43 protein-coding genes and 3 pseudogenes are annotated in these 49,262 nt (G+C 58.1%); 18 read left to right on the plus strand and 28 right to left on the minus strand.

The genetic code is table 11. The features are described 5' to 3' along the window. Positions 1–965, plus strand: a 965-nt coding sequence (locus AGR2A_RS24745; RefSeq protein ID WP_167378247.1) for a reverse transcriptase family protein, incomplete at its 5' end; no start/stop codon positions are given. Between the two features lie 100 nt (positions 966–1,065). Here AGR2A_RS24745 and AGR2A_RS24750 read toward each other — a convergent pair. From AGR2A_RS24750 to AGR2A_RS24800, 11 genes are all read right to left on the minus strand, one after another. Continuing rightward, a complete protein-coding gene (locus AGR2A_RS24750) occupies positions 1,066–3,546 on the minus strand; it encodes a S8 family peptidase (protein WP_072495264.1) in 2,481 nt (826 codons plus the stop codon). 3 nt (positions 3,547–3,549) lie between these two features. Then, positions 3,550–4,560 (minus strand): AAA family ATPase, encoded by a 1,011-nt coding sequence (locus AGR2A_RS24755; RefSeq protein ID WP_072495265.1) that lies wholly within the window; start codon positions 4,558–4,560, stop codon positions 3,550–3,552. Between the two features lie 341 nt (positions 4,561–4,901). Further along, a complete protein-coding gene (locus AGR2A_RS24760) occupies positions 4,902–5,285 on the minus strand; it encodes a type II toxin-antitoxin system VapC family toxin (protein ID WP_072495266.1) in 384 nt (127 codons plus the stop codon). Continuing rightward, positions 5,282–5,482: a type II toxin-antitoxin system VapB family antitoxin gene (locus AGR2A_RS24765; protein WP_037094899.1), complete on the minus strand. Its 201-nt coding sequence runs from the start codon at positions 5,480–5,482 to the stop codon at positions 5,282–5,284. Before AGR2A_RS24765 ends, AGR2A_RS24760 begins: the two co-directional genes overlap by 4 nt. A 155-nt stretch (positions 5,483–5,637) precedes the next feature. After that, positions 5,638–6,684, minus strand: coding sequence for an ABC transporter ATP-binding protein (locus tag AGR2A_RS24770; RefSeq protein WP_052114357.1), 1,047 nt, complete (start codon positions 6,682–6,684; stop codon positions 5,638–5,640). Continuing rightward, a complete protein-coding gene (locus AGR2A_RS24775; RefSeq protein WP_072495267.1) occupies positions 6,684–7,661 on the minus strand; it encodes an ABC transporter ATP-binding protein in 978 nt (325 codons plus the stop codon). Before AGR2A_RS24775 ends, AGR2A_RS24770 begins: the two co-directional genes overlap by 1 nt. After that, positions 7,658–8,572 carry an ABC transporter permease gene (locus tag AGR2A_RS24780; protein ID WP_037094887.1) on the minus strand — a complete coding sequence of 305 codons (915 nt, stop codon included), beginning with the start codon at positions 8,570–8,572 and terminating at the stop codon, positions 7,658–7,660. Before AGR2A_RS24780 ends, AGR2A_RS24775 begins: the two co-directional genes overlap by 4 nt. 3 nt (positions 8,573–8,575) lie before the next feature. After that, positions 8,576–9,550 carry an ABC transporter permease gene (locus tag AGR2A_RS24785; protein ID WP_072495268.1) on the minus strand — a complete coding sequence of 325 codons (975 nt, stop codon included), beginning with the start codon at positions 9,548–9,550 and terminating at the stop codon, positions 8,576–8,578. A gap of 11 nt (positions 9,551–9,561) precedes the next feature. Then, positions 9,562–11,172, minus strand: a complete 1,611-nt coding sequence (ggt, locus tag AGR2A_RS24790) for a gamma-glutamyltransferase (RefSeq protein ID WP_072495269.1) — start codon at positions 11,170–11,172, stop codon at positions 9,562–9,564. Then, the gene (locus tag AGR2A_RS24795; RefSeq protein ID WP_072495270.1) at positions 11,169–12,023 is read right to left on the minus strand and encodes a hydrolase; all 855 of its coding nucleotides are present in this window, start codon (positions 12,021–12,023) and stop codon (positions 11,169–11,171) included. The genes ggt and AGR2A_RS24795 overlap by 4 nt, the downstream gene beginning before the upstream one ends. 59 nt (positions 12,024–12,082) lie before the next feature. After that, entirely contained in the window at positions 12,083–13,657 is a 1,575-nt protein-coding gene (locus tag AGR2A_RS24800) for an ABC transporter substrate-binding protein (RefSeq protein ID WP_072495271.1), read from the minus strand. 195 nt (positions 13,658–13,852) lie between these two features. Between AGR2A_RS24800 and AGR2A_RS24805 the strand changes: the two genes are divergently transcribed. Both AGR2A_RS24805 and AGR2A_RS24810 read left to right on the plus strand, forming a co-directional pair. Beyond that, entirely contained in the window at positions 13,853–14,617 is a 765-nt protein-coding gene (locus tag AGR2A_RS24805) for an IclR family transcriptional regulator (protein ID WP_072495272.1), read from the plus strand. Positions 14,618–15,287: 670 nt separating this feature from the next. After that, positions 15,288–16,522: pseudogene (locus AGR2A_RS24810) on the plus strand (IS3 family transposase); the annotation flags it as partial. A gap of 55 nt (positions 16,523–16,577) precedes the next feature. Here the strand turns inward: AGR2A_RS24810 and AGR2A_RS24815 are convergent. Together AGR2A_RS24815 and traC are read right to left on the minus strand one after the other, a co-directional pair. Continuing rightward, a complete protein-coding gene (locus AGR2A_RS24815) occupies positions 16,578–17,330 on the minus strand; it encodes an IS6 family transposase (RefSeq protein ID WP_080823481.1) in 753 nt (250 codons plus the stop codon). A 128-nt stretch (positions 17,331–17,458) separates the two neighbouring features. After that, entirely contained in the window at positions 17,459–17,755 is a 297-nt protein-coding gene (gene traC, locus AGR2A_RS24820) for a conjugal transfer protein TraC (protein WP_072492725.1), read from the minus strand. Between the two features lie 255 nt (positions 17,756–18,010). Here traC and traA point away from each other — a divergent pair. The 4 genes and pseudogenes from traA to AGR2A_RS24840 all read left to right on the plus strand — a co-directional run bounded on the left by traA (position 18,011) and on the right by AGR2A_RS24840 (position 23,654). Beyond that, positions 18,011–21,318: pseudogene (gene traA, locus AGR2A_RS24825) on the plus strand (Ti-type conjugative transfer relaxase TraA). A 2-nt stretch (positions 21,319–21,320) separates the two neighbouring features. Continuing rightward, complete coding sequence (gene traF, locus AGR2A_RS24830) at positions 21,321–21,881, plus strand: conjugative transfer signal peptidase TraF (protein WP_107327846.1); 561 nt, start codon at positions 21,321–21,323, stop codon at positions 21,879–21,881. Then, entirely contained in the window at positions 21,871–23,031 is a 1,161-nt protein-coding gene (locus AGR2A_RS24835) for a conjugal transfer protein TraB (protein WP_072492727.1), read from the plus strand. Before traF ends, AGR2A_RS24835 begins: the two co-directional genes overlap by 11 nt. Before the next feature lie 14 nt (positions 23,032–23,045). After that, a complete protein-coding gene (locus AGR2A_RS24840; RefSeq protein ID WP_072492728.1) occupies positions 23,046–23,654 on the plus strand; it encodes a TraH family protein in 609 nt (202 codons plus the stop codon). 42 nt (positions 23,655–23,696) lie between these two features. On the opposite strand, the gene AGR2A_RS24845 is transcribed toward AGR2A_RS24840, so the two are convergent. The 3 genes from AGR2A_RS24845 to AGR2A_RS24855 all read right to left on the minus strand — a co-directional run bounded on the left by AGR2A_RS24845 (position 23,697) and on the right by AGR2A_RS24855 (position 25,042). Next, entirely contained in the window at positions 23,697–24,074 is a 378-nt protein-coding gene (locus tag AGR2A_RS24845; RefSeq protein WP_072492729.1) for a DUF5615 family PIN-like protein, read from the minus strand. A 4-nt stretch (positions 24,075–24,078) separates the two neighbouring features. Continuing rightward, positions 24,079–24,702, minus strand: coding sequence for a DUF433 domain-containing protein (locus tag AGR2A_RS24850; RefSeq protein ID WP_072492730.1), 624 nt, complete (start codon positions 24,700–24,702; stop codon positions 24,079–24,081). A 121-nt stretch (positions 24,703–24,823) separates the two neighbouring features. Next, complete coding sequence (locus AGR2A_RS24855) at positions 24,824–25,042, minus strand: helix-turn-helix domain-containing protein (RefSeq protein WP_072492826.1); 219 nt, start codon at positions 25,040–25,042, stop codon at positions 24,824–24,826. A gap of 140 nt (positions 25,043–25,182) precedes the next feature. Between AGR2A_RS24855 and AGR2A_RS24860 the strand changes: the two genes are divergently transcribed. Next, a complete protein-coding gene (locus AGR2A_RS24860) occupies positions 25,183–25,503 on the plus strand; it encodes a transcriptional repressor TraM (RefSeq protein WP_080823492.1) in 321 nt (106 codons plus the stop codon). A gap of 1 nt (position 25,504) precedes the next feature. On the opposite strand, the gene AGR2A_RS24865 is transcribed toward AGR2A_RS24860, so the two are convergent. Then, positions 25,505–26,206, minus strand: coding sequence for an autoinducer binding domain-containing protein (locus AGR2A_RS24865; protein ID WP_234797289.1), 702 nt, complete (start codon positions 26,204–26,206; stop codon positions 25,505–25,507). A 134-nt stretch (positions 26,207–26,340) separates the two neighbouring features. On the opposite strand from AGR2A_RS24865, the gene AGR2A_RS24870 reads away from it, so the two are divergent. Next, the gene (locus AGR2A_RS24870) at positions 26,341–28,110 is read left to right on the plus strand and encodes an FAD-dependent oxidoreductase (protein WP_080823493.1); all 1,770 of its coding nucleotides are present in this window, start codon (positions 26,341–26,343) and stop codon (positions 28,108–28,110) included. 465 nt (positions 28,111–28,575) lie between these two features. Here the strand turns inward: AGR2A_RS24870 and AGR2A_RS29760 are convergent, their stop codons facing one another. Beyond that, the gene (locus AGR2A_RS29760; protein WP_167378248.1) at positions 28,576–28,713 is read right to left on the minus strand and encodes a hypothetical protein; all 138 of its coding nucleotides are present in this window, start codon (positions 28,711–28,713) and stop codon (positions 28,576–28,578) included. A gap of 54 nt (positions 28,714–28,767) precedes the next feature. Here AGR2A_RS29760 and AGR2A_RS24875 point away from each other — a divergent pair, with 54 nt between their 5' ends. After that, complete coding sequence (locus AGR2A_RS24875) at positions 28,768–29,964, plus strand: IS256 family transposase (RefSeq protein WP_080823494.1); 1,197 nt, start codon at positions 28,768–28,770, stop codon at positions 29,962–29,964. 446 nt (positions 29,965–30,410) lie between these two features. Here the strand turns inward: AGR2A_RS24875 and AGR2A_RS24880 are convergent, their stop codons facing one another. The 4 genes from AGR2A_RS24880 to AGR2A_RS24895 form a co-directional block, all read right to left on the minus strand. Further along, positions 30,411–31,250 (minus strand): sugar phosphate isomerase/epimerase family protein, encoded by an 840-nt coding sequence (locus AGR2A_RS24880; protein ID WP_072492732.1) that lies wholly within the window; start codon positions 31,248–31,250, stop codon positions 30,411–30,413. Positions 31,251–31,511: 261 nt separating this feature from the next. Beyond that, positions 31,512–32,300 carry an amino acid ABC transporter ATP-binding protein gene (locus tag AGR2A_RS24885; protein WP_052821144.1) on the minus strand — a complete coding sequence of 263 codons (789 nt, stop codon included), beginning with the start codon at positions 32,298–32,300 and terminating at the stop codon, positions 31,512–31,514. After that, positions 32,300–33,223 (minus strand): amino acid ABC transporter permease, encoded by a 924-nt coding sequence (locus AGR2A_RS24890; protein WP_072492733.1) that lies wholly within the window; start codon positions 33,221–33,223, stop codon positions 32,300–32,302. Before AGR2A_RS24890 ends, AGR2A_RS24885 begins: the two co-directional genes overlap by 1 nt. Positions 33,224–33,313: 90 nt before the next feature. Further along, positions 33,314–34,159: an ABC transporter substrate-binding protein gene (locus tag AGR2A_RS24895; protein ID WP_072492734.1), complete on the minus strand. Its 846-nt coding sequence runs from the start codon at positions 34,157–34,159 to the stop codon at positions 33,314–33,316. A 260-nt stretch (positions 34,160–34,419) separates the two neighbouring features. On the opposite strand from AGR2A_RS24895, the gene AGR2A_RS24900 reads away from it, so the two are divergent. Beyond that, on the plus strand, positions 34,420–35,508 hold the full coding sequence (locus AGR2A_RS24900; RefSeq protein WP_072492735.1) for a LacI family DNA-binding transcriptional regulator: 1,089 nt from the start codon (positions 34,420–34,422) through the stop codon (positions 35,506–35,508). A gap of 45 nt (positions 35,509–35,553) precedes the next feature. Here the strand turns inward: AGR2A_RS24900 and AGR2A_RS24905 are convergent, their stop codons facing one another. The 3 genes from AGR2A_RS24905 to AGR2A_RS24915 are packed head-to-tail and all read right to left on the minus strand — an operon-like array spanning position 35,554 to position 38,239. Next, the gene (locus tag AGR2A_RS24905; protein ID WP_052821140.1) at positions 35,554–36,504 is read right to left on the minus strand and encodes an ornithine cyclodeaminase; all 951 of its coding nucleotides are present in this window, start codon (positions 36,502–36,504) and stop codon (positions 35,554–35,556) included. A 10-nt stretch (positions 36,505–36,514) separates the two neighbouring features. Then, positions 36,515–37,225, minus strand: a complete 711-nt coding sequence (locus tag AGR2A_RS24910) for a UTRA domain-containing protein (RefSeq protein ID WP_080823495.1) — start codon at positions 37,223–37,225, stop codon at positions 36,515–36,517. Between the two features lie 12 nt (positions 37,226–37,237). After that, entirely contained in the window at positions 37,238–38,239 is a 1,002-nt protein-coding gene (locus AGR2A_RS24915) for an SIS domain-containing protein (protein ID WP_072492737.1), read from the minus strand. A 130-nt stretch (positions 38,240–38,369) separates the two neighbouring features. Between AGR2A_RS24915 and AGR2A_RS24920 the strand changes: the two genes are divergently transcribed. From AGR2A_RS24920 to AGR2A_RS24945, 6 genes are all read left to right on the plus strand, one after another. Then, positions 38,370–39,257 carry a PfkB family carbohydrate kinase gene (locus AGR2A_RS24920; RefSeq protein WP_072492828.1) on the plus strand — a complete coding sequence of 296 codons (888 nt, stop codon included), beginning with the start codon at positions 38,370–38,372 and terminating at the stop codon, positions 39,255–39,257. A 117-nt stretch (positions 39,258–39,374) separates the two neighbouring features. Next, positions 39,375–40,379, plus strand: a complete 1,005-nt coding sequence (dctP, locus tag AGR2A_RS24925) for a TRAP transporter substrate-binding protein DctP (RefSeq protein ID WP_052821137.1) — start codon at positions 39,375–39,377, stop codon at positions 40,377–40,379. A 79-nt stretch (positions 40,380–40,458) separates the two neighbouring features. Beyond that, on the plus strand, positions 40,459–40,926 hold the full coding sequence (locus tag AGR2A_RS24930; protein ID WP_072492829.1) for a TRAP transporter small permease: 468 nt from the start codon (positions 40,459–40,461) through the stop codon (positions 40,924–40,926). Continuing rightward, a complete protein-coding gene (locus AGR2A_RS24935) occupies positions 40,923–42,197 on the plus strand; it encodes a TRAP transporter large permease (RefSeq protein ID WP_072492738.1) in 1,275 nt (424 codons plus the stop codon). The genes AGR2A_RS24930 and AGR2A_RS24935 overlap by 4 nt, the downstream gene beginning before the upstream one ends. Positions 42,198–42,278: 81 nt before the next feature. Continuing rightward, positions 42,279–43,817 carry an IS3 family transposase gene (locus tag AGR2A_RS24940; protein ID WP_080823496.1) on the plus strand — a complete coding sequence of 513 codons (1,539 nt, stop codon included), beginning with the start codon at positions 42,279–42,281 and terminating at the stop codon, positions 43,815–43,817. Positions 43,818–43,982: 165 nt separating this feature from the next. Beyond that, positions 43,983–44,351 (plus strand): winged helix-turn-helix transcriptional regulator, encoded by a 369-nt coding sequence (locus tag AGR2A_RS24945; RefSeq protein WP_072492739.1) that lies wholly within the window; start codon positions 43,983–43,985, stop codon positions 44,349–44,351. A 231-nt stretch (positions 44,352–44,582) separates the two neighbouring features. Here AGR2A_RS24945 and AGR2A_RS24950 read toward each other — a convergent pair whose 3' ends face one another. After that, positions 44,583–45,833 carry an ATP-binding protein gene (locus AGR2A_RS24950; protein WP_072492740.1) on the minus strand — a complete coding sequence of 417 codons (1,251 nt, stop codon included), beginning with the start codon at positions 45,831–45,833 and terminating at the stop codon, positions 44,583–44,585. Positions 45,834–46,449: 616 nt separating this feature from the next. Here AGR2A_RS24950 and AGR2A_RS24960 point away from each other — a divergent pair. Next, positions 46,450–47,616, plus strand: coding sequence for an IS110 family transposase (locus AGR2A_RS24960; protein ID WP_072528851.1), 1,167 nt, complete (start codon positions 46,450–46,452; stop codon positions 47,614–47,616). Positions 47,617–47,748: 132 nt separating this feature from the next. Here AGR2A_RS24960 and istB read toward each other — a convergent pair. Further along, a pseudogene (gene istB, locus AGR2A_RS24965) lies at positions 47,749–48,653 on the minus strand (IS21-like element helper ATPase IstB). Next, positions 48,653–49,262 (minus strand): Mu transposase domain-containing protein (locus AGR2A_RS24970; protein ID WP_427832666.1); only part of this gene is annotated, 610 nt, incomplete at its 5' end. The pseudogene istB and the gene AGR2A_RS24970, both read right to left, overlap by 1 nt.

A 49,262-nucleotide genomic window follows, 5' to 3' on the forward strand; every position in this document is an offset into this window, starting at 1 on the left:
GGAAAAAGTATCGCGTTTTTTCTTTGAGAAAAAACGTACCGGGTCGCACTCGATATCGGTTGATTTGCGTGCCGAATGAAGAACTAAAGACCGTACAAGATTGGATTGTGAGGAATATCCTGCGCCATACGCGGTCGCATCCAGCTAGCTACGCCTACCATCCAAAGTCACGTCCGGAGTTTGCAGCGAAACCTCACTGCGGCTGTGACTATCTTTTGAAAGTTGATATTCAGGATTTTTTCAACAGAGTAACTGAGGGCAAGATTACTCGCATATTCCGTGATCTTGGCTTTTCGGACCTTGTTTCCTTCGAGTTGGCCCGCCTTACCACCGTTACAGCGCAAGGCATGGAGCTCCCGGAGGGCCTCTCTGAACGTCGATGGCCTGCCATCCCTGCTTACCAATCAAGATATGAGGGCTTTCTCCCGCAGGGAGCTCCGACAAGCCCAATGTTGTCTAATTTGGCAATGCTCGCCTTAGACGAAAAACTTCAGGAGTTGGCAAGCTCGGAAGGCACATCCTATACTCGCTATGCCGATGATCTAACGTTCTCAGCTCGAAAGCCTCATGACTTCGAATCAATAAAGCGATTTAAGCGGAAAGTCCTTACTGAACTCAATGCCGCGGGATTTCGGCCGAACCTACGGAAGACCCATATCCGTGGCCCAGGAACGCGGAGGATTGTTTTGGGAATGCTTGTGGATGGCCAAAGACCTCGTCTTACGAAGGAGTTCAAAGACGATCTGCGCCAGCACCTCCATTATCTGACTTCAGATGATCATGGCCCGGCTACCCATGCGCAAGCCAATAAGACCTCTATAGGTGGAATGTTTCATATAGTTCGTGGAAAAATTGGATGGGCTACGCGCGTAGAGCCCGAGTATGGCAGGAAATGCCTTATCCAATTTCGAACTATCAAATGGCCTCCTATTGAACGCGCCAAGTCAGGAACAATTTCGATATGATCGATGAACCATAGGTTTCACGCGATAAGATGATCAGCGCATTATTCGGACCGAACGGGCGAAGTGCTTTGCCTCATCCCAGGTGTCAATGATGCCGAAACTAGACCAGGATATCTGTTTCGGCTGCAATCGTCGTCTCAATGCGAGACTTCGCGGCGATTACGCCAGTGTAGAGGTCAATCTCGACTCCTGGAGCTTTCAAAGTCACGACCAACGAATAGCGTGTCTTACGATTGACGATATCCTTGGCGGCTCGATTGCGCCACCAACCTACAACTGGCTTCACACACAGCAGCTCACGGCTCAACAGCTCGATTGCGGGCCCTGACCAGACGTCGCAGTGCAGGGAGCCTGCCGAAATACTGCCCGGGCCAAACATCCATCTGGCGTCGTCGGCATGAATTGGTGCCCGCGCACCACCCTCGCGCTCTGCGGCATTGACCCGCTGCTTGAAGCGTTCGGCAAGCTCGCCTCGGCGCTGTAGGTCGAAGCGCAGCCCGAAGGACTGGTAGCGCTGTGGATCGACATTGGCCGAGAACCCTGGATTGGGATCCACGAAGTACGACAGCGTGACCTTGAGCTCGACTACGGCGTTCTGCAGATCCTCCAAGATCGCAGCTGGAAGCGGGAGTTGGTAATAGTGGCACTCGTTGAATTCTCGCTGACCTTTCAGACGAAACGGCTGGATAGCGGCCTGAGCGACCAGCGCCAGATGGTCCTGCGCCGAAGCCGACGCCCGGTCGAAATCAGGTACCCCATAGCCGAACCGCCTCATCAGCGGGTACCGGTCCTTCTTTCCCGCAGGACTGTTCAGCTGCTCAAGCATTGGTTCGGTCCATTCGGCGCTATGAATGACAAGCGCCCTGATGGTTTCCGGCCAATAGTTTGGGTGCTCGGCCGTGAGCTTTGCGACCATGCGCGCGGCTTGTGCGGTCGCAGCGCTAGTCGCCTGAAACGCGGTAACGGCGTTTGCGCCGGTTGTCGGCGATGTGGTTAGAAGTGATAGCGAATCTAGGCTGAGAACTTCTCGGCGGGCCGGGCTGAGTGCGCGATTACCGGCCTCCAGGACGACTTCCGGCTTAATTGGCGCGCGGGCGTGAGCCCAATTGACGCTCGTGCGGCTGTAAGGGCTGAGTTCTCCGGGGCCGGCAAGGCATGACCAATCTTCGTAGCCCACGTCGGAGATCTGATTGAGATCGGTGTATCCGCCAACGGTGATGACGTTCCAAGCCTGACTCGGATCTTCGGCCGGGTAATCGTCCTGCCGGGAAATCCGAGCGTATTCAATCTCGGCTGGGACATTGCCGGCAGAAATGACGAATAACCTCTTCGGAGCTTCGTCGTCGTCTCCATTCATCGTGCCGGCCGCGGCTTGGTCGATCGCAGCGCTCCAAGTTGATGGGCGGGCACCGGAAACATTGTCGTTAGTCACCGCCATACAGAATATTCGGCTTCTCTCGGGTGCCGCGATCTCCGCCAGCGATACCGCGGTCTGGGTGATCACGCCGTAGGAGTGCGGATCGTTCGGGTCCATATCCTGCGGCGGCAAGAGCTTCACCGATTCCAGCCGATGGTTCAGCCGTCGCTCGGACCGATCGGATAGTGCGGCCGTCAAATCCCCGTGCAGGGCCAAGCCTGCCATAGCCGTGCCGTGGCTATGATGATCATCGACGCCCCAGTCACGGTCGATTGCGTGCTGGTCGGCTGCAGCCAGGGCCGGCTCGATCAGCGAGTGGCCGCGATTGACTCCCGTATCCAAGACGCAGACGGCAGGTACCTCGTTTCCAGGCCATATGATACGTCCGGCGAGATCGTCGACCCATTCGTTTTGGCTTTCCTGGGCGTCTTCAAGGAAGAACACCGGATTGTCGCTCGCGCGTCGAAGCTCGCTGACGACCCCGGTTGCGAAGGTCATCAACTCGATCGCTGCGCGGCGCGCGAGAATGGGGATCACAACCGCCTCCGGGAAATACAGCCGGCGATCGGCGGAGGCGGCACGCAGAGAGAGCCGGCGGCAAACGTCCTCAACGGCCGCTTCATTATCGCGATGCGCCCAGATAGCCCACCACATCAGATGCTGAGGGTTGTCGGGCAGAGCACTAGGGTCGTCGGTCCAGAAGACTTCAAGGCGTGCGCGCCTGATCTCCTCGATTTTCTCTACGCGACTGGCATTCGGGGGATTTCCCTTCGGGGAGAGGGGACCTGACAGATAATCATCGAGGATCTGCTGGATGGCTTCTCGCGCATTATCCGGAACATAGAGCGCCACCGTGCGCACGTTGTCGCGGTCCTTAGTCGCCCCTGGGCGTATGCCCTGCTTCTTCCATTCTAAAACGTCGGCACTTGCGCCGGCCCGCAATTCAACTTCGATGTATCCGCCTGCGGCAGGTTCCAGTCTAGGATCTGCACCCCTGAGTTCAGTAATTGCGGCGAGCGCGACATCCAGTTCGTGGCTGAGTTTGCGTCCATGCTCCGCACGGATGCGCGGGACGCTTGAACCACCGCTTCCTGTGCCGGTATAGGGGCTTGCGGTATGGAGCGCCGAAACATCAATGTGCGGAAGCGTGAATCGGCCTGCCATCGGTCAGTGTACACGCTTCTCATCGAGGAAAGCATCGCGCATCTCCCGACGCTGGTTAAGACGTTGCACGACGTCCTCAGTTGCAATCGTCCTCCGTTCGTCAAGGATCGCGGTTTTGACTGCATCATCGGCCGCGCGGACGATTTCGGATTGGCTGAGACCGTCGGCTGCCTTGACGATTTTCGTCCAGCCGAGCCTGGCTGATGACATCGGCTTGAGGTTGTTGACGATGATTTGCTTGATCTGGTCGGCCGTCGGCGCTTCAAACTCGAGGACGAGATCGTATCGACGCAACAGCGCTCGATCGAGAAGCGAGGGGTGATTGGTCGAACAAACAATGAGGCTGTCTGTCGAATTGCCCTCTTCCATGAACTGCAGGAATGAGTTGAGGACTCGGCGCATCTCGGCGACATCGTTCGTCGACGTTCTATGCGCGCCAACCGCGTCGAATTCGTCAAAGAGGTAGACGCCGCGGCGCTTTGCGGTTTCGTCGAAAACTAGCCTGAGCTTTGCTGCGGTCTCACCCATATAGCGTGTGATAAGTCCTTCCAGCCGGATCACGTAATATGGAAGATTGAGCTCGCCGGCCAGCGCTTCAGAGGACATCGTCTTGCCCGAACCAGGCGGCCCGACGAACAAAACCCGACGATTAGGAGTGCGGCCATGTTCCCGCAGCCAGTCACGCTTCCTCTGCTGCCGGATCATATCCTCGAGACTGTCGAGCAATCCCGGCGCCAAAACCATGTCCTTTAGCTTGAAGCGCGGCTCGCGAAGCTCGAGAAGTCCTTCGAGGTCGCCTCGAGGCGCCCCGAGAGGAATGGCAACACTTGCTCCTCGGGATTTGCGGGCCCGGGCTTTGTCAACCTCGGCTCGCATTTCATCAGCCGTGGTCTTGTGTCCCTGACGAGCCTCGGATGCGGCAATCTGGAGAGCAATCGAGAAAAACAAGTCGTCGTCGCCCTCAGCGCGACTTCGCAACATGGCAAGGATTTGCTTGGCGTTCGACACGGTCATTCTCTCTTCGTTGAGCCATCCTAATACAAAACCGGGCGGCAATATAAGGCGGTGGCGGAGGTCATCCACACTGGGATCGTGCGATGAAAGCTACAATATTTCCTTACTGGGCACGGCGCGGGTTGGTGACGTCGAGCAGGTAATCTTCCATCAAAATCGAACCGTCCAACAAGGTTCCCGACGACCAGACTCAGAACATATTACGAACATTGACCATGTTGGCAAGCGAAGCTTTTTATCATTTGTAATCAAGGCCTTCATTTAGACGGATGCACGGGTCGAAGGTTCGAATCCCTTCAAGAGCATCAGCTATCAGCGCCCCAGAGCTCCTCGCCGGATGTCTAGTGAGGAATAGTCGCGGAAGGATAAAGCGCCGCGCCAACCTTCTGAGCCGCAGCCGCGAGGCGTTTATCCCTCGTCCACAAGCTTGATCGTTGATCGAGGAGGGTTGAAGTCAACAGATGGGCATCAGTATAGCCGATTCCCATGCTGAATACCGAATAGCGGTCAATGACGGTCATCACCTCTGCATGTGTCGCGACAACTGCCTCACGCTGAGCTGCAAGAAACGCTAGTACCGCATCCCGATCTCGCAGACTACCCAGAGCCAGTTCGCCGACAACGAACGGGTGGCAAAGCAACTGATCATCTCCGATGATTTTGATCAGCTCCGAGTCGCCGTGTCGAAAATGATCAATCCAGATTGAGCTATCGACAAGGATCACTTGCTCACTTCGCTCCGGCGGCGAGGCGCTACTTCGGCCTCGGGCATAGTGCCGCCAAGAGCAATGAGCCGTTTGCCGGATTCGACTCGTACCAAAGTCTCGAGTGCTTGACGCACCAGAGCCGCCGTTTCCTTTGTGCCTGTGAGGGACTTGGCACGTTCCATGAGCTTGTCGTCAAGACTGATAGTAGATCGCATAGGTAGCTCCCAAATTTTGATACGATTATAGCACCAATTGGTGCTATAATCTATGCCCACGAGCGGTCCATTGCCACCAGACCTATCGCGGATCACAGATTCGTATCTCATCAAGAGCTTCTACCACCAAGCGGTTTTCGGTTTTGCTCCCTCAGTCATTGATCGTTAAGATGGCAGGCAGCAAGGTGTCCCGGTGCGACCTGCTTCTTCACCGGTGCTTCGATGCGACAGCGATCCATCGCGAATGGGCAGCGGGGATGGAAGTGGCAGCCCTTCGGCGGGTTGAGCGGGCTTGGCAATTCGCCTTCCACAGGCTTGAAACGGCGTTTCCCCGGTTCGATGCGTGGTACTTCGGAAAGCAACGCCTGTGTGTAGGGGTGATTGGCACGCCTGAAAATTTCCTCGACCGGCGCCTCTTCTACAATCCGGCCGAGATACATGATCGCGACCCGGTCGGAGATGTGTTCGACGACGCCAAGGTCATGGCTGACAAAGAGATAGGTCAGATCCAGCTTGTCGCGCAACTCCATGAAAAGGTTGATGACCTGCGCCTGAATTGAAACGTCAAGTGCTGCAACACTTTCGTCGCAGACAAGAAACCGCGGCTGTACGGCGAGTGCCCGTGCTATGTTGACACGTTGCCGCTGTCCGCCGGAAAACTGGTGGGGATAACGTTTTTTCATTGCCGGATCGAAGCCGGCGAGTGTCAGGTACTTGTCTACGTAAGCGTTGCGTTCGGATGAAGGCGCAAGGCCATGGGCTTTTGGTGCTTCCCAGAGAAGCTCCTCGACAGTCATGCGGGGATTGAGCGCTGCCATCGGGTTTTGAAAGATCATCTGGGTTGCAAGGCCAAGGTCATGACGCTCTCCCGCGCGCATGGTGTTCCGATCAACGCCTTTCCAGAGCACCTGGCCGTCACTCGGCGGAGTGATGCCGGCAATAACTCTGCCTAACGTTGACTTGCCGCAGCCGCTCTCCCCGACAAGACCGACAACCTCGCCGTTTCGAATTGTCACGCTGACATCATCTAGAGCGTGAACGATTGGCGCAGGTTTGGCGAGCTTCAGCTTGAGCGCGATCTTCGCGGCGAGGTCTGGCTTAGGGCCGAAACGTTGCGAGACATTGCGGGCTTCGATCAGGGGAGAACTGGCCGTAGAGGCGTCGGTGGACGCGTTGATCGTGGGCGTGTTTGTTGCCGTCATCATGCAGTCGCTTTCGATACGGGATGAATACAGCGGAAGGAACGATCCTCGTCAGGAACAAGTAGCGGCATGACGAGACAGCCTTCCGTGGTGCGATCGCAGCGAGTGCGAAAGCTGCAGCCCCGAGGCAGGCGATTGATTGCCGGGGTCATTCCCCTGATTTGGTGCAATAGTTCGCCGCGCCGGTTCTGAGAAGGTACCGATGCGATCAACCCGGCGGTGTAAGGGTGGTACGGGTCTGTCAGGACCTTGGTGACCGGGCCGGTCTCGACGAGGCGGCCCGCATACATGACCGCTATGTCATCGGCGAGCCGGGAAACTATCGCCAGATCATGGGTAATCCATATCACGGCGGTGTTGGCTTCCTCGGTCAGCCGCTGGAATTCCGAAATGATCTGGCTCTGGATCGTCACGTCGAGAGCAGTTGTCGGCTCGTCTGCGATGATGAGATCCGGTTTGTGCAACAATGCGATTGCAATGGCAACGCGCTGACGCATGCCGCCGGAGAACTGGTGCGGGTAGGCGCTGAGGCGTTCCTCCGGGCTTGGAATGCCGACGAGTGCGAGTGCATCGCGTGATCGCTGGCGTGCCTCGTCCTTTGACACCCTGTCGTGCGCCCGAACGGCTTCTACCATCTGTGTGCCGACAGTCAAAACCGGGTTCAGCGTCATCATCGGGTCCTGAAAAACCATGGCGATACGCTTGCCGCGCAACTGGCGCATTTCTTCATCGGAACAGTTGGCGATATCCCTGCCATCAAAGATGATGCGCCCGCCTGCGACACGACCCGGCTTTTCAAGAAGCCGCATGATTGAGAAGCCGGTCACAGACTTGCCCGAACCGGACTCTCCGACGAAACCGAGCACTCTTCCTCGTTCCAGACTAAAGGACACGTCGTTGACAGCGCGCAGCCCAGACATTCCTCTGCCACCACCAAATTCAGTGATAAGGTTTTCGACTTTGAGCAAGGCGGTCATGACACGTTCCTCGGGTTGAGGACATCGCGGAGCCGGTCGCCGACGAGATTGATCGCCACGATGGTTACAAGCAGTGCGATGCCTGGGAAAAAGCTGATCCAGTAGAGGCCTGTCAGAAGGTACTGATAACCCGTGGAGATCAGCATACCCAGCGATGGCTCAGTCACGGATGCGCCGAGACCAAGGAAGGACAGTGTAGCTTCGAGCCCTATCGCGCGTGCCACCTGCATGGTTGCAATGACGATGACGGGTGCGAGACAGTTGGGCAGCAAATGTCTAAACAGGATACGCCAGCCGGGTAGACGTAGCATGCGCGCCGCCTCAATGTATTCCTTCTCGCGTTCGACGAGAGCCGTGCCGCGCACGGTGCGGGCGTAGGTCGCCCATTCGGCAATGATAAGAGCGATAACGACGTTGGTAACACCCTTGCCGAGGATTGCCAGCATCATAAGTGCCATCAGGATCGTTGGAAAGGACAGTTGGAGGTCAACCAGGCGCATGATGACCGTTTCAGTGCGCTTGCCCATGTAGGCAGCAAACAGACCCGCAGTGGTGCCGATGATCGCAGCGGCAAAGGCCGATAAGACACCGACCAGTAACGAGGTGCGAAGACCGTAGAGTATGCCTGACAGAATGTCGCGACCCTGGCTGTCTGTACCGAGGTGATAAACGAGCCCACTCATCGCCTCGGATCCCGGCGGCAGGCGTCCGTCCATGATGTCGAGTTGCATGAGGTCGTAGGGGTTTTGCGGGGAAATCCAGGGCGCCAGGAGCGCCAGGCAACAGATGATAACGAGCGTTACGAAGCCGACAGCAGCTGCCGGCGACCGGAAGAAATCCGAAACCCCCTTGGCAAGACGGCTTGGACCCGCATCCAGGGTGGTGCTGTCCTGAGTATTTTGTTGTGACATGGATCAAGCCTTTGCGTCCAACCGGATCCGTGGGTCCAGAATGGTGTAACAGACGTCGATGATGAAGTTCAGCACGACGAAAAGCAGGACCATCATCATCAGGTAGGCGACAATGACGGGACGATCGAGGAGGTTGATGGAATCGATGATCAGCTTGCCCATGCCGGGCCATGCGAAGATGCTTTCGGTGACAACTGAAAAGGCGATGAGCGACCCGAATTCCAGTCCTATAATGGTAACAACGGGAATCATCAGATTTTTCAGCACATGGACAGCAATAACACGGCGTTCGCGAAGCCCCTTGGCACGTGCAAACTTCACGTAATCCTGGGGTAGGACCTCCTGAACTCCGGCACGGGTAAGACGCATGATCAGCGATGTCTTGAATAGGGCGAGGTTAAATGCGGGCAAAAGCAGATGGCGGAGCCCCTCGCTGGTCAGGAATGACCATTGCCCTCCTAAAAGTTCCACGGTTGGGCCGCGCCCATTTGTCGGAAGCCAACCAAGCTCGACGGAAAAGACCATGATCAGCATCAGTCCGACCCAGAACGTTGGCAGGGAGAAGCCGAGGATCGACCCGGTCATAATCAGTTTGGAGGACACTCTGTTCGGGTAAAGGCCCGCATAAAGACCAAGTGGCAAACCGACGATGATCGCAATGCTCAACGCGGTGACCGCGAGCTCCAGCGTCGCTGGCAGTCTCTCGAGGATGAGGCCGAGAGCAGGGCGACCGTAAACGAAGCTGTCGCCGAAATCTCCGTGCAGCAATCCCTGCAGAAAAACCAGATATTGCTTCCACAGCGGCTGATCGAGCCCGTAATGTGCGATAACCCGCGCACGCTCTACCTGATTGGCATCCGGATTGATCAGGATATCGACCGGATTGCCGATTACGTTGACGCCGATGAAGACGATAACTGTCATCGCCACGATAACGAATAGCGCCTGTATTAATCGTCTGATGATGGAAGTGATCATGGAACCTTTCCCTACGCGACGGAGATCGCCATGCCGTCCCGCTGTGGATCGGCAGCGCCTTTCGACGTGCCATCTTCAACCTTGATTGCGTGAACCGCGGCGAAGGCATAGGTCTGTGGAGACCTTGCCACATTGTAGCCCTGCGCTTTCAGTTCGTCCTCGACAGAGTGGCGGATGCGGTTGCTGATGTCGATCGTGTTCGATACGCCGACGATCCGCGGGGCTGAGACGGCTTCGAGAACGGTCATGTCGAAATCGATCATGTTCATGAGGCACTGCGCCACGGCCGGCGCTATATAGCTGCCGCCTGGCGCGCCGATGACGATGTTCGGTTTCCCATCCTTGAAGACGATGGTGGGTGCCGCTGAGCTTGGGCGGCGTTTGCCGGGCGCAATCGAGCCGGGCTTGCCGGGAACCGGGTTGAAGCGGCTCATCGTGCCATTATACATGAAGCCCAGTCCGTCGGTGATGGCGCCGGAGGGACTGCCAAGCGTGTGGGTCATCGCCACCGCGTTGCCATCCTTGTCGATAACCGAAATATGCGTTGTATCACGCTGTGAGCGGTCAAGCCGGTCGACATTGGCGACGTCACCCGCTTTGATCGAACAAGCCAGCGCCTGTGCGTGGTTTTCGGAAAGAAGATTTTCGTAAGGGACATCCACATAGAGCGGGTCTCCCATATGCGCGTCCTTATCGATTGTCATGCGTTTCATGGCTTCGAACAGGATGCGGACGTGTTCTGCGCTGCTATGCTGCATCTTTGCGACGTCGAACTGTTCCATGATGTGGAGGAGTTCAAGCATCGGGAAGCCGGAGCCTGGGGGGGGCGACGTAGCGATGTGGTTGCCACGATACGAACCCCAGAGGGGTGCGACACGCGAAAGTTCGTAGCGGGCGAGATCCTCCTGGTCTATCAGTCCGCCATTTGCCTCGAAATCGGCTGCGATCTGCTCGGCCAATTCGCCGTGATAGAAAATGTCGGAGCCGCCACTTTTGGCAATCCTCTCGAGCGTGTTCCCCATATCGCGGTTGACGAGCATTTCGCCCACATTTTTCAGCGAGCCGTCCTCGTTGAAATACACCCTCCGGCCGGTCTTGGAAAACCGTAACTTGTCGAGCGTGTTGGCAAAACCGTCGCCCGACTGGTCCTTCGACCAGTACCAGTGCATGTGGCTTCGGATCATGAAGCCATCGCGGGCGAGCTTGACGGCGGGCTTGATCAAGTCTGCCCAGTCAAAGGTGCCATAGTCGCGAAGGGCCGTCTCGTATCCTTTGAGGGATCCCGGCGTGCAGACGGCATGATAACCGATGTCGGAGATATTACCCTCGAGTACATAGCCGAAACCGTCTCGGCTCTGGTGCAGGATCTTGTCCAGCCACATGTCGGGCATCGCCTTGAGCGATGCTCGTGCATAAAATTCGAGAATCTCGTGCACGCCTTTTTTCGGCATGTAGACATGCATCGACCCGAAGCCGCCAATGCCGGCCATTTGCGGGTCTACGACACCTTGCACGAAGGCACAGGCAAGCGCTGCGTCTATTGCATTGCCTCCGCGTTCGAGGACTTCTGCGCCTGCTTCAACTGCTTCAGGCTGGGGCGCTACGATGGTTGCGTTTCTCATTTTGCGCGGCGATCCTTCAAAACCCTGGCCAGGAAGGCCTTGACGTGGCCGAGCACCTTAATACGGTCATGGGATACGCCCTTGACGGTGTCGAAGGTTACATCAACGCCCGCATCGCGAAACGATATGGCAAGCGAGGCGAGCCGCTCTGGGCGAGTGCTGCCGGCATCATTTGCGCCTTCCATGTAATATTTGCCGCCCGGCTTGTGGGTAATTTCCCAGGTTTCCAGATCGGCATCGCCGACGACCATCTGCACAGGCACCTTTGCGAATTCTTTTGGGTGGAAAGCTTTGCCAAACCGCGTTTCAAGATCGCGGATGCCGACCCACCAGTCGCGGTTCGGATCAAGAAGCGTTACGGAACCCGGTGCGCCGATTGAGGCTGCCCAGAGTTTTTCCGGGTGCAGGATCGCAAAGCGGTGGGTGAAATGGCCGCCGCCGGAAAACCCGAAAATTGCAAATTTCGACCAGTCCTGCCGATACTTTTCGGCCATCTCCTCGACCATGGCGATGACCACCTGGTCGTAGCGGATGTCGCCTTCTTCCAGGAATTTGTAGCCCGAGCGGGCCCCGTCTCCAAACACGCCGACAGGAAAGATCGGACATAGGATGGCGCAGTCGTTGTAAAGGCCAAATTCGGCAAATCCGTCACGGAAATCGAGGGCCGAGGTGCGGCCGGTTCCATGGATTGCAACGAGCAGATCGAGCTTTCGCCCATCTGCAGCCGTCGGCGGGACGTAAAGAACCATATGAAGGCGGGGGTCGACCTTTGAGGCAAAGATTGCCGTTGAGCCGAAGTCATAGATAGCCTTCGCCCGAGCGATGGCTTCGCCCGTTCCAAGTTCCTGCATGAATGTCTCCTGGGGATATGATGGCGGGGCCGCTAAAAGGCGACCCCTTTTTTGTCGGATCAGTTCGCCGGCTGTACTTCGTAGGCGAGCGTGTATTTGTCGCCGCGCGGCTTATAGGAAACCGTCTTCTTGGCGCCGAGCACGACATTTTCGTAATGCATGGGCAGAAGCCAGAGGTTATCGAACGTCTGTACTGAAAGTTCTTCGAGGAGCGGCTTGCGCTCTGCCTCATCGAGGGTAGAGCTTGCCTTGGCGAGCACGTCGTCGATCTTCGCGTCCGATACGCCTCCACCGTTGTAGCGGCCCGTCCCCTTCTTTTCGTCACGGCTTGCGACGAGGGCAACAGTCGGGTTGGTAGTCTCACCCGTGTTGACACCCCAGGAGCCGAGATAGACGCTATAGGTACCCTTGGAATAGGCCTCGGAGTACATCGACCAGGGCATGACTTCTACTTTGGTCTTGATGCCGATGCGGGTAAACATTTGCCCAACGGCCTGCAATACTTCTGCATCCTTCACGTAGCGACCAGACGGGCCATGCAGTGTGAGGCTGAAACCATCAGGATATCCTGCCTCGGCCAGAAGCGCCTTGGCTGCCGCCGGATCGTATTTGATCGCTTCAACCTTGCTCGAGTGACCAGCATAGCCATCAGCCACGAACTGATCTGCAACCGTACCGTTCTTTTGCATGACGCGATCGACAATTGCCGGGCGATTGATCGCCATCAGCATGGCCTTGCGAACACGTATGTCCTTTAAGGGGTTCTTGTCGAGGTCGGAGCCGTTGGACGCCTTGACGAAGGGCGAGGCGTCGCGGCTCACGTCAATACCCATGTAGACGAAACGCGACGACTGACCATTGACGACCTGAAGCTTTTCACTGGATTCGACACGGGCCATGCCGTCGGCCGGCAGGGTTTCGATGATGTCGATTTCGTTGGATAGGAGAGACGCCAGACGTGCGCCATCGTCAGGAAGGAAGCGCAGTGTGACATTCGACCAGTGCGAGGGACCGGCAAAGTAACTATCGTTGCGCTTGACGGTCAGATTGCTGCCAGGCTGGTAGGAAACGAAAGAATAGGCGCCCGTGCCAATTGCGCATTTGCCGTTGTCGAAATCTGTTACGGGCGCATCCTTACAGTCAGCACTGATGATGCGAATGCGGCTGACGGAATTAAGAATGAGCGGGTCTGGAACCTTCGTTTCAATGACGACAGTCAACGGATCCTTGGCTGTGACATTGGCAATATTGCGGGTGTAAGATGCAAACCCCTGGCTCGGCTTGTCTCGCGCCCGCAAAAGAGAGGCGACGACATCGTCGGCATTGAACTCGCTGCCATCGTGAAATTTTACGCCGTCACGAAGCTTGAATTCCCAATGTGTCGGGTCGACAGCTTTCCATTCCGTAGCAAGTTCCGGCGCGTTGGACGATGTGCCGGTGAGATTGATAAGACTGTCCCAGATATGTCGCGAGGTCGCGTTGTTCGGTGCGGAACTGTCCTCATGCGGATCGAGGGTTGTCGGAGTTGTCGACATGCCGATCGTGAGTGGTGCCTCCTGCGCCGCTACCATTGCGGGAATAGCAATTGTGCCGAGCAGCGCAACCGCTGCCCTCTTGAAAGTCGTTGCGACCATTGTGTTCAATCCCAGTTTTGCGTTCCGAAGCCGACCTTCGCAAGGCCAGAGCGAGTGGGTTCCCGTCCACTCGTGAGCAAAATTGGTAAAGCGTGGCAAACGAGTGTGTCAAACAGAAAACAAGTGTGTTACGGCTGCCGTAACAATTTTTGACGCTGTTTATCAAGCGACCAAAGGGTGGGGTTATTTCGAAAAATGGATGACGATCAAAGTGAAAAAAACAATATTATACAGTCTGTTGATGTCTGTATTGACGTGCTTCTCAACGTGGCGAAAAACCCAGACATCAGACTGACGGAGATTGCCCGTAACATCGGGGAGACCAAGCCGAGAATTTTGCGAATGTTACGCACAATGGAACGGCGCGGGCTGGTTCGGAAAAGTGACAATGGCACTTATCGGCTTGGCACGACAGCAATCGTGCTTGGAACTGCCGCATCGACGCAGGTCGATCTGGTGCGCATCGCCAACCCCATTCTTGAAGAACTGGGCCAGAAGGCGAACGAGACCACCCAGTTGCGCATCATTGATAATGGGGAATCGTTGTGCATCGCCAAATTCGAACCGATGCGTGATCTGCGCGTGCAGGCGATGATCGGGCGTCGAAGGCCGCTTACGGCGGGATCCTACAAGGTGCTTCTTGCTTATCTTCACCCCCAGGTTCAGCAACAGATGATACCTGAGGTTTTGCCGAAATTGACCAAAAGGACGATCACTGACCGCACAAAGCTGATTTCCGAACTGGAAAAGATCAAACGCCAGGGATTCTGCGTCAGTTTCGGGGAGGTCAGTGAACAGCTCGTTTCGGTATCGGTGCCTGTTCTCGCGTTCGACGGGTCGGTGATTGCCGCCGTCAATGTCGGAGCGCCGGCATTTCGCACCCAAAGAAGTGATGTCGACCGTTTTATCGTCCTGCTTAAAGATGCATCCAGCAAAATCTCGGCCCGGCTTGGTTGGTAGGCAAGTGAAACCAGATCGCGTGCAAACCCTCAACGGGGTGAGCCGGTAGCGCTGCCGTGTCATTAGGTGTATTTAGGTACTGCAAAGAAAGTGGACGCAGTGCGCCGAGTGTCCGAACGCTCATTAATTGGCCAGCAGTGATTGTTTTTTGACAAAACTCATGACCCGATGTTCTAAAAATGGGGCGGTCAACGGTTCGAATCTCTTCAAGAGCTAGAGGATTAGGACGTGTCTGTTGGTCCACGACGCACCCCAATAACTGATTGAACTTGGGAGAACGTTTGTAGCCCGCGAGGGCTCATCAGCGAAGGTGTTCGACGGGCGCTGCAATCTAGCTGGATTAGGAACCCGCGCGCCGCAATGAGGGATCTATTATCATTTTGGCTCGGTCCTATCGTCATTCCGGTTGGTCCGTAACCACGCGATTCCTGCCCCCTTCCTTGGCCAGATAAAGACGAGCGTCCGCCATTTTTTGTAGTTCATCAGCCGAGATTTCGGCATCGCGTGGATTTACGGCGCCGACGCCAATACTGAGTGTAACAAACGGGGCAGCTCGAGCCGCTGGATTTGTCAGTGAGGCTTGTCCCGGATCAGCGCCCTTGAGACAGAAGTGTTTTAATTGAGAAGAGAGGATTTTCGGCTCATCGTAGCTCTATCAAAGGAAGCGAAGATGAGACAGAAAACCGGGCCGCAGACATCGGCGGCCGAGAAGACCATCAAGGACATCCGCCGCGCCACGCGCAAGCACCATTCGTCGGAGGAGAAGATCCGCATTGTGCTGGAAGGTCTGCGTGGCGAAGACAGCATCGCCGCGATTTGCCGCCGCGAAGGGATCGCCGAGAGCCTGTATTATAGCTGGTCAAAGGAATTCCTCGAAGCGGGCAAGAAGCGGCTCGCGGGCGATACCGCTCGCTCGGCGACCAGTGACGAGGTCAAGGCGCTGCGCCGTGAAAGCCGCGACCTGAAAGAGGCGCTGGCTGACCTCACCCTGGAAAACCGCCTGCTTAAAAAAAGCATGATTGCGGATGGGGGCGACTAAGAATGAGATATCCCGCCACGGAAAAGCTCGAGATTATCCGACTGGTGGACGAATCCCACCTGCCTGCCAAGCAGACCCTCGACAAGCTCGGTATCCCAAGGCCGACCTTCTATCGCTGGTATGATCGGTTCCTGACCCACGGCGTAGAAGGCCTTGAAGACCGAACGTCCGCGCCGTCACGGGTCTGGAACCGCATTCCCGACGATGTCCGTGACCGTATCATCACCATGGCGCTCGACCATGCCGATCTGTCACCGCGCGAGCTGGCCGTGAAGTTCACCGACACGGAACGCTATTTTGTGTCAGAAGCTTCGGTCTATCGCCTGCTCAAGGCCCACGACCTGATCACCTCGCCAGCCTATATCGTCATCAAGGCCAATGACGAGTTCAAGGACAAGACCACGCGGCCGAACGAGATGTGGCAGACCGACTTCACCTACCTGAAGGTCATCGGCTGGGGCTGGTTCTACCTCTCGACCATCCTCGACGACTATTCCCGCTACATCATCGCCTGGAAGCTGTGCACCAGCATGAAAGTCGATGACGTCACCGATACGCTCGACCTGGCACTGACCGCCTCAGGCTGCGACAAGGTCAAGGTCGAACACCGCCCACGCCTACTGTCCGACAACGGTCCGTGTTACGTCGCTTCCGATCTCGGCGAGTGGCTGGAGAAATACAAGATCGCTCAGGTCCATGGCGCTCCGGGGCATCCGCAAACGCAGGGTAAGATCGAACGCTGGCACCAGACGTTGAAGAACCGCATCCTGCTCGAAAACTACTTCTTCCAAGAGGACCTGGAAGCCCAGATCGCGGCCTTCGTCGAGCATTACAATCATCGACGATACCACGAGAGCCTCGAAAATCGGGCGTGTCGCAAATCTGGCGATAGGACGCGTTGAGCCGATAATCACCTAGCGTTTACGCCTTGTTAACCTTTTGAAGGCCGAAGAGGCGCGCGAGCAGATCGTTTTGATCGTTGACGGTCCAGTCGCCGGAAAAGCCGAAGCCTTTCCGCAGCCACAACATCGCTTCGAACCCGGCGATCGTCCGGCGCGCCGTTTTGAATGACTGGAAACCGCCGATCTTCGGCATGTTCTTCTTTACTCGGAAGTGGTCGCTCTCGATGCCTTGCTGCAGATGCTTGGTGACATAGTGAACAGGGTTCGGATGCAAGAGCCCATCATCGACGGCCGTCTTGATCGTTGTGGGGAAGGTGTTGGCGCCATCGGTACCGATCTTCCCCGGCGATAGCAGCGGCTCATCCTTGAGCATCTTACGGAAGAAGCGCTTGGCAGCGTCGAGATCGCGCTTGGCGGTGAGCAAAAAGTCGATTGGATTTCCGTGCTTGTCGATGGCGCGGTACAGGTATCGCCACTTGCCCCGGATATTGACGTAGGTCTCGTCAATCCTGACTGAGCCACAATGCGGTCGGCGAAACTGGCGTAGGCGCTTCTCGATGACAGGTGCATAGGCGAGGACCCAGCGGTTGATTGTACTATGGTCGACCTCGAAGCCGCGCTCACGGAACATCTCCTCGAGATCTCTATAGTTGAGCGGGTACCGCAGATACCAGGTCACCGCCTGAACGATGAGCCATGCCTCGAAATGTCGCCCTTTGAAATCATGCTTCGACTGGCGCTTCAGCTTCTCGACAATGGCATTCAGAATCATGGCTACGCTCCGCTACATCGGGAGCGGAATTTCCACCGTCGTGGTCAACAGCAAGTTAACCAGAAGAATTTGCGACACGCCCCGTGTCCTTCTTGCGGGCGTCAGATGTCGCGTTCCTGCTCATGCGCTCAAGCCTCACCAGCGCTGCTCGAAGCCGCGCCAGACGCGTCCGTCTCGGATTGCCCGCTGCCCGTGCTGCTGTCGCCCGCCCCTTTCCTTCCGCTCGTGCCCGGCTTGCCTCCGCGAAAGCGTTTCGCCAATTCCTCGAACGCCGCCTGAAGCTCCGTCTCCTCGATTTCGATCTCGCCAAGCCCTGCCCGCAGTGCAATGCGACCGATGCGCTCGGCCTCTCTCGTCTCCGCGTGCTTGAGCTGCTCCTGGAGTTTGGCGATTTCTTCGCGGATCTTGGAGGATGGCTTCTTCATCTCTGGATTGTCCTCTGTTGCTGCATGACGTGGTTGACGTAGTCAGAGTCGTTCAGATCGGCGTGCCGATCTACTAACAGAAATGCGAGTAGGCGCAGACTACGCTTTTGAGCATCATCCCGTCCGTTCGCAAGGACGGATCCGAAGGGCGCAATTATACGTCGCTGATGCGACGCTCTGCTTTTGCCCCCTGGCGGGGCCTCCCGCTCCTTCCGAACGCGTTGTTTTCATTCGATCGCAGGAGCTTGTCCGACAGTGGCCGTCCCGCATTTCTCAGTCAGTATCGTTGCGCGCGGTTCCGGCCGCAGCGCCGTGCTGTCGGCGGCTTACCGGCATTGCGCCAAAATGGACTACGAGCGGGAAGCCCGAACGATCGACTACACGCGCAAGCAGGGGCTACTACATGAGGAGTTTGTCATTCCCGCCGATGCACCGGAATGGCTTCGCGCGATAATTGCAGATCGGTCGGTGTCTGGGGCATCGGAAGCGTTCTGGAACCGAGTCGAGGAGTTCGAGAAGCGATCGGATGCGCAGCTCGCCAAGGACGTCACCATAGCGCTCCCGCTCGAACTCTCGGCCGAGCAGAACATCGAACTGGTCCGGGATTTCGTGGCGCGGCACATCACAGCTCGGGGCATGGTTGCCGACTGGGTTTTCCACGACGCACCGGGCAATCCGCATATCCATTTGATGACGACGTTGCGGCCGCTGATCGAGGATGGGTTCGGGTCGAAGAAGGTGGCGGTCACCAGCCCTGACGGCAATGTGTTGCGCAACGATAGCGGCAAGATCGTCTATCAGCTTTGGGCCGGCGGCCTCGATGACTTCAACGGTTTTCGGGACGGCTGGTTCGCTTGCCAGAACCGGCATCTGGCGCTTGCCGGCCTCGACACCAGGATCGATGGACGATCTTTCGAGAAGCAGGGCGTCGAGTTGACACCGACCATTCATCTCGGCGTCGGTACGAAGGCGATCGAGCGGAAGGCGGAGGGTGCAGAGGAGAAGGCTGCGCTCGAGCGGCTGGAGCTGCAGGAAGAGCGGTGTGCTGAGAACGCCCGTCGGATCCAGCGCAGGCCGGAGATTGTACTTGACCTGATCACGCGGGAGAAAAGTGTCTTCGACAGCCAAGATGTCGCGAAAATTCTGCACCGCTATATCGATGATGCAGGTCTCTTCCAAAGCTTGATGGCGCGGATCCTGCAGAGCCCGGAAACCCTCCGGCTTGATCGCGAGCGACTGGACTTCGTGACCGGGGTGCGGGCGCCGGCAAAGTACACAACTCGGGAGCTGATCAGGCTCGAAGCCGAGATGGCAAACCGGTCGATCTGGCTTTCTCAGCGATCATCGCATGGCGTACGGCATCCGGTGCTCGAGGCGACATTTGCGCGCCACGACAAGCTTTCGGACGAGCAGAAAGCCGCCATCGAACATATCGCCGGTGGAGAGCGGATCGCCGCCGTGATCGGTCGCGCGGGTGCTGGCAAGACAACGATGATGAAAGCAGCGCGCGAGGCTTGGGAGGCGGCCGGGTATCGCGTCGTCGGTGGTGACTCGCCGGCAAGGCGGCGGAGGGCCTGGAGAAGGAAGCTGGGATCGTTTCGCGCACGCTGTCGTCCTGGGAACTCCGCTGGAACCAGGGCCGCGGGCAGCTCGACGACAAGACAGTTTTCGTTCTCGACGAGGCCGGCATGGTGTCGTCGCGGCAGATGGCCTTGTTCGTCGAAGCCGCCACCAAGGCCGGCGCCAAACTTGTGCTGGTCGGCGATCCCGAGCAGCTAAAGCCGATCGAAGCGGGTGCAGCCTTCCGCGCTATCGCCGATCGCATCGGCAACGCCGAACTCGAGACGATCTATCGCCAGCGCGAACAATGGATGCGTGACGCATCTCTCGATCTTGCGCGCGGCAACGTCGGCAAGGCGGTCGCAGCCTACCAGTCGAATGGCAAGATGATCGGCTCCGAGCTGAAGGCCGATGCTGTCACAAACCTCATCGCCGACTGGAACCGCGACTACGATCCCGCCAAGTCCACATTGATTCTCGCTCACTTGCGCCGTGACGTCCGGATGCTGAACGAGATGGCGCGCGCACAGCTCATCGAGCGCGGCATCATCGCGCCGGGTTTCGTGTTCAAGACCGCCGATGGTGTCAGAAGCTTCGCAGCCGGCGATCAGATCGTGTTCCTCAAGAACGAGGGCTCGATTGGCGTCAAGAATGGTATGCTGGCCAAGGTCGTCGAGTCCTCTGCAGGCAGGCTCATCGCCGAGATTGGCGATGGGGAACATCGTCGCCAGGTTTCTGTCGAGCAGCGCTTCTACAACAATGTCGATCACGGCTACGCCACCACGGTGCACAAGAGCCAGGGTGCCACCGTCGATAGTGTCAAGGTGCTGGCCTCCCTCTCGCTCGATCGTCACCTTACCTATGTAGCGATGACCCGTCACCGGGAGGATCTCGGCGTCTATTACGGCAGCCGATCCTTCGCCAAGGCCGGCGGTCTGGTCGAGATCCTGTCGCGCAGGAATTCCAAGGAAACAACGCTCGATTATGCCGGAGGCAGCATCTACCGCCAAGCCCTTCGCTTTGCCGAAGCGCGCGGGCTTCACCTCGTCAACGTTGCCAGGACCGTCGCCCGTGACCGTCTCGAATGGACGGTGCGGCAGAAAGAGAAGCTCGTCGATCTCGCCGGCCGGCTCGCTGCCATGGGTGTCAGGCTCGGATACGCAACGTCGACGACCAGGACAGTTCCCAACGAAGCTAAGGAGGCCAGGCCCATGGTTGCCGGTATCACCACCTTCCCGAAATCGATCGATCAGGCCGTCGAGGACAAGCTCGCCGCCGATCCCGCGCTCAAGAAGCAATGGGAAGAAGTCTCGATGCGCTTCCATCATGTCTACGCGCAACCTGAAGCGGCATTCAAGGCGGCGAATGTCGATGCGATGCTGAGCGATCAGGCCACCGCGGCGAGGACGATCGCGAGAATTGCCAACGAGCCTGAATCCTTCGGCGCCCTCAAGGGCAAGACGGGTCTACTCGCCAGCCGTGGCGACAAGGTCGACCGGGACCGGGCGCTCAAAAATGTGACGCCGCTCGCCGACAGCATCAGCGATTATCTCCGCCAGCGTGGCGATGCCGAGCGGCGAAATCACGCCGAGGAGCTGGCGGTGCGCAGGCAGGTCTCGCTGGAGATCCCTGCCCTCTCGTCCAATGCGAAGAGCGTGCTGGAACGCGTCCGCGATGCCATCGACAGGAATGATCTGCCCTCGGGCCTCGAATATGCGCTTGCCGATAAGATGGTGAAGGCAGAATTAGAAGGTTTCGCCAAGGCAGTTAACGAGCGGTTCGGAGAAAGGACGTTCCTGCCACTCGCAGCGAAGGATGCCAATGGAGAGGCGTTCCAGCGCGTCACATCAGGCATGAATGCTGCCCAGAAGAGCGAGGTGCAACAGGCTTGGAATACGATGCGGACGGTCCAGCAACTCAACGCCCATGAGCGCAGTGTGACGGCACTCAAGCAGGCTGAGACACTGCGTCAGACGAAATCTGAGGGGCTTAGCCTCAAATGAAGATGCGCCATCGACATAAAGTGCTCCGGCGCATGAAGCGGCTCGTCTGGTTCTATCGGATCAGCAGCATCAGCCTGTTCACACTTGGCTTCATATTGTTGCTCGGGGGGCAAGGCTTCAGGGTCAATCTCACGCCAAGCGAACCGCTCGGGCTTTGGCGGATCGTCGAACTCGATCGTTCGATCCTGGTTGGCGATCTGGTCTTCATTTGCCCGCCGGACACCGACGCGATGGGTGAGGCGCGTGCGCGTGGATATCTGCGTTTCGGCCTCTGCCCTGGCCGGGTCGCCCCACTGATCAAGACGGTAGTGGGAACATCCGGGCAGGCGGTGGAGATAGCCGATGACGTGCGTGTCGATGGTCGGCCGCTGCCTCACTCCCGTGTTGCGAGGGTGGACGGCCAGGGGCGTGAGATGGTGCGCTACGGCGGGGGCGTCGTTCCGCCCGACGCAGTCTTCCTGCATTCCGAGTTTCCGGCGTCGTTCGACAGTCGGTACTTCGGTCCTCTGCCGATGGATGGGATCCTCGGACTGGCGCGAGAGGTCTGGACCTATGCGCCGTGAGCTTTTCCGAACGAGTGTCCTCGTCGCGCTATCGACGAGCGCTGGGTGGATCGGCTGGAGCGGTGATGTGCTTCTTTTGCCCGTGGCGGCCACCTTCCCCATGCTATGGTCCTTGGCACGGACGCGTCTGCAGGCAACGGCGATCTCTGCTGCCTACTTCCTCTCTGCATCGCGAGGACTGCCGCAGGGGGTGGCGAACTTCTATTCATCGGATATCTGGCCCGGCCTTCTCCTATGGCTGGTCGCTTCCTCCGCTTTCGTGGCGGTCCATTCGCTCCTCTGGTCTGATCGAAAGGAATGGCAAAAGCCGCTCCGTTACCTGGCTGCTTGCGTCGTAATGGCAATCCCGCCTTTCGGCATTCTGGGATGGGCGCATTCGATCACTGCCGCAGGCGTTCTGTTTCCCGGCTGGGGATGGTGGGGTCTGGGCGCGATGGCAGCCGGCCTGATCGTCATGGCAACGCGATATCGGCCGGCTGCAGCCATAGCCATGACAGGCTTCTGGCTCTGGTCCGCCGCTGAGTGGACGTCGCCGACCCTACCTGCGTCGTGGAAAGGTGTCGACCTTGAAATGGGCGCATCGCTCGGGAGTGAGGCTGGCCTCAAGCGGCAACAGGAGCTGACTGACATTGCCCGACGTCACCCGCCCGGCACGACGGTGGTACTGCCTGAGAGCGCCCTCGGTTTCTGGACGCCGACGGTTGGCCGCGTCTGGCAGCGATCTCTTACCGGAACGGGCATCACTGTCATCGCGGGAGCGGCCGTCATCGACGGCCGAGGCTACGACAATGTGCTCGTGAGCATATCGGCTGATGGAACCGATATTCTCTATCGGGAGCGGATGCCGGTCCCCGGCTCGATGTGGCAGCCATGGAGAGCCTGGGTTGGCGATCAAGGCGGCGCCCGGGCACATTTCTTCGCGAATCCCGTCGTTGACGTTGGCAACCAGAGTGTATCGCCGCTGATCTGCTACGAGCAGCTTCTCGTCTGGCCGGTTCTACAATCGGTGTTTCACCGACCTGACGCCATCGTTGCAGTCGGGAACGGCTGGTGGACCGCAGGAACATCGATCATTGCCATTCAGCAGGCGAGCAGTGAGGCGTGGGCCCGCCTGTTCGACCTGCCTCTCGTCATCTCGTTCAACATTTAGGATTTGGAACTCGCATGCTGGACGTTGCGTTAATCAAGGAATGTGCAGAGCCATCGCTGAAGCCGGCAATCGTCGAACAATTCGTGCAGGCCGTTGGCTCAGAGGATCCGCTGGCCATCACGGTGAGGCCGGGAGGCCGCCTGATCCTCGTTCCCAAACCGAAAACGCCCGAGGAAGCGATCGAGATCATTCGCCAGAACATCGGTGGTTCTGTTGTGCGGGTGGGCCTCACCCAGATCCCGGCGGGCATTGGCCTGAAGGATGCATCTGAACTGAAGGTCGATTTGGTCGAGCCCTGCGCCAATCTTCGGATGGGCACGACGATGTTTGCCAAGATCCTTCGCATCGTCGCGAAATGGTATGGCAACCCGACGAGTGAAGAGGTTTTCCCGCAGCTCTTCGACGATGCCGTCCATTCGTGGCAGACCGGAAAGTTCGAGGGCGAGAGCGTGTTCCAGGCGGAGGACCCCGGTGGCGCGGTCGTGCAAAAATCAGTGGTGGAGGTTGACGATGCTGGTGAGGATCTGGAATCCGACGCCACTCTCCAGGAGAAAGATGAGCCGTCGAAGCCTGACGATGCCGGCATCCGGATCGATCTGACGAGAATCGCTGGACAGAAATAGAGCTTGGTCCCGAGACCGGCCTGGAGCCTGTCAGGGTTTACTTCAGGTCGTCGGGAGCGAGTAGCGCGTGAGTACCGCCTCGTCATCCTCGATGCTGATCTCGATCACTTCATTGAGGAGTTCTTCGCCGCCAGCGATCTCCTGCAAGATAAGTTCGAACAGGTCTCGCTGTAGCGCTGGAACGACCTGAGGCACGATGATGATCAGACCGGCATGAACGTCTTGCCTGCCGTATAGCTTTCGAAAATCACGCGCGTTGTTCGTGACGAAGGTGTAATCCTCTGCCACGATGCGTGGCATCAGATCCCAATCCTTTTCGCCGCTCAGGCCAAGCCAGTTTACGTGGAAGCCGTCGTGGCCGTTGTCGTTAGCAACGGCCACCAGCGAGGTGTGCAAGCATTCATCTATCAGGAACTTCACGATATCAGCTGCCGGCCGGCTGGTTGGCAGCCTTCGAAAGTGAGAGCCGCTTTGACGACTTTACGGTCGCGCCAAGGTCGGAAAGCTTGCGTGGCCGACCCCTTGCCGGGTGAGCAGCAGTCCAGATCTCCGCGAGTTCAACCATCCGCATGGTGAGCGCCGGATACCCCTCGACAATCTCTTCCGTGGTCGCACCCTGAGCCTTCATCGCAGCAATCGTTCTGACCGGGACGCGGGTTTGGCTGAACACCGGTTCGCCGCCAAGGACACCCTTCACGGATTTGATCATGCGCTCCGCTTCACGAAGAGCTTCCGCACGTGCCGCAAGCTGCTCGCGGGCACGGGCTACATCGACGATCAGGTAGTCGTCCGCTCGTACGGTATCGGCGTCCGGATTCTGGTCAATCGTGTCGAAAAGCCGCTGACGGCGCTCAGCGGACAGGATCGAGCCAACCCCGTACCACAGCTTGAGACGCAGCAAGTCGTCGTCAGAGAGTGCCCTACCCTCCTCTTCGGAAAGCCGACGCGCAATAATCCGTTTGTCGATAGCGTTGTGTACCGATTTCACGGCGATTTCGCTGACGGCAGCCGCTTCCGCAGGCGTATAGGCACGCGACATCTGAGCCATAATCATTCTCCTTGCGGAGAATATATAGCGACTTCATCGCGCGTTGTGAAGTGGGACGTTCGTTCTCGGTACGGTCCGAGAGAACTCCAGCAGCTAGAGCGAATAAGACAATCTTCGAAATTCAGTCTGCTTGGTCGGGCGTGACCAGTTCGACATGGCTGACCCCGAGGGCCTGGGCGATTTCATAAAGTGTGACGATGGAGGGGTTTCGCTTCCCTCTTTCGAGTCCGCTAAGATACTGCTGGCTGAAGCCGGAGCGCGCCTCCACATCCTCCTGCGTCAGGCCCTTTTCCCGACGGAGGCGGGCAAAGTTCCGGCCGACCAGCTTACGCATATCCATGCGCTGAAAGATCAACGTTTACATACTTTAAGTTTATCAACTATAGTATGTAACTGAGATTTAAACCGATTTGCCTTCGGGGATACGTCGTTCCAAAGAAGGTTTACACCGGCAGCATATGGGCGGTAATTGGACCGATAATGTTCAAAGCAAGTGCAGACGGGCCTGTGTCTGATACCAAACTCATATTGCGCCCACTTATCGGATTGATGAGTGACCAGCCGCCCGAAGAGATAGAACGCCATGTCGTGCGCGAGATCGAGAAACATCGTCGTTTGCGCGATGACGCCGTGATGCTCGAAGCAAAGGTCGATGCCGCAGCTGACCCGGAGACGGCTCGCGAGGCAAGTCAAGCCTATATCACGGCGATGATCGCGGTCCACGCACAGCAGACGGTCGTATCGACGCTTCTTGATATCTTGGGCTACATACCGGACATGCGGAAATCAAAGGGCCACTGAGCTAGATCAGACCAAACTCCTTGGCCATAGCTGTTGCCTGCGGTAAGCTCGTCGCTCCCAGTGCCGACTTCGCGTTACGCAGGAAGAACGCGACATTGGCGTATGTGGTGTTCTCGATGATAGCGATAGCCTTCATCGATTTGCCCTCTGCAGACCAGCGTAGGCAGGTCAGTTCGTCGGACTTCATTCGAATGGGAGTGTGATGGGTCGGCTTCGCTCCCAGACCTTCAAGCCTCGAGTGCAGTTGCGCGACCGCAGAAGCGGCAAGAACCGGGTTCAGCGATTGCCCCAGGGCAAAATCAGCTTCTTCAGAAGCCAGGGTGAGCATTGCCATCCGACCAAAGCCGGTCTTGATCGGAATTGTAACCCCGGAGCGGATCCCGAACTCCCCGGCTTCTCCGTAGAAGTTCCTGCGCTCCTTGCTCATCCTGAGCGATGCTTCGTTGGACCAGGCGAATGCCTCAAGCTGATCTCGTGCGCTCCGCACGACGGGATCGATCAGAGCGTAGGATTTCTCGAAGTATCGCTGCTGCCACTCGACGTCATAGTTTGAGATCGCCGTTTGCGTCTCCGCCTGAAGATTGAGATAGGCATAGGCGCCAAATCCCGCTTCACGGCTTAACTTCTCCAGGGTCGCTTTCACCGTGGCTTCGTCATGCGCCAGGGCGACCTGTTCGGTCAAACGCTCAAACCATTGGTTCAATTCATGGCCTCCTTTGAGTGAGGGTATGAACGCAACAAGGTTGCAGTCATAAGTGGCAGTACCCTTGTCGAGGGCCCGGTCGCTCCTAAACGAAGGCGAAGCACACCCATTGCGCCTGCCTAAAGTTGAGTATTATGGGAAAGAATTTACCCGACCGCATTCACGGTCACGGCGCGGCGCTCATGTGTCAGATTTCGCATGTCGGACGCCGGGCGGACGCAACGGTCGGAGATTGGCTGCCAGCCATCGGTCCGTCGCATTCCCGCGAAGAATATCGCAGGAATTTCTCCTGTGAAATCGACAGGCACGAGATCGCCCGTGTCGTGCACGATTTCGGGCAGGCCGCAAGACGGGCGCGCGAAGGGGGGCTGGACGGTCTCGAGACGATGAGCGGCGGGCATCTCATAGGCCAGTTTCTCTCTCCTCTGGTCAACCGGCGGACCGATGAATTCGGCGGCTCTCTCGAAAACCGGATGCGCTTTCTGCGGATGGTTCATGAAGAGATACGCACGCAGGTCGGGCCGGACTTTCCCGTCGGGATCCGCTACACGATCGACGAGGATCACCCGGACGGACTTGGCTTTGACGAAGCCGTCAAGGTGGCAAACATGCTGGAGAGAGAAGGGCTGGTCGATTTCTTCAACTGCATTTTTGGCCGCTTCGATACGAAGTTCAACCTGCTGGTCTACAACATCCCGGATATGACATCTCCTTCTGCACCATGGTTGCAGAAAGCCGGTGCCTTTCGCTCCGAGACCGATTTGCCGGTTTTTCACGCGGGCAAGATTTCGGACATCGCGACGGCACGATATGCTGTGAGCGCCGGGTTGCTGGACATGGTTGGCATGACGCGGGCTCATATGGCCGACCCGCAAATCGTCAACAAGCTGAGAGCAGGCAAAGAGGATCAGATACGTCCGTGTGTCGGAGCGTCCCACTGTCTCTATCGGCCTGTCCGCTGCATCCACAATCCGGTCACCGGTCGGGAAACGTGGTTGCCGCAGGTGGTGGAGCGATCGGCCGAGGCCGGCCGGAAAGCCGTCGTGATCGGGGGCGGACCTGCCGGGCTCGAAGCGGCACGCGTTCTTGCAGAACGGGGGCATCGGGTGGTCCTGTTCGAGGCGACTGATCGTCTGGGCGGGCAGCTTGCGCTGGCGACCCGAGCGCATCTGCGGCACGACCTGAAGGGGATTGTCGACTGGCGCGAGGCCGAACTGGAGCGCCTGGGCGTAACCCTTCACCTGAACGCCTATGCCACTGTGGAAACTGTGTTGGCTGAAGCGCCGGATATCGTCATCGTTGCCGCCGGGGGCTATCCGGATCAGGGCACGTTTGACGGCAATGAACTTTGTCTCAGTGTGTGGGATGCGCTGGGCAATCCATCCGCCATGGCTGATGATATCCTTGTCTATGACGGGACGGGCCGACACCCGGCGCCTTCCGTCGCGGTTCAACTGGCGTCGGCCGGGAAATCCGTGACCTTCGCCGCACTCGATCCCGTCGTGGCCCCTGAAATGGAGGCCCACTCCCAGATCATCTGTCGCAAGAGATTCGCCGAACTGGGGGTACAGACCTTGCTGGAATACGAGATCGTTTGCGTGTCTCCGAACGGCGACCGGTATGACGTGTCGCTAACACATTTGTTGACCGGACAAGGTCTGGTTCTGGCCTGTTCTCAGGTCGTTGTGGAAAACGGAACTTACCCGGTAACGGATGTGTTCGATGAGCTTCGTCCGCTTTCTGCCAATGATGGCAGGACCGAATTGTCTTCGTTAACCGGCCCAGCCCCGCTTCGCCCGCGACGCGACGACGGGTTCGAGCTGCACCGGATCGGCGATGCCGTAACCAGCCGGTCGGTTCACGCGGCGATGTTCGATGCGGTCCGTCTGTGCATTCAGTTCTGACCTGCCGATCACCCTTGTCGCCCGGGCAACCAGACGCATGACAAATCGATAGCTGACATCGCCCGTCAGCATCCGCGCGAAAGCGTTTTCGATATCGTCCGGTTCGATGATCCCGATGTTTGACGCGATATCCCTCTCGGCGCAGTTTTGACTGGCTACCAAGAGCATCGGCAAACCATCGCGCCTTACGCGGATTGAGGATAGAAACCGCTAAGCTGCGGCTGAGCATGAAAAAATCGAAAGCCCTGTACGAGTTACCGGTCAGTTCGTAGATGATGCGCTCGACGGCCCCCATCCATTCGAGGGTAGCGGCACCCCCCTTGTCGTAGTCGGCGTGCTGCCAGTTCCCATCCTGTTGCCGATGCAGCTCGATATGGTTTTTCGATATATCTGCACCGATGATAATATTAGTCATCTTTTCCCTATCCCATGCTTGTCCTCCGGGCCAAAAGCTCGGGTATCCGTTCAGAACGATTGGAAAAGCTGGATGTGATTACCCACCAGCTCACCCCCGAAACGACCTCGCTTTTCACGATCCATTCCCCATTTGGGAAAAGAATGGATCGTGTCCCAGCGCGTGGTGTAGCTGGATTTCATAGCCATCGGTGATTTCCGGTAGGGTCGGGTTGCTTAGATCCAACCTGAAGGACACCACCGATGACCGACGATATGATGAACCTGCGCTCACTCGTTGAGAAGAGTGCCGACGCCGATTTGCTCCGGGATATGATCGGCTTTGCTGCCGAGAAGTTGATGGCACTGGAAGTCGGGGCGAAGACTGGCGCGGGATATGGCGAGAAGAACGGCTTTCGACTTGCCCAGCGCAACGGCTACCGCGATCGAGACTGGGAGACACGAGCAGGGACCGTCGAGCTGCGCATTCCCAAGCTTCGCACAGGCAGCTACTTCCCGAGTTTCCTGGAGCCGCGCCGGATGGCGGAGAAGGCTCTGACGGCGGTCATTCAGGAGGCTTACATCCAAGGCGTTTCGACCCGATCCGTAGATGATCTCGTCAAGGCCATGGGCATGAGCGGCATCTCCAAGAGCCAGGTATCGCGGCTCTGCGAGGAGATCGACGAGAAGGTGAAGGCCTTCCTCGACCGTCCTATCGAGGGCGAGTGGCCATACCTCTGGATCGATGCCACCTATCTGAAGGTTCGTCGCGGCGGACGCATCGTCTCTGTCGCTGTCATCATCGCTGTCGGCGTCAACACCGACGGTCGACGCGAGGTGCTCGGCATGGAGATCGGCACTTCAGAAGCAGAAGCGATCTGGACTGAGTTCCTGCGCAAGCTGACCAGGCGAGGCCTGCGCGGCGTGAAGCTTGCTGTCTCCGATGCGCATGAGGGCATCAAGGCAGCGGTGTCGAAGGTGCTGTCCGCCACATGGCAGAGGTGCCGGGTCCACTTTATGCGCAATGCGCTTGCCCATGCCGGGAAGAGCGGACGGCGTGTCGTCTCTGCCTTCATCGCCACGGCGTTTGCCCAGGATACTCCGGAGGCTGCAAGCACCCAATGGCGTAATGTCGCCGACCAGATCAGGCCGAAAGTGCCGAAACTCGCTACCCTGATGGATAGTGCCGAGCAGGATGTGCTCGCCTACATGACCTTTCCCAAGCAGCACTGGGCAAAGCTTCATTCAACAAACCCGATCGAACGTCTCAACGGCGAGATCAAGCGGCGCACCGAAGTCGTCGGTATCTTTCCGAACGACGACGCCATCATCAGGCTCGTCGGCGCTTTGCTCCTCGAGCAAAACGACGAGTGGGCTGTTCAGCGATCCCGCTACATGACACTTGAGACCATCGCCACAATGAGCGATGATCCGCTCATCAGCCTGCCAGCCGCAAGCTGACACTCATCCGCCCCTCTGGGATGAGCCGTGGTCGTCTAAGCTACACCACTCCCCGGGACACGATCAAAGAATGACCGCCCTCTTGGACGCTCCTTTATCTCACGAAGAAGCAGTGATAGGCATAAGGTGAGTATTTTCTTCCCAACATCATTTGCCTGATTGAAGCGGTGCTCCTCACCGCCGATGACGAAGGCCAACGCCATCAACAATCGAGGCGGAAAACATCTTCAAATTATATCAACAAGCCTGATCATGGGGCCGACTTCACAACCAAAACTACTCCGGTTTGACGGACGTTGCCGGCAAGGTAGCTGTGCGCGTAGGACAAGCGTAACTGCCGAACATTCACGTCTTGCATTACGTATAGACATTCAAATGTCGTAGCAGATATCAGGAGCTGGTGCTTGAGTGACGGGTTTTTTGTTTGTCTACAGCCGAATAGCCGCCTATGCAGACCTGAGCGCCTTGCGCATGGCTTCGACGCATTGCTTTAGCGGCGGGGTGGGGTCGACGTTATATTTCCAGTTGGTCAGTTCCACCGTCAGAGACCCGTCATAGTTCTCTTTCCGCAGAAAGGTGACCAGCTTGTCAAGGTCGATGACGCCATCACCCCAAGCAAGGTGGCTGCCACCAGCATCGGAATCGGTAAAGTGCACATGCGCAACGCGACCGGCGAGATGGGTGAAGTAATCCTCAGGCGTCTCATGCGTCATTATCGCGCCGGCAACGTCGTATACCGCGTGAAGCGAGGAGTTCCCGAGCTTGTCCATCAGTTCCCGGATTTCCCGCGCCGAGCGAATGATATTTGCGAATGAATCCGGCAGCGACTCCATCCAGAGATCGATGCCGAGTTTCTGCGCGCGGTCGCAAAGAATGCCCATGGAATCGATGCAGCGTTCCAGTGCCTGCTCCACGGGTTCGTCGCGATAGCCACCGCCTGCCGTTACCAGAAGGGCTGGTGCCCCGCATTCGATGGCAAATTCCATCGATTCCAGAAAATAGCGCACGGAGCGGTCGCGCAACTCCGGTTCCTTCGCAGAGATGTTGATCGGATAGATGCATTGCTCCGGCGTGAAAGCGACGATGTCGAGACCCATTCCACGGACTTTCCGCCCCAGCGCCCGCGCATCGGCCAGCGTTTTATCGCCGATATAGAAATGCGGCGCGGCGGCCCAAAGTTCGATGCGCGAGACCCCGGCATCACAGACATCGGCCAGAAACCTGTCCAGCGTGTGCCGCACGTAGTGGAAATTCATTACACTTATGCTGCGCTCATCAAGTGCCATTATCTATTCTCCATATGCCTATGCGACGGTTCGTCGTTCACAAGAATGTCGCTATTTACTTCGCGCTTCGGTGTGCCGCGTCGTTGCGGATTGAGATGTCTAAAAACTGAATTCGGTCGCGGGCCTTACCCGTCCCCGCATCGAGCGGCGCATGAGGCTGAGACAGTCGATCATGTCAAACGGTCGAGCCCGCAACACTGCAGCCGCGACATCCTGCTGGAAGTGCCCGCGCCATAATCGTCGCGGACGCGTTCCGGCGCTTTACGCAGCAGCCAGAACCCGCGCCAGAAACGCCTGGGTGCGCTCGTGCTGCGGGCGCGTCAGCACATCTGCCGGCCGGCCTTGCTCCACGATCACTCCCCCATCCATGAAGATCAGGTGGTCAGCAACATCTCGCGCAAAACCCATTTCATGGGTGACGACGACCATGGTCATGCCGTCGTCCGCAAGCTGGCGCATGACAGCGAGAACCTCGCCGACAAGCTCTGGATCGAGTGCCGAGGTCGGCTCATCGAACAGCATGACGTCCGGCTTCATTGCCAGAGAGCGGGCAATGGCCGCGCGCTGCTGCTGCCCGCCGGAGAGTTGGGCGGGATAGTAGGCCGCCCGCTCCTTCATGCCGACGCGATCCAGAAGCACCATCGCCTCCTCCACCGCCGCACCACGGGACATACGCTTGACCAGAACCGGAGCCTCAATCACATTTTCAAGCACGGTCTTGTGCGGGAAGAGGTGAAAGCCCTGAAACACCATGCCCATACGTTGTCGTTGACGGGCAAGCTCGTTGAAGCTCATCTCATAGAGCTTGTCGCCTTTCCAGCGCACACCGACGGGTTCCCCGTTCAGGAAGATCGCGCCGCCCGTAGGCCTCTCGAGATAGTTCAGGCAGCGCAGCAGCGTACTCTTGCCGGAGCCTGACGGGCCGACGATGCAGGTTACGTCGCCACGCATGACCGCTACATCAATCCCGCTTAACACCTCATGTGTGCCGAAACTCTTGCGCAGCTTCTCGACCTTCAGCAGAGGCTCGACGCTAGTCTGGTCCTTCATCACAAAGCCTCCTGCTGACGTTTGAACAGGCGAGCGGGCAAAAGCCCGCCTGCTTTCTTCGCACCTGCACGGTGTTCGGACTTCAAGCGGTGCTCGACGGCATGCTCGATAACCGTCAACACTGTCGTCAGGACGAGATACCAGATGGTCGCGACCAACAGCAGCGGCACAGTCTGATAGGTGCGTGCATAGACCATCTGGGCGGAATAAAGCAGGTCGGGCAATGCCAGCACGGAGACGAGCGACGTGAATTTCAGCATCGAGATCGTATCGTTGCCGATGGGCGGAATAACGATGCGCAGCGCTTGCGGCAGCACGATGCGGCGAAGCGTCTGACCACGCGTCATGCCTAGCGTTGCGGCAGCTTCCGTCTGGCCCGCGTTCACGGCCTGTATGCCGGCACGGATCATTTCGGCGGCATAGGCGCTTTCGGTAAAGGCGAGGCCCATGATGGCCGCACTGAACGGCGTGATGAGCTGGTTGGTGTTCCAGGAGACAAGCTTCGGCCCGTCGAAAGGAATGCCGATCGAAATCTCCGGCAAAAGCAGCGCCAGATTGTACCAGAAGATCATCTGAACCAACGGCGGCACACCGCGGAAGAACCAGATCCAGCCCCAGCTCACGGCTTGAAAGACGCGGCTGGTCGACAGGCGCATGATGGCAAGAACGATGCCGATCCCAAGACCGAGCACCATGGCAAGGACCGTCAGCAGCAACGTCATGCCGAGACCGGAAAGGATCGCAGGGTTGAACATATATTTGGCGACCACGCCCCACTGCATGTTCTTGTTGGTGACGAGCACCTGCAGGAACACTATGGCAAGAATGGTCAGAGCCACGCCGCCGATCCAGTGGCCTATTTTAGGCACCGCGATGGGCTTCAAGTCGTGGATCGAGGGACGCTCCGGCGATTTTTCAGACATCTTTATTCCTTGCTGCCGATCCTGAGCTGTCTGCTTCGGCCCGGATGACAATCCGGGCCGGGATACGCTTTTGCAGCCGGTGAAACTGCGTCAGAGATCAACCGGGTTTTCTTCCGTGATCAGCAGCGCCTTGCTCAGCATGCCACTGTCGTTCAGACCCCACTTGGCCATGATCTTCTCGTAAGTACCGTCGTCGATCATCGATTGGATCGCGTCCGTCAGGACCTGGCCGAGCGGATCGCCCTTGCGCACGCCGATGCAGCTGTTGACAGGAGACAGAACCAGTTCCGAAACCTTCAGATCGCCGGTCTGCGTCGCCATGTAGCTGAGCTTGACCGAGCCGCCGACGGTGGCTTCGGCGCGATTGGAACGAACGGCAAGTTCAGCCTGCGCCTGCGTGGCGTGCATCTGCATGACGATCGGCTTGTCCTTGCATTCATTGGCGTTGAGCTTTTCAAGGAGCCCGATATCCCAGGAACCGTTCAGAACCGCTATCGTCAGACCGCAGGCATCGGAGGCGGACTTGACGGCGAGCTTGCTGTTTGCCGGGTAAGCGAACGAGGTGCCGATCCGCCGCTGGGAAACGAAATCAAGCGTCTTCAGCCGCTCGGCGGTTGTGCCGAAGGAGGAGAAGCCGGCGTCGAAACGCTTTGACTGAAGCCCCGGAATGATGGCATCGAAGCTTGTACCCTCGAAAGTGAAGGGAACGCCGAGACGTACTTCCATCTCCTTGGCGAGGTCCACGCTCCAGCCCTTGAGCTGGCCATCGGCATCAAGATACTCATCGGGCGCCCAGTCGTTGAAGACCGCAGCCTTGATACCATTATCCTTGTATTCCTGCGGCAGTGCATCGCGCAGAGCGGGAATGACGTCCGCGAATGTGCTCACCGCCGTCAATGCGCTCAGGACACACCCGGCCAGAATGGATTTGAACATGACAGCCTCCTTGTTATGCGAAACCCGGCGGGTCCGCGATTGCGTTCTCCGGTTCCCCTTGCAATCATTTAGAGAACGTTCTCACATATGAGGCACGGCGACTATCCATCCGTCAAGCGTCATCTTTCAGATGACCGGCTTTATGGAGCGTTGAAAACCACTGTCGATCTGCTAAAGCCAAAAAACAGCTACCGTTTTCTTCCGACCAGACATGATTAGATTCTCATTCCGGCAGACCAAAATATGAGAGGAATTGCCAGTTGGCTCCTAAAAGCAAGGCGACGATCACCGATGTCGCACGTGCAGCAGGTGTTTCCACGGCGACCGCGGGGCGCGTGCTGGGCGGTTACGGCTACACCAGTGACGACAAGAAAGAACAGGTCCTCAAGGTCGCCCAGAAGCTGGGCTATCGGCCCAATGCGCTGGCGCGCAGCCTCATTACCGGCAAGACCCGAACTATCGGCGTCGTGGCCGGCGATATTCAGAACCCGTTCTACGCTTCGGTTCTGCGCGGTATTTCCAACGTCGTGGAAGCCAACGGTTTCGGGCTGCTGATCACCAATAGCGACGAGTCGCAATCCAAGGAGGTTCACTCGGTGGAGCTTCTGGCGCAGAAGCAGGTGGATGGGTTGATCGTCACCCCCAGCGACACGCGCAAGGCGCGGCACCTGCACAATCTGCGGGGCATGGGCGTGCCGCTCGTTCTGATCGATCGTGCTGTCGCCGGTCTGATGGTGGACCGGGTGGCGACCGACAATATCGCCGCTGCCGAACAGGCCGTGCGCTATCTGATTGCCGCCGGTCACCGGCGGATCGGCATTGTTGCGGAACTCGTCGATCAGGAGAGCGACGGACTGGACGGGTTTCTGGCGCGCGCTGTCGCGGGAGATCCGATCGAAAGCGAAACGCTTTATCCAAGTTGGCAGCGCCTTCTTGGTTATATCCGTGCGCACCGGATTGAAGGCTTGCCAGTGGACCCACGCCTGACGATACGGGCGGGAGGCTATTCTGCCAGCGCCGCTCAGGCTGCGCTCCCCCGGCTGATGAAAGTCCCGGACCCGCCGACGGCTCTGTTCACGACGGACGGCACTATGTCCGAGGGCGCCATGCGAGGGCTCTCCGAGTTGAAGCTTTCAATTCCAGAGGACCTCTCGATCATCTGCTTCGACGATCTTGACTGGATGAGCTTTCATCGCCCCGGCATCACCACCATTGCACAGCCGCGCCTCGCCATGGGCGAGGCCGCTGCACGGATGCTGCTGGAGCGCATTCACGGCGAGGATTATCCACCACGCACGGTGCTTATGCCCGCCGAGTTGATTGAACGCGGCTCTGTCGCACCATTGTGATCGCCGCCACCATGGCAACGACCTCCCGGTGAGGCCCCACCCACATCATGGAGCAGTTGCGTTGTGCGTCGCCATAAGTGCCGCGACGGTGAATAGATCGAGATGGGCACCGCCGACGTTCTTGTAGATGGTGATCTCGTCTTCGGAGATCCGGCCCGGATGCCTTGCCTGCGCCAGATCGAACATATCGGCCGTGACAGCATCCCAGCCGAGGATGCCGGATGCGACCGGCTGCGCCAGATCGCCGGCACCTTCCATGCCGCGCCGGGTGTCGACGAAAATCGTTCCGCGCTGCATGGCTTCGTCGTCGGCTTCCCGAAGCGTCGTCATGTATGCCCCGATCAGGTCGAGATGCGCGCCGGGCCGCAACAAGGCACCCTTGACCAGCGGGGTATCCGACATCGTGACGCACGAAATGATATCGGCTTCGCTGACCGCCTGATCGAGATCAGTTGCCACCGCGGCATTCAGCCCATCGGCCTTCAGCCCCGCCACCACCGCCTCGGCGCGTGCCGGGGTGCGGTTCCACACCAGAATACGATCGACCGACGGACGCGCCGCCGAATGGGCGTGGGCGACGTGAGGGGCAAGGGCACCTGCTCCGACCACGAGCAATGTCCGGGCGTCATGGCGGGCCAGGAGACTAGACCCGAGTGCGGAATCACCGGCCGTCTTGCGGGCTGTCATGGCCGCCCCGTCGGCCACCATACGCGGCGCGCCTGTCGCACCGTCAAATGCGGCGACGAGGCCCTGCACTGAAGGCTGCGGAGGTTGAAGTTCGGCATTGCCGGGAAAGACACCGACCATTTTCACGCCGATCAGACCTCCGGGAATCCAGCCCGGCAATGTGACGAACTGGTTGCCGCTGCCACGCGGGTCGGATTGCAGCACGACATCGGAGGCAGGCATTTCGCCCAAGTGAGCGATGCGAAGCGCTTCGATCAGCAGGGGCCAGGCAAGGGTAGCGTGAACGGCATCGGCATCGAAAACGAGCATTAGGAAACTTTCAGCTTCTCATCGTGAATGTCACGAGGTGGCAAGGTGTCACAAGTCTCGAGAAGGAAATCGGCCGGTCACCGGCATCGAAAACGGTCTTCTCGATCCGGTAGACGGGTTGCGAGGATGGAATGGCGAGGATCTGCGCTTCCTCGCGGGTGGCGAAACCGACATCGAACTGTCGCTCGGCGCCGGCTGGCTGGATGTGCATGCGCTCGCGCAGCGTAGTGAAGAAGGAACCGCCGTCGCGAACCGGCTGGATAACGCCTTCCAGTCGTTCGGCATCGAACCACAGCGTCTCCAGCGTCATGGGACGGCCATCCACTTCGAGCACGCGCTCGAAGCGGGCAAGCCGCGCCGCCGCAAGGCGTCCGCCAGCGGCGGCGGCATTGTCGTCTATCCCGAAAGACAGAATGCTATGGCTGCTCCTGCGGCCAAGGCCGCTCATCGTTTCCGTGAAGCCGGAAAGGGTCACCAGCGTCTGGCGAACCTTGCGCGGTGCGACGAGCGTGCCTCTGCCTTGTTGCCGAACGAGGTGTCCCTCGGCACAAAGCTCCGAGATCGCGCGGCGGAGCGTGACACGGCTGACACCATGCGCCGCGCAAAGTTCAGGCTCGGCGGGCAGGAACCCGCCTTCGCCAAGAACGCCGGATTCGATATCCGCCAGAATTGCACGTCGCACCCGCTCATAGAGCGGTATCAGCTGTTCATGCTCGCCCATCAGCCATCCGTGTCAGTAGGAGATCTTCTTCATGTAGCGTCGCGCTTCCAGCATTTCGTGCTTGCGCAGTTCGGCGATCTTGTAAGCGAAACGCCAAAGGGTGTCGAAGAAAATGAGCGGGACGACATTGCCACGGAATTGCGGATCGATACCGTCGAGATCGAGCTTATCAGCATCGAGAACAAGAATCTTCTCCGCCGAGCCGAAGCGGTGGAGGAAGGTGTCCGCCCGGTCTTCAAGCGCACGGGTGCTGTCCAGCCCCTTCATGAGAATAAAGGCGCGGTCCTTGTCGAGCACCTCGAACGGACCATGGAAGAACTCGTTCGCATGGATCGCCTGGCTGTTGATCCACTGCATTTCCATCAGCACGCAGATGGAGAAGGAATAGGCTGCGCCGTAGCTGGCGCCGCTGGCGACGGTGTAGACGACGTTCTCTTTGGCAAAACGCGGGGCGTAATCATCGAAAAGCGGCGCGAAGACGAGCTGTGCCTTGTCGATTGCGACCTGAAGCGCGGCGAGGCTTTTGATCAACGGCTCAGTCAGGTTTTCGCCGCCGGTGAGCGCGACGACGCCCATGACAAGCTGGTAGATGCGGGAATAGTTGCTGTTAACGGCATCGATCGGAACGCCGGTCGTGTAGGGGGCCTCGAAGCCGACGACATGATCGCAAGCATTTGCGAGCGGCGAACCCGGCTCGACCGTCAGGCCGATCGTGGTTGCACCCTTTGCACGGGCGAATTCGGCGGCGGCCGTCGTTTCCTTCGTCGTGCCGGTCATCGAGCACAGGATAACCAGCGAGCCGGGACCGAGCAGTTTTGGTGCGCGGGCAACGAATTCGGCAGCGTTATAGACATCCGAAGCAATCGCCGCATGCTGATCCAGCAGGAATTTTGCAGGATGCATGATGGAAAGCGAACCGCCGCAGGCAACGAAGAAGACGTGGTGGATTGCGCTCGCGTCAAGGGCACCAAGGGCTGCAAGCACCCCTTTGTCGAAAGTGGATGGCAAGGTCATTTTAAAGCCTTTCTCGATATGACGTTATAATACGTATTATTTTTTTGCCGGGACGTGTCAAGCGCAATTGACAGGCTTGAAACAATTGTGCGAACGTTCTCTTAAATGAGCAAGAGGGATGGGAACGAGCATGACAAACGAACCATTCGTTCTGGCGTTCGGCGACAACGTCGTCGATTGCTACAGTGACGAAAAGGTCATGTATCCGGGTGGAAACTGCGTCAATCTCGCAGCGTTTGCCCGTCGTGCCGGTGCACGCTCCGCCTATGCCGGAGCCGTTGCCGACGACGCAGCCGGACGTGCGATCCGCGATGCGCTGGCCAGAGAAGGGGTTGACGTTTCACGCCTCCGCTTTCTGCCGGGCGCGACCGCCTATTGCGTGATTGAGCTTCAGGATGGCGACCGTGTGTTCGCAGGGGCCAATCTCGGTGTTTCGATTATCGCGCCCGAGACGGCCGATCTTGAGTTCGCCCGCCAGGTCGACGCGCTGCATACCGGCCGTTCGAGCCATATCGATGCGTGGATACCGTTGATCGCCGGGCTGACGCGCGTTTCCTACGATTTTGCGACGATCCGTGACAGGGCTCACATCGCACCGCTGGCGAAGCATTGCTTTCTTGCCGCCTTTTCCGGTGGTGATCTCGGGCGCGACGATGCCCTCGCGCTTGCTGAATTCACCCGTGATGCTGGCGCGCAATGGGTTCTAGTGACGCTCGGCGACCGTGGTGCGTTACTGCTCGGTGCCTGCGGGCTGAGCGTTGTACCCGCTGCCATTGTCGCGCCGGTCGATACGCTCGGAGCAGGCGATAGCTTCATTGCGCGCACGCTGGTCGGACTTCTGCGCGCGGAAGCGCCGGAGGAAGCCCTCGCCGCTGCCGCGCAGACGGCTGCCCTCACCTGCCTCGCCAAGGGCGGCTTCGGCCATGAAAGTCCCATGGACGTCGATATTTCGACCGCCATGACAATTGATGAAATCTATCGCACGACGAAACCGGCCCCCAGTCCGGTGGATGCCTGAAACGTGCGCTGGAACGCCATGCCCAGGGAAGGGCCTGGCGTCATGCCTGCCAGCGCAAGACCTGCACTGGTTCGAGATACAATGACAACAACAAACCCTGATCAGAGGAGGGGCAACATGACCACTTTGAAGACGACGCGCCGCGGTGCAATCGCTGGCGGACTGTTCCTTGCATCGGCTCTCCTGTCGGCCCCGGCCGTCGCCGAGAACGTGACGATACGCATCGCGACCGTCAACGCGCCGACCAGCGAATCCTACAAGGGTGCGATGGCCGCTGCCGAACGCGTCAAGACGCGGACCGAAGGCCGTGTCTCGTTCCAGGGCTTCCCCTCGGGCCAGCTTGGCAGCACGACCGACTCCATCGAGCAGGCGAGCCAGGGTCAACCCGTCATGACCTTCACCTCCGCCTCGTTCCTGTCGACGTTCGGCGTGCCGGAGCTTTCCGTCGTTGAAGGCCCCTTCATGGTTTCCAGCACGGATGAAGCCGAAAACATTGCGTTTTCCCCACTGATGCAGGGCTTCTACGACCGTCTTGCGAAGGACGCAGGCATTCGCCCTGTGGCGCTGAACTGGTTTGACGGTCCGCGCCATATGATCGGCGACAAGGGCTATCCGGCGCCGACGGACCTCAAGGGCGTCAAGATGCGTGTTCCCCCCGTCGAAAGCTGGCTGAAGACCTTCCAGCCTCTCGGCGTCGTCGCCACCACTGTCGAAGCGGGCGAAGTCTATTCGGCGCTTTCCCAGGGTGTTGTCACGGCTGCAGAAAGCCCGCTGACCGGCCTTCGTGCCTCGGGCTGGCAGGAAGTCGTCAAGCACATCACGCTGACCGGTCACTTCAATCTCTTCACCGGATGGGTGATGAGCGAGGCGGTTTACGCGAAGCTGAGCGACGGCGACCGCGCCATTCTGATGGAAGAGTTCAAAACCGGCGGTCAGGACCTGACGAAGCTGTCGGCCAAGCTCGAAGGCGAAATCCGCACGGCGTTCGAAGCACAGGGCGTGACCTTCCACACCGCCGACATCGAGGCCTATCGCAAGGCCACGGCCGGATACTATACGAGCTTCCCGAAGTGGCCTGCGGGTCTCTTCGAACAGGTTCGCGCGGCGGCGGTGGCCAAGTAAAGGGCCGGTTGGTAATCTGAAGGAAGGGCGGAGGCGCTTGCACGCCTTCGCCGCCAACCACGGATTTTGGGAGCGTTCAATGCGTAGTCTGATCCGCCTTTTCGGCGTCGCGCTTCCGGCGGTGACGACCGGAGCGATCGTCCTCGTGGTTTTTGCGGATGTCATCGCCCGCAATTTCTTTCAAGCCCCCATTCCCTGGGCACACGATCTCGCGGTCGTGATGATGGCGGTCACGGTCTGGTTCGGTCTTGCGGGCGCCTGCATGTCCGACCAGATGTTCGGCATCGCCACCGTCGTGGAGCGGTTGCCGCCGCGCTTGCAGATGGCCGCAATGATTGCCGCCGATCTGTTGACGGTCCTGATCGCCGCCGCCGTTGTGCGGGCCGCCTGTGCGCAGATGTCCACCGCCCGCTTCACCACGTTTCTGGCGCTCGGTTGGCCGAAATGGATCATCGCGGCCTTCATTGCCGCCGGCATGATCATGATCATCATCGTGCGCCTTTTTGATATCGTTGCCCGCCTGCGTGGGGAGAAGAATTTCCAATGACCCTGACCGCTATCGCCTTCGTCGTTCTGCTGCTGCTCGGGCTGCCGGTCGGTTTCGTCATGCTCGGCGCCTCGATGATCTACTTTGTCCAGAACCCGATGATGGCGAGCATCGTCGCACAGCGCATGGGTTCGGCGCTCGAATCCTTCCCGCTTTTGGCCGTGCCGTTGTTCGTGGTCGCGGGCTGCGCCATGGCGCGCGGCGGCATTGCCGATCGGCTTTACGGCTTTGCCGAAACGCTCGTCGGTCACTGGAAGGGCGGGCTGGCGCAGATCGCTGTGGTGAACTCGCTGTTTATGGGTGCCATGTCCGGTTCCGCCAATGCGGATGCCGCCATCGATGCGCGAACCATCGTGCCGGTGATGCGTCAGCACGGCTATACCAACGCATATGGTTCGGTGGTCAGTGCCGCATCGGCCCTGATCGCGCCGATCATGCCGCCATCCATCGCATTGATCGTTTATGGTCTCCTGACCGATACCTCGATAGGACGCCTGTTCATGGGTGGCGTCATTCCGGCCTTCTTCATCGCCGCCGCGTTGATGCTGACCGTGCGCTGGTGCGCACGCCGCCATGGGCATACGCAGGCGAGAACGGAACGTGCAAGACCGCGTGAAATCTGGACCAAGGGTCATGCAGCACTCTGGGCGCTGGCCATGCCGGTTCTCTTGCTGTTTGGTCTGAGGACCGGCTTTTTCACGCCGACGGAACTCGGTGCATTCGCCGCGCTCTACGCATTTTTCGTCGGCGCCGTCATCTACAAGGGCCTGTCCTTTTCGGACAGCTACGACCTGCTTCGTGAATCGGCGCTAACGACGGCGGGCGTCATGTTCATCGTCGCTTCCGCCTCGGTCTTCTCGCTGATCCTCAGCCTGGAACAACTGCCGCAGATGCTGGTGTCGCAACTGCTCGGCATTTCGGAAAACAAATATGTCGTTCTGATCGTCATCAACATCGCGCTGCTTGTTCTCGGTACGATTTTCGAGGGATTGGCGATCATCATCATCCTGGGCCCGTTTCTGCTCGATGTGGCGACCAGTCTCGGCATCGACCCCGTTCATCTCGGCGTCGTGCTGGTCTTCAACACGGCCATCGGCTCGGTCACGCCGCCCATCGGCACGGTGATGTTCACGGTCTGCTCAATCACCAAATGCTCCATCGAGGATTTCTCAAAGGAATTCCTGCCGTTTCTCGCAGTCCTTGTCGGTCTTCTGCTGCTCTTCACGCTGGTGCCGCCAATCATCACATTCCTGCCAAACGTGCTGATGTAAAGTGGTGTGCGGCCAGCTACATGTCGGACGTGCTCAAGGGGGGGGTGCGGACGAAAACTTGGACCACCAAGGAGGTAGTTCATGTATTCCTACGCAGACAGACTTCGAGCGGTTGAGCTCTATATCCGGCTTGGCAAGCGGCTTAACGCGACCATTCGCCAGCTGGGATATCCCACCAAGAATGCGCTGAGGGGCTGGTACCGCGAGTACCTACAGCATCTCGACCTGCGTACTCAGCCGGTAGCGCGAGCGCCAAAATATTCACAGGCTCAGAGGCAGGCGGCACTTGAGCACTTTCGCACCCATGATCGTTGCATCTCTGCGACGATGAGGGCGCTCGGCTATCCCGGTCGAGGAACTCTAACCGCATGGGTTCGTGAGGCGTTTCCGGAGGCGCGGACATCGATGGTCGGTCGATTGTGGCACCCTGGCTATTCCGAAGAGGTCCGGCAAGCGGGGGTCATCGGATTATGCAGTGGAGATGAAAGCGCTCAACAGGTGGCTGACCGACTGGGCGTCTCAAGGCCGACATTGTACAGCTGGAAAGATCAGCTACTCGGTCACGAGGCCCCCTCATCCATGAAACGCCGCAAATCCAACCCCAAGGTGCCTGAACGTGAAGAGCTCGAGCGCCAACTTGAAGCCCTCCAGCGTGATGTCCGCCAGTTACAACTCGAGCATGATCTCCTGAAGAAGGCAAACGAACTCCTAAAAAAAGACCTGGGCGTCGATCTGCAGATCCTGAGTAATCGGGAGAAGACCCAGCTGATTGACGCCCTTAAGGAAGTTTATCGCTTGCCAGAGCTGCTTGCCCAGCTTCGAATTGCCCGCAGCTCCTACTTCTACCATCGCGCTCGCATGTGCCTGGCAGACATGTATGCCGCCGTCCGCCACAGCCTAGCTGAGATCTTTGAAACGAACCGTCGTTGCTACGGTTATCGACGACTGCAGGCGTCGCTGGCCAGACAAAGCGTGGTAATCTCGGAAAAGGTTGTCCAGCGATTGATGAAGCAGGAGCAATTGGTCGTTGCCAAGCCGCGTCGACGGCGGTTTGGATCCTATCTGGGAGAGATCAGTCCAGCGCCCGAGAACCTGATCAATCGCGACTTTCATGCAAAAGCGCCGAACGTGAAGTGGCTGACAGATATTACTGAGTTCCAGATCCCAGCTGGCAAAGTTTACCTTTCGCCCATCATCGACTGCTTTGACGGCATGGTCATCAGCTGGTCCATCGGAACCCAACCAGATGCGGGTCTCGTCAACACAATGCTGGATGCAGCCATCGGAACCGTCGCCAACGGCGAGGAACGGCCAATCATCCATTCTGATCGCGGAGCCCACTATCGATGGCCCGGTTGGTTAACCCGTATCAGCGAAGCAAAACTGGTTCGTTCCATGTCCCGCAAGGGTTGCTCGCAAGACAACGCCGCGTGCGAAGGGTTCTTCGGTCGGTTGAAAACCGAGCTCTTCTATCCACGAGATTGGAAGGTCATCACGATCGAGCAGTTCGTGGCAGAGGTGGACGCCTACATCCGATGGTACAATGAAACGCGCATCAAAATATCACTGGGATCACTCAGCCCGGTCGAATATCGTAAGAGCCTCGGCCTGAGTATTTAAAACAGTCCAAGTTTTTATCCGCACCCCCACCGGCTCACTTCTGCGCGGAAACCAACAGGGTGGGCATTGAAGCCTCCTTGTTGCTGGAGGCCGTATAGGTATACATATTAAACTTGGACGCAATTACGCACCTGAAAGCTACCAGGTAGCTTGGAGTATCCTACAATGGCCGACTTCACACAGGAAGATCTCGAACTCAATCGAGTCGTGCTTGAAGAAATTACAACCAAGTGGTCGCTGCTGGTTCTGGGTCACCTGTGTGGTGGCGCCATGCGCTTCAATGCTTTACGACGAGCAAATGAAGGGATCATTCAAAAGGCGCTGACCCAGTGTCTGCGAAGGCTGGAGGCCAACGGGTTCATCAAACGCACCGTTGTCAGCACCGCACCTGTCGCGGTCGTTTATGAAGTCTCGACCCTTGGCCGTTCCCTCGAGCCGCATCTGCGCGCCATTTTGAAGTGGACGCAAGAGCACCGAGAAGAAGTCATGGCCGCTCAACGGGCATTTTCTCTCACCGCCGGCGGCAAGGCGTAGGCTTCGTGGGGAATCAATGCCCACTTTCCGGCGGTCCACTCTAGAAGCTTTAAGTCCGCTTCCCACCCCACTTGGGCAGAAGCACCGATCAAAGAAGAAGATCTGCTTTCGATATTCGGCAAGGCCTTGTAAAGGGCTAAAATGAAAGCGCGAAACGGTCGTTACGCACGAGCCGCATATCGCTAGGCCTATTCGCCTTGAAGGGAATCGAACTTAAATCCTGCCCTTACTTTAATCGCCCCAGAGACAAGATAGTGGTATCGCCGCAAGATTATCACCAAATGGCAGGATCTTGTCGCCGTCGTACAGCACCCAGCCTGCCTTAAAGGTGCGTCCGGTGGCCACGGCTACTTTGCGTAAGCCTTTGAAATCTGCTGCGGTCACCGTTGCCGCGGCCTTGACTTCAAGTCCAACCATATTGCCAGCTTCGTCTTCGAGAAGGATATCTACTTCGTCCTGATCCTTATCCCGATAGTGGTGGCAGGCTGATTGGACTTCGCTCCAGGTCGAAAGCCGGAGGATTTCGCCAGCGACAAACGTTTCCAGCAATGAACCAAATAGTCCTCGGTCACTTGAAATTCGATCGATCGTCATTCCGACAAACGAAGCTAAGAGCCCGCTATCGAGAAACAGGAGCTTTGGTGTCTTAACAAGACGCTTCAAAGGGTTTCGAAACCAGGGCTCGATGCGACGAACTAGGAACAGCTGTTCGAAGAGTCCGATATATCGCCGGGCGGTCTTGTCATCGATGCCGACCTGGCCGGCCAATTGGGTGAAATTGAGCAACTGTCCCGAATGATGCGCGAGCGCCCGCAGAAGCTGCGGCATTTGGTCCAGTCGTTCGACGTCGGCAATTTCGCGCACATCTCGTTCAACGATGGCTCGTATGTATTCTCTAGCCCATGCGGATCGACGGCGGGGATCGCCACGACCGACCATCTCAGGATATCCGCCGATGAGCACTCGCTCCATCAGGTCGTTTCCGACCGTTGGATTGCGAGGCGCTATGACCGTTCCGGCAAAAGCGGAATCGAGGAAGTTCGACTGGTTGCGTCGAATTTCGGACTGAGCTAGGGGCAACAAGGTAACGACTTCCATCCGCCCGGCCAAACTATCGGAAATCGTCGGGAGTGCGAGAATGTTTGCTGAGCCGGTTAACAAAAATCGCCCAGGCCGCCGATCGTTGTCTACAGCCTGTTTTATGGCACGCAGCAACTCCGGTGCACGCTGCACCTCGTCTATGATGGCGGTATCAATCTGACGAACGAAGCCGACTGGATCGGTCTTTGCTGATAGTAAGGTCGTTTCGTCATCTAACGTGAAATACGGACGATCTGTCTGGAGCAGGGTTCGAGCCAACGTCGTCTTGCCACACTGCCGCGGTCCGTTCACAAGTACGACTGGCGTATCTTTGAGCGCGACCCTAATTCGCTCGGCTGCGCCTCTCGGATAAAGGAGGTCAGAAGGACTTTCCCCTTTCAATCTATTTTTCCTCCTGATCGCTACCAAATTCTAGGATTGCCGATGCGTTCAGGTCGGAGTTTACATGCGTCCAATTCGGATTGCAACTTCGTCCAATCCGGAACTTACTGCCGTCCGTTTCGGAAACTTGATGGGGACGAGCCAGCTATCGAGAAGAGTGAGCGGAGGCGTGTTGGAGTGATTCAAATCGTATTGCTCTTGAACGGAATCGAACCGCAGGTCCGGCTTTGGCTCACAAACATTTGAAAACACAGGCCCCCGGCCCTATCGTTCATAGCTGCGGCCGTCGCCACACATACTCTACGCGAATGTCGTGAAAGGCTCGGCGAACGAACGACTATGCTGGCACTGAACTGCGACTCATCCGAGCTGTAATCCGGGCTGCAACTGCTCGACTGTCAATCAGCATCGAACATTCACCCCTTTTACTTATCCAATTTTGACCCCCCTGTATGCGATCAGCGCTTGGCCTGCCCGGCGCTGGCCGGGGTTGCAGAGGGTAGGCCAAGTGCGGTTGATGGGTATCTTCGGCTTTAGATCCCATGAGGAGTGAACAGCGGCCGCCGCTCTGGCAGAGTGAGGTTGCATCTAAACACTCGCTCAGGAGGAGCAGTTTATGGAACCTGCATCCATTCAACCGACCGCTGTCCGCATCGATCTTGGCGCAATTTTTGTGTCATTGGAACTGAGCCGATCGGCCTGGTTGATCACTTCGTTGTCGCCAGGCAGCGGCGAGAAGATGTCGAAGCATGTAGTGGCCGGTGGCAATGTAGCCGAGTTGCTGGAACGATTTGAGCAGCTACAGCAGAAGGCGCGATTGAGAACAGGGAAATTATTTCCCATCGTAACGATCCAGGAGGCAGGATTGGACGGCTTCTGGATACACCGCGTGCTGGAGGCTCACGGCATCGAGAGTTACGTCGTCGACGCAGCTTCGATCGCGACTTCCCGTCGACGTCGGCGTGCTAAGACCGACAAGATCGATGGAGAGGCTCTGACGCGCACATTGCTCGCGTTCAAGCGCGGCGAGCCACGCGTATGTGCGATGGTCAGAGCGCCAGATCCGAGTGACGAAGATCGGCGTCGGATTTGCCGGGAACGCAAAGTTTTGATTGCTGAGCGGGTCAGGCATGTCAATCGCGTGAAGGGGCTACTCTTTACTCAAGGCGTCAGCGGCTATCAGCCGCTCCGTAAAGATCGCCGTCAGCGGCTGGAGGAGCTTCAGACTGGAGATGGGCGTGAGTTACCGAAACACTTGAAGGCTCAAATCAATCGGGAACTCGACCGTCTCGAGTTGCTGCTAGAGCAGATCGCTGCAGTGGAGAGCGAGCGTAATTCTCTTCTATCGATGGAGGACCAGCCAGCGGTTGAGGCAACCTCGCCCGCAGCGATGCTGCTGTCCTTGAAGGGTGTTGGCGCTGAATTTGCCGCCGTTCTTTGGACCGAAGCCCTGTCCCGGCATTTTGATAATAGGCGGCAGATTGCCGCCTATGCCGGTTTGACACCAACCCCATGGATGAGCGGGACCATCGACCACGAGCAGGGTGTCTCAAAGGCAGGGAACCCTCGGCTGCGCACTACGATGATCCAACTATCGTGGCTGTGGCTACGCAATCAGCCAGCATCAGCGCTCAGCCGTTGGTTTGTGGATCGGGTTCAGTCGAATGGTGGACGCTTAAAGAAAGCCGCGATAGTTGCCTTGGCGCGCAAACTCCTTATCGCACTGTGGAAATTTGTCACTGCGGGTGTTCTCATCGAGGGGGCTGTCATGAAGACCGCCTGACAACCAAAAAATTGCCGAACACACAATCTTCCAGGACTGATCACTCCTGGCGGATCCAGGTGAGCGAACCGCCTCGAAGTCGGGCTTCAAATGCCGCGCTTTAGATTGGTCCCGTTCTCCTGAGCCTTGCCGCTACGCAAGCGGGATAATGGTGCTGCCGGACAAAACGGCGACCGTATGTGAGTTTGAACCGGTGAAGGAAACGTGCCGCGTCAAGCAAGGTGGCTCAGACCATGGGTTCGATACGAAATCGAAGGGGCACGCTATGAAACGATGATTGATCTTGACGACGAAATCCTCATGTGAGCTTTGAGAGCGGTGCTTGAAGCGCCAAGACTCGTTGCCGGTTTCCACGATCTCGCAATGGTGGGTGAGACGGTCGAGGAGTGCGGTTGTCATCTTCGCATCGCCAAACACCGACGGCCATTCACCGAAAGCAAGGTTTGTCGTGACGATGATAGAGGTGCGCTCGTAGAGCCTGCTGATCAGGTGGAACAGGAGCTGACCTCCGGCCTGTGCAAACGGCAGATAGCCGAGTTCATCGAGGATGATGAAGTCGAGGCGCGTAAGGTAATCGGCCATCCGACCTTGCTTGCCGTTGCGTGTCTCTATTTCCAGCCGGTTAACCAGGTCAACGACATTGTAGAAGCGTCCACGTGTGCTGTTACGGATGAGCGCACGCGCAATTGCAATGGCGAGATGGCTCTTGCCTGTTCCTGTGCCGCCGACAAGGACGACATTGCGCTGGTCGGCGACAAAGGTGCCGGTGGCCAGCTCGCGCACCAAGGATTCATTGATGGGCGTATCTGCAAAATCAAAGTCATCGATGTCTTTCGCCAGCGGCAGCTTGGCGATAGTGAGCTGGTAACGAATGGAGCGTGCCTGCTTCTCAGCGATTTCCGACTGCAGGAGGTCACCGACAAGCGTGGTGGTTCGTACTGCCGCTTGATACCGTTGCCCATGACCTCATCATAAGCGCTGCGCATTCCATAAAGCTTCAATGTGCTCATCAGTTCAAGAACCTGTGTGCGTTCCATCAACTTGCCCTCCTGAGCTTGTCGTAACGGGCGCAGTCGGCGACCGGCTCATGGGCAAGCCGAAGCGCCGCCGGGATTTGCAGGGTTGCCGACGGAGCCGGATCGCGGCTTCGCGCCAGAATGTTGATGATCACCGAGGCCGAGCAGACGCCGTGATCAAGCGCTTCCTGGCAGGCAGCTTCGACGGCGGTAAGACCATCAGCAGGAACGCATCCGAGTATGGTGACCATCTGTCGATCACCGTCGTCGGCGCTCTTCAATCGCTTGCGGACCTTCTCCATCGCGGTTGGCAAGACCCATTCGCGGAACGGAGCGCCGTTACGCAAAGCACCGGGTTTGCGAGCAAGAACAGGAACATAGTGCCAAGGGTCGTAGATGGTGTCGCCACGACCAAAGCTGCGCTGGTGTTCAGCGACCGTCACTCCATCCTGTTTTATGACGACCCGATCAGCGTAAGCGTGAACCTCGACAGGGCGGCCGACGGCTGTCGACAGGACGGAATATTTGTTGTTGTCGAAGCGGACGGTACAGGTCTTCGACACCGAGGCCGGGACGCTGTGGAACCCGTCAAATGGACCAACGTAGCGCACAAGGCTGCCACGCTCGGCC

It is taken from the genome of Agrobacterium genomosp. 2 str. CFBP 5494, from assembly GCF_900013495.1.
Lineage (GTDB): Bacteria > Pseudomonadota > Alphaproteobacteria > Rhizobiales > Rhizobiaceae > Agrobacterium > Agrobacterium pusense.

What these genes read in the sequence shown, in the direction of transcription:
- AGR2A_RS24935 (WP_072492738.1), top strand. Translation starts at nt 40,923, where the DNA reads ATGACCCTGACCGCTATCGCCTTCGTCGTTCTGCTGCTGCTCGGGCTG.
- AGR2A_RS24750 (WP_072495264.1), bottom strand. Translation starts at nt 3,546, where the DNA reads ATGGCAGGCCGATTCACGCTTCCGCACATTGATGTTTCGGCGCTCCAT.
- ggt (WP_072495269.1), bottom strand. Translation starts at nt 11,172, where the DNA reads ATGAGAAACGCAACCATCGTAGCGCCCCAGCCTGAAGCAGTTGAAGCA.
- AGR2A_RS24885 (WP_052821144.1), bottom strand. Translation starts at nt 32,300, where the DNA reads ATGAAGGACCAGACTAGCGTCGAGCCTCTGCTGAAGGTCGAGAAGCTG.
- AGR2A_RS24930 (WP_072492829.1), top strand. Translation starts at nt 40,459, where the DNA reads ATGCGTAGTCTGATCCGCCTTTTCGGCGTCGCGCTTCCGGCGGTGACG.
- AGR2A_RS24850 (WP_072492730.1), bottom strand. Translation starts at nt 24,702, where the DNA reads ATGGCTCAGATGTCGCGTGCCTATACGCCTGCGGAAGCGGCTGCCGTC.
- AGR2A_RS24755 (WP_072495265.1), bottom strand. Translation starts at nt 4,560, where the DNA reads ATGACCGTGTCGAACGCCAAGCAAATCCTTGCCATGTTGCGAAGTCGC.
- AGR2A_RS24775 (WP_072495267.1), bottom strand. Translation starts at nt 7,661, where the DNA reads ATGACCGCCTTGCTCAAAGTCGAAAACCTTATCACTGAATTTGGTGGT.
- AGR2A_RS24945 (WP_072492739.1), top strand. Translation starts at nt 43,983, where the DNA reads ATGGCCGACTTCACACAGGAAGATCTCGAACTCAATCGAGTCGTGCTT.
- AGR2A_RS24860 (WP_080823492.1), top strand. Translation starts at nt 25,183, where the DNA reads ATGTTCAAAGCAAGTGCAGACGGGCCTGTGTCTGATACCAAACTCATA.
- AGR2A_RS24805 (WP_072495272.1), top strand. Translation starts at nt 13,853, where the DNA reads ATGGATGACGATCAAAGTGAAAAAAACAATATTATACAGTCTGTTGAT.
- AGR2A_RS24940 (WP_080823496.1), top strand. Translation starts at nt 42,279, where the DNA reads ATGTATTCCTACGCAGACAGACTTCGAGCGGTTGAGCTCTATATCCGG.
- AGR2A_RS24890 (WP_072492733.1), bottom strand. Translation starts at nt 33,223, where the DNA reads ATGTCTGAAAAATCGCCGGAGCGTCCCTCGATCCACGACTTGAAGCCC.
- AGR2A_RS24770 (WP_052114357.1), bottom strand. Translation starts at nt 6,684, where the DNA reads ATGACGGCAACAAACACGCCCACGATCAACGCGTCCACCGACGCCTCT.
- AGR2A_RS24870 (WP_080823493.1), top strand. Translation starts at nt 26,341, where the DNA reads ATGGGAAAGAATTTACCCGACCGCATTCACGGTCACGGCGCGGCGCTC.
- AGR2A_RS24800 (WP_072495271.1), bottom strand. Translation starts at nt 13,657, where the DNA reads ATGGTCGCAACGACTTTCAAGAGGGCAGCGGTTGCGCTGCTCGGCACA.
- AGR2A_RS24765 (WP_037094899.1), bottom strand. Translation starts at nt 5,482, where the DNA reads ATGCGATCTACTATCAGTCTTGACGACAAGCTCATGGAACGTGCCAAG.
- AGR2A_RS24815 (WP_080823481.1), bottom strand. Translation starts at nt 17,330, where the DNA reads ATGATTCTGAATGCCATTGTCGAGAAGCTGAAGCGCCAGTCGAAGCAT.
- AGR2A_RS24960 (WP_072528851.1), top strand. Translation starts at nt 46,450, where the DNA reads ATGGAACCTGCATCCATTCAACCGACCGCTGTCCGCATCGATCTTGGC.
- AGR2A_RS24895 (WP_072492734.1), bottom strand. Translation starts at nt 34,159, where the DNA reads ATGTTCAAATCCATTCTGGCCGGGTGTGTCCTGAGCGCATTGACGGCG.
- traC (WP_072492725.1), bottom strand. Translation starts at nt 17,755, where the DNA reads ATGAAGAAGCCATCCTCCAAGATCCGCGAAGAAATCGCCAAACTCCAG.
- AGR2A_RS24875 (WP_080823494.1), top strand. Translation starts at nt 28,768, where the DNA reads ATGACCGACGATATGATGAACCTGCGCTCACTCGTTGAGAAGAGTGCC.
- AGR2A_RS24910 (WP_080823495.1), bottom strand. Translation starts at nt 37,225, where the DNA reads ATGGGCGAGCATGAACAGCTGATACCGCTCTATGAGCGGGTGCGACGT.
- AGR2A_RS24840 (WP_072492728.1), top strand. Translation starts at nt 23,046, where the DNA reads ATGCTGGACGTTGCGTTAATCAAGGAATGTGCAGAGCCATCGCTGAAG.
- AGR2A_RS24785 (WP_072495268.1), bottom strand. Translation starts at nt 9,550, where the DNA reads ATGATCACTTCCATCATCAGACGATTAATACAGGCGCTATTCGTTATC.
- AGR2A_RS24795 (WP_072495270.1), bottom strand. Translation starts at nt 12,023, where the DNA reads ATGCAGGAACTTGGAACGGGCGAAGCCATCGCTCGGGCGAAGGCTATC.
- traF (WP_107327846.1), top strand. Translation starts at nt 21,321, where the DNA reads ATGCGCCATCGACATAAAGTGCTCCGGCGCATGAAGCGGCTCGTCTGG.
- AGR2A_RS24855 (WP_072492826.1), bottom strand. Translation starts at nt 25,042, where the DNA reads ATGGATATGCGTAAGCTGGTCGGCCGGAACTTTGCCCGCCTCCGTCGG.
- dctP (WP_052821137.1), top strand. Translation starts at nt 39,375, where the DNA reads ATGACCACTTTGAAGACGACGCGCCGCGGTGCAATCGCTGGCGGACTG.
- AGR2A_RS24835 (WP_072492727.1), top strand. Translation starts at nt 21,871, where the DNA reads ATGCGCCGTGAGCTTTTCCGAACGAGTGTCCTCGTCGCGCTATCGACG.
- AGR2A_RS24915 (WP_072492737.1), bottom strand. Translation starts at nt 38,239, where the DNA reads ATGACCTTGCCATCCACTTTCGACAAAGGGGTGCTTGCAGCCCTTGGT.
- AGR2A_RS29760 (WP_167378248.1), bottom strand. Translation starts at nt 28,713, where the DNA reads ATGGCTATGAAATCCAGCTACACCACGCGCTGGGACACGATCCATTCT.
- AGR2A_RS24880 (WP_072492732.1), bottom strand. Translation starts at nt 31,250, where the DNA reads ATGGCACTTGATGAGCGCAGCATAAGTGTAATGAATTTCCACTACGTG.
- AGR2A_RS24920 (WP_072492828.1), top strand. Translation starts at nt 38,370, where the DNA reads ATGACAAACGAACCATTCGTTCTGGCGTTCGGCGACAACGTCGTCGAT.
- AGR2A_RS24780 (WP_037094887.1), bottom strand. Translation starts at nt 8,572, where the DNA reads ATGTCACAACAAAATACTCAGGACAGCACCACCCTGGATGCGGGTCCA.
- AGR2A_RS24905 (WP_052821140.1), bottom strand. Translation starts at nt 36,504, where the DNA reads ATGCTCGTTTTCGATGCCGATGCCGTTCACGCTACCCTTGCCTGGCCC.